This is a genomic window from Pseudomonas sp. 300 (assembly GCF_055803035.1).
The window spans coordinates 984,844-1,031,301 of record NZ_JAVLRV010000001.1; the positions used below are offsets into that span (position 1 = coordinate 984,844).

Annotated in this window: 41 protein-coding genes and 2 pseudogenes; 26 read left to right on the forward strand and 17 right to left on the reverse strand. The window is 60.8% G+C overall.

Annotation, left to right across the window (positions count from 1 at the left end; genetic code table 11):
• The 8 genes and pseudogenes from Q7W83_RS04495 to Q7W83_RS04530 all read left to right on the forward strand — a co-directional run.
• Positions 1-99 (forward strand): annotated as a pseudogene (locus tag Q7W83_RS04495) (LrgB family protein); the annotation flags it as partial.
• 132 nt (positions 100-231) lie between these two features.
• On the forward strand, positions 232-1,014 hold the full coding sequence (locus Q7W83_RS04500) for a class II aldolase/adducin family protein (RefSeq protein WP_150639268.1): 783 nt from the start codon (positions 232-234) through the stop codon (positions 1,012-1,014).
• Positions 1,014-1,916: an alpha/beta fold hydrolase gene (locus Q7W83_RS04505; protein WP_150639267.1), complete on the forward strand. Its 903-nt coding sequence runs from the start codon at positions 1,014-1,016 to the stop codon at positions 1,914-1,916. Before Q7W83_RS04500 ends, Q7W83_RS04505 begins: the two co-directional genes overlap by 1 nt.
• A 290-nt stretch (positions 1,917-2,206) precedes the next feature.
• Complete coding sequence (locus Q7W83_RS04510; protein WP_150633294.1) at positions 2,207-3,118, forward strand: SDR family oxidoreductase; 912 nt, start codon at positions 2,207-2,209, stop codon at positions 3,116-3,118.
• Between the two features lie 495 nt (positions 3,119-3,613).
• Positions 3,614-5,407 carry a DUF1302 domain-containing protein gene (locus tag Q7W83_RS04515; RefSeq protein ID WP_150633295.1) on the forward strand — a complete coding sequence of 598 codons (1,794 nt, stop codon included), beginning with the start codon at positions 3,614-3,616 and terminating at the stop codon, positions 5,405-5,407.
• 23 nt (positions 5,408-5,430) lie between these two features.
• Positions 5,431-6,798, forward strand: coding sequence for a DUF1329 domain-containing protein (locus tag Q7W83_RS04520; protein ID WP_458377906.1), 1,368 nt, complete (start codon positions 5,431-5,433; stop codon positions 6,796-6,798).
• A 140-nt stretch (positions 6,799-6,938) separates the two neighbouring features.
• Entirely contained in the window at positions 6,939-9,494 is a 2,556-nt protein-coding gene (locus tag Q7W83_RS04525; protein WP_150633297.1) for a LuxR C-terminal-related transcriptional regulator, read from the forward strand.
• A gap of 150 nt (positions 9,495-9,644) precedes the next feature.
• Positions 9,645-9,971, forward strand: coding sequence for a hypothetical protein (locus tag Q7W83_RS04530; RefSeq protein WP_150633298.1), 327 nt, complete (start codon positions 9,645-9,647; stop codon positions 9,969-9,971).
• 27 nt (positions 9,972-9,998) lie between these two features.
• Here Q7W83_RS04530 and Q7W83_RS04535 read toward each other — a convergent pair whose 3' ends face one another.
• A complete protein-coding gene (locus Q7W83_RS04535; protein ID WP_150633299.1) occupies positions 9,999-10,778 on the reverse strand; it encodes an IclR family transcriptional regulator in 780 nt (259 codons plus the stop codon).
• Positions 10,779-10,943: 165 nt separating this feature from the next.
• On the opposite strand from Q7W83_RS04535, the gene hmgA reads away from it, so the two are divergent.
• Genes hmgA through maiA form a run of 3 tightly spaced genes read left to right on the forward strand, consistent with a single transcriptional unit; the run spans position 10,944 to position 14,204 of the window.
• A complete protein-coding gene (gene hmgA, locus Q7W83_RS04540) occupies positions 10,944-12,248 on the forward strand; it encodes a homogentisate 1,2-dioxygenase (RefSeq protein ID WP_150633300.1) in 1,305 nt (434 codons plus the stop codon).
• Positions 12,249-12,251: 3 nt separating this feature from the next.
• Positions 12,252-13,556 (forward strand): fumarylacetoacetase, encoded by a 1,305-nt coding sequence (gene fahA / locus Q7W83_RS04545; protein WP_473655719.1) that lies wholly within the window; start codon positions 12,252-12,254, stop codon positions 13,554-13,556.
• Positions 13,557-13,568: 12 nt separating this feature from the next.
• On the forward strand, positions 13,569-14,204 hold the full coding sequence (maiA, locus tag Q7W83_RS04550) for a maleylacetoacetate isomerase (RefSeq protein WP_150631866.1): 636 nt from the start codon (positions 13,569-13,571) through the stop codon (positions 14,202-14,204).
• Positions 14,205-14,320: 116 nt separating this feature from the next.
• Here the strand turns inward: maiA and Q7W83_RS04555 are convergent, their stop codons facing one another.
• On the reverse strand, positions 14,321-15,124 hold the full coding sequence (locus Q7W83_RS04555; RefSeq protein WP_150631867.1) for a SirB1 family protein: 804 nt from the start codon (positions 15,122-15,124) through the stop codon (positions 14,321-14,323).
• Positions 15,125-15,296: 172 nt separating this feature from the next.
• Here Q7W83_RS04555 and Q7W83_RS04560 point away from each other — a divergent pair, with 172 nt between their 5' ends.
• Entirely contained in the window at positions 15,297-16,316 is a 1,020-nt protein-coding gene (locus Q7W83_RS04560) for a Glu/Leu/Phe/Val dehydrogenase family protein (protein WP_150631868.1), read from the forward strand.
• Between the two features lie 160 nt (positions 16,317-16,476).
• On the opposite strand, the pseudogene Q7W83_RS04565 reads toward Q7W83_RS04560, so the two are convergent.
• Positions 16,477-16,731, reverse strand: a pseudogene (locus Q7W83_RS04565) (YebG family protein); the annotation flags it as partial.
• Between the two features lie 314 nt (positions 16,732-17,045).
• Here Q7W83_RS04565 and Q7W83_RS04570 point away from each other — a divergent pair.
• A complete protein-coding gene (locus tag Q7W83_RS04570) occupies positions 17,046-17,546 on the forward strand; it encodes a phosphate-starvation-inducible protein PsiE (RefSeq protein WP_150631870.1) in 501 nt (166 codons plus the stop codon).
• On the opposite strand, the gene Q7W83_RS04575 is transcribed toward Q7W83_RS04570, so the two are convergent.
• The 3 genes from Q7W83_RS04575 to Q7W83_RS04585 form a co-directional block, all read right to left on the reverse strand.
• Positions 17,543-17,860, reverse strand: a complete 318-nt coding sequence (locus Q7W83_RS04575) for a DUF3509 domain-containing protein (RefSeq protein ID WP_150631871.1) — start codon at positions 17,858-17,860, stop codon at positions 17,543-17,545. The genes Q7W83_RS04570 and Q7W83_RS04575 overlap by 4 nt on opposite strands.
• Positions 17,861-18,077: 217 nt before the next feature.
• A complete protein-coding gene (locus Q7W83_RS04580) occupies positions 18,078-19,379 on the reverse strand; it encodes an HAAAP family serine/threonine permease (protein ID WP_473655720.1) in 1,302 nt (433 codons plus the stop codon).
• A 63-nt stretch (positions 19,380-19,442) separates the two neighbouring features.
• Positions 19,443-20,819, reverse strand: coding sequence for an L-serine ammonia-lyase (locus tag Q7W83_RS04585; protein ID WP_150631873.1), 1,377 nt, complete (start codon positions 20,817-20,819; stop codon positions 19,443-19,445).
• A 135-nt stretch (positions 20,820-20,954) separates the two neighbouring features.
• Here Q7W83_RS04585 and Q7W83_RS04590 point away from each other — a divergent pair, with 135 nt between their 5' ends.
• The 8 genes from Q7W83_RS04590 to Q7W83_RS04625 all read left to right on the forward strand — a co-directional run bounded on the left by Q7W83_RS04590 (position 20,955) and on the right by Q7W83_RS04625 (position 29,108).
• Positions 20,955-21,902, forward strand: coding sequence for a LysR substrate-binding domain-containing protein (locus Q7W83_RS04590; protein WP_150631874.1), 948 nt, complete (start codon positions 20,955-20,957; stop codon positions 21,900-21,902).
• 213 nt (positions 21,903-22,115) lie between these two features.
• Complete coding sequence (locus Q7W83_RS04595; protein ID WP_150631875.1) at positions 22,116-22,523, forward strand: HPF/RaiA family ribosome-associated protein; 408 nt, start codon at positions 22,116-22,118, stop codon at positions 22,521-22,523.
• A gap of 254 nt (positions 22,524-22,777) precedes the next feature.
• Positions 22,778-23,071, forward strand: a complete 294-nt coding sequence (locus tag Q7W83_RS04600) for a DUF3649 domain-containing protein (RefSeq protein ID WP_150631876.1) — start codon at positions 22,778-22,780, stop codon at positions 23,069-23,071.
• Positions 23,068-24,648 carry a PepSY-associated TM helix domain-containing protein gene (locus Q7W83_RS04605; RefSeq protein WP_473655721.1) on the forward strand — a complete coding sequence of 527 codons (1,581 nt, stop codon included), beginning with the start codon at positions 23,068-23,070 and terminating at the stop codon, positions 24,646-24,648. Before Q7W83_RS04600 ends, Q7W83_RS04605 begins: the two co-directional genes overlap by 4 nt.
• Entirely contained in the window at positions 24,649-24,975 is a 327-nt protein-coding gene (locus tag Q7W83_RS04610; protein ID WP_473655722.1) for a DUF3325 domain-containing protein, read from the forward strand.
• Positions 24,976-24,979: 4 nt separating this feature from the next.
• Positions 24,980-25,543, forward strand: coding sequence for an RNA polymerase sigma factor (locus Q7W83_RS04615; protein ID WP_150631879.1), 564 nt, complete (start codon positions 24,980-24,982; stop codon positions 25,541-25,543).
• Positions 25,540-26,526 carry a FecR family protein gene (locus Q7W83_RS04620; protein WP_150631880.1) on the forward strand — a complete coding sequence of 329 codons (987 nt, stop codon included), beginning with the start codon at positions 25,540-25,542 and terminating at the stop codon, positions 26,524-26,526. Before Q7W83_RS04615 ends, Q7W83_RS04620 begins: the two co-directional genes overlap by 4 nt.
• A gap of 152 nt (positions 26,527-26,678) precedes the next feature.
• A complete protein-coding gene (locus Q7W83_RS04625) occupies positions 26,679-29,108 on the forward strand; it encodes a TonB-dependent siderophore receptor (protein WP_150631881.1) in 2,430 nt (809 codons plus the stop codon).
• Between the two features lie 123 nt (positions 29,109-29,231).
• Here Q7W83_RS04625 and Q7W83_RS04630 read toward each other — a convergent pair whose 3' ends face one another.
• Positions 29,232-30,107 (reverse strand): helix-turn-helix domain-containing protein, encoded by an 876-nt coding sequence (locus tag Q7W83_RS04630; protein ID WP_150631882.1) that lies wholly within the window; start codon positions 30,105-30,107, stop codon positions 29,232-29,234.
• Between the two features lie 136 nt (positions 30,108-30,243).
• Here Q7W83_RS04630 and Q7W83_RS04635 point away from each other — a divergent pair, with 136 nt between their 5' ends.
• Entirely contained in the window at positions 30,244-31,146 is a 903-nt protein-coding gene (locus Q7W83_RS04635) for a DMT family transporter (protein ID WP_150654429.1), read from the forward strand.
• A 38-nt stretch (positions 31,147-31,184) separates the two neighbouring features.
• Here the strand turns inward: Q7W83_RS04635 and Q7W83_RS04640 are convergent, their stop codons facing one another.
• The 3 genes from Q7W83_RS04640 to Q7W83_RS04650 all read right to left on the reverse strand — a co-directional run bounded on the left by Q7W83_RS04640 (position 31,185) and on the right by Q7W83_RS04650 (position 33,961).
• The gene (locus Q7W83_RS04640; protein ID WP_473655723.1) at positions 31,185-32,159 is read right to left on the reverse strand and encodes a 2-hydroxyacid dehydrogenase; all 975 of its coding nucleotides are present in this window, start codon (positions 32,157-32,159) and stop codon (positions 31,185-31,187) included.
• Positions 32,160-32,265: 106 nt separating this feature from the next.
• Positions 32,266-32,571 carry a DUF6124 family protein gene (locus Q7W83_RS04645; RefSeq protein WP_458377901.1) on the reverse strand — a complete coding sequence of 102 codons (306 nt, stop codon included), beginning with the start codon at positions 32,569-32,571 and terminating at the stop codon, positions 32,266-32,268.
• A 421-nt stretch (positions 32,572-32,992) separates the two neighbouring features.
• On the reverse strand, positions 32,993-33,961 hold the full coding sequence (locus Q7W83_RS04650) for a LysR family transcriptional regulator (protein WP_150631886.1): 969 nt from the start codon (positions 33,959-33,961) through the stop codon (positions 32,993-32,995).
• 301 nt (positions 33,962-34,262) lie between these two features.
• Between Q7W83_RS04650 and Q7W83_RS04655 the strand changes: the two genes are divergently transcribed.
• From Q7W83_RS04655 to Q7W83_RS04670, 4 genes are all read left to right on the forward strand, one after another.
• On the forward strand, positions 34,263-35,762 hold the full coding sequence (locus Q7W83_RS04655) for an efflux transporter outer membrane subunit (protein ID WP_473655724.1): 1,500 nt from the start codon (positions 34,263-34,265) through the stop codon (positions 35,760-35,762).
• A gap of 121 nt (positions 35,763-35,883) precedes the next feature.
• On the forward strand, positions 35,884-38,076 hold the full coding sequence (locus Q7W83_RS04660) for an FUSC family protein (protein ID WP_473655725.1): 2,193 nt from the start codon (positions 35,884-35,886) through the stop codon (positions 38,074-38,076).
• A complete protein-coding gene (locus tag Q7W83_RS04665; RefSeq protein WP_007896379.1) occupies positions 38,066-38,266 on the forward strand; it encodes a DUF1656 domain-containing protein in 201 nt (66 codons plus the stop codon). Before Q7W83_RS04660 ends, Q7W83_RS04665 begins: the two co-directional genes overlap by 11 nt.
• A gap of 10 nt (positions 38,267-38,276) precedes the next feature.
• Positions 38,277-39,125: an efflux RND transporter periplasmic adaptor subunit gene (locus Q7W83_RS04670; RefSeq protein ID WP_473655726.1), complete on the forward strand. Its 849-nt coding sequence runs from the start codon at positions 38,277-38,279 to the stop codon at positions 39,123-39,125.
• 34 nt (positions 39,126-39,159) lie between these two features.
• Here Q7W83_RS04670 and Q7W83_RS04675 read toward each other — a convergent pair whose 3' ends face one another.
• The 7 genes from Q7W83_RS04675 to Q7W83_RS04705 form a co-directional block, all read right to left on the reverse strand.
• The gene (locus tag Q7W83_RS04675; RefSeq protein ID WP_150654433.1) at positions 39,160-39,558 is read right to left on the reverse strand and encodes a DUF4440 domain-containing protein; all 399 of its coding nucleotides are present in this window, start codon (positions 39,556-39,558) and stop codon (positions 39,160-39,162) included.
• A gap of 134 nt (positions 39,559-39,692) precedes the next feature.
• Positions 39,693-40,517: an SDR family oxidoreductase gene (locus tag Q7W83_RS04680; protein WP_473655727.1), complete on the reverse strand. Its 825-nt coding sequence runs from the start codon at positions 40,515-40,517 to the stop codon at positions 39,693-39,695.
• 34 nt (positions 40,518-40,551) lie between these two features.
• A complete protein-coding gene (locus Q7W83_RS04685) occupies positions 40,552-41,016 on the reverse strand; it encodes a multidrug transporter (protein ID WP_150631892.1) in 465 nt (154 codons plus the stop codon).
• A gap of 292 nt (positions 41,017-41,308) precedes the next feature.
• The gene (locus tag Q7W83_RS04690; RefSeq protein WP_150654434.1) at positions 41,309-42,760 is read right to left on the reverse strand and encodes a mannose-1-phosphate guanylyltransferase/mannose-6-phosphate isomerase; all 1,452 of its coding nucleotides are present in this window, start codon (positions 42,758-42,760) and stop codon (positions 41,309-41,311) included.
• Positions 42,761-42,984: 224 nt separating this feature from the next.
• Complete coding sequence (locus tag Q7W83_RS04695; RefSeq protein ID WP_017336623.1) at positions 42,985-43,641, reverse strand: alginate O-acetyltransferase AlgF; 657 nt, start codon at positions 43,639-43,641, stop codon at positions 42,985-42,987.
• A 14-nt stretch (positions 43,642-43,655) separates the two neighbouring features.
• On the reverse strand, positions 43,656-44,831 hold the full coding sequence (locus tag Q7W83_RS04700) for an alginate O-acetyltransferase (RefSeq protein WP_150631894.1): 1,176 nt from the start codon (positions 44,829-44,831) through the stop codon (positions 43,656-43,658).
• Between the two features lie 11 nt (positions 44,832-44,842).
• Positions 44,843-46,408, reverse strand: a complete 1,566-nt coding sequence (locus tag Q7W83_RS04705; protein ID WP_150631895.1) for an MBOAT family O-acyltransferase — start codon at positions 46,406-46,408, stop codon at positions 44,843-44,845.
• Positions 46,409-46,458: the final 50 nt, after the last annotated feature.

Genomic DNA, 46,458 nt, shown 5'->3' on the forward strand with positions numbered 1-46,458 from the left:
GAAGTAGGGGGGGAGGAAGGCTCGGTCGCGGGGCTGGTCATGGTGCTGACGGGGTTGCTGAATCTGTTCGCTGCGCCTTTGCTGGCGGCGGTACTTTGACATGGATCCAAGCCACTTGGCGCACTGACTCGCTAGGCCATCAAGCTGGCTGCCAATGCAACTACACGAACCCCGGGGGGCTGACTAGACTGCTACACGTGAGCAAAATTATAAGAACAGGAGTTCCTTGCCGTGAGCGTAGCCCCCGTCCAATCGCCCCACAGTGTCAAAGACCAGGTCAGTGCCGCCGAGTGGCAGACCCGCGTCGATCTGGCGGCCTGTTATCGCCTGGTCGCCCTGCATGGCTGGGACGATCTGATCTTCACGCACATTTCTGCCAAGGTGCCCGGCACTGAAGATTTTCTGATCAATCCGTTCGGGTTGATGTTCCACGAGATTACCGCGTCGAGCCTGGTCAAGGTCGATCAGGCCGGCAACAAGCTGATGGACAGTCCCTACGAGATCAACCCGGCGGGTTACACCATCCACAGCGCCGTGCACGAAGTGCGTCACGATGTCGTCTGTGTGTTGCACACGCACACGGCGGCAGGCGTTGCGGTGTCGGCGCAGAAGCAAGGCATTTTGCCGATCAGCCAACAGTCGCTGTTTGTCCTGTCGAGCCTGGCGTATCACGCCTATGAAGGCGTTGCGCTGAACCACGAAGAGAAGGCGCGGTTGCAAGCCGACCTCGGTGAAAACAATTTCCTGATGCTGCACAACCACGGGCTGCTGACCTGCGGCGGCACCATCGCTGACACGTTCCTGATGATGTTCACCTTCCAGCGCGCCTGCGATATCCAGGTGTTGGCGCAGAACGGTGGTGCTGAACTGATTGCCATCGAACCGCAGATTTTGGCAGGCGCCAAGGCGATGATCGCCGGCGTCACCAAAAGTGCACAAGGGATGGGCGGCGCACTGGCCTGGCCAGCGTTGTTGCGCAAACTCGATAAACAAGACGCGGGATATAAACTCTAATGCCTCTCGCCGAGATCCCTCTGAGTGCCTGGCGCAAACGCGGCCAGACCTTCGTCTTTCGTGGCCAGACTATTCGTTACTGGACGGCGGGGCAGGGTGAGCCGCTGCTGCTCATTCATGGCTTTCCGACTGCCAGTTGGGACTGGCATTACCTGTGGCAGCCGCTGGCCCAGCGCTATCGGCTGATTGCTTGCGACATGCTCGGCTTCGGCGATTCAGCCAAACCGGTGGACCACGAATACAGCCTGCTGGAGCAGGCCGATCTGCAACAGGCGTTGCTGGCACATTTGAACATCGAGCAACCGCTGCACGTGCTCGCTCACGATTATGGTGACAGCGTGGCTCAGGAACTGTTGGCCCGGCATTACGAGGCGCGCATTCATCTCGCCAGTTGTGTGTTCCTCAATGGCGGCCTGTTTCCTGAAACCCATCGTCCGGTACTGATGCAAAAATTGTTGCTCAGCCCGTTGGGCTGGATGATCGGTCGTGCGTTTTCCCGTGAGGCGCTGGTGAAGAGTTTCCGTCAGATCTTCGGCCCGCACTCCCGTCCAACCGAGAGTGAGATGGATGACTTCTGGAGCCTGGTCGACAGCAATCACGGGCCACGGATCATGCACAAACTGATCGCCTACATCCCCGAGCGTCGAGTCCAGCGCGAGCGTTGGGTGAGTGTCATGCAGCGCGGTGAAGTGCCATTACGGGTGATCGATGGCGAGGTCGATCCGATCTCCGGCGGGCACATGGTCAAGCGCTATCGTGAGCTGATCCCGAACCCCGATACGGTCCTGTTGCCCGGCATCGGTCATTACCCGCAAACCGAAGCACCGGGGCAGGTGCTCAAGCACTATCTGGCGTTTCGCGACCGCTTGATTTCACCGCCGCTGAAAGTGGCCTGTTCGTAGCCTTCGCCGCAACCTTGCCGGCGAAGGCGTCCTTGAGGCTTGTGGGGCTTGTCAGATTGCCATCGCTGGCAAAAGCCAGCTCCCACAAGAGCTTTGTGTGTCTGATGAGCTGAGGGGCACCTCGGTCCTGTAGGCGCCGGCTTGCTGGCGATGGGCCGTGACGCGGTCCGCGAATTCATCATCCCCCCGCCTTATCGAGCACCATTCAGCGTCCCTCGTGTTCATTGTGACCCGCAGCGCCTTGCCTGACACTCGGGCTCATTGTCCCTTGGCCTGCTGGAGTCCCCTAAATGAATGAGCCTGTGCGCTTCGAAGATAAAGTCGTGATCATCACCGGCGCCGGTGGTGGCCTGGGCCGTGCTCATGCGCTGTTGTTCGCCAGACAGGGCGCCAGGGTGCTGGTCAACGATCTCGGCGGCTCGGCACAAGGCGAAGGTGCGAACGCTTCGGCAGCAGACCGCGTAGTGGCGCAAATTCGTGAGGCCGGCGGCACCGCCGAGGCCAACCATGACTCCGTCACCGACGGCGACAAAATCGTCCAGAACGCCCTCGACGTTTTCGGCCGTGTCGACGTGGTGGTCAACAACGCCGGGATCCTGCGAGACAAGACCTTCCACAAAATGGACGATGCCGATTGGGACCTGGTCTATCGCGTCCACGTCGAGGGCGCCTACAAAGTCACCCGCGCCGCTTGGCCGCACATGCGTGAGCAAAACTACGGTCGCGTGATCTTCACCGCATCCACCTCGGGCATCTACGGCAATTTCGGCCAGTCCAATTACGGCATGGCCAAACTCGGCCTCTACGGCTTGACCCGCACACTGGCCATCGAAGGTCGCAAAAACAACATCCTGGTCAACGCCATCGCCCCCACCGGTGGCACCCGCATGACCGAAGGTCTGATCCCGCCGCAAGTGTTCGAACAGCTCAAGCCGGAACTGGTCAGCCCGTTGGTGGTGTACCTCGCCAGTGAGCATTGCCAGGAAACTTCCGGACTGTTTGAAGTCGGTGGCGGCTGGATGGGCAAGGTGCGCTGGGAGCGCAGCCTCGGTGCCGGGTTTGATCCGCGTGTCGGGTTTTCACCGGAAGATGTGGCGGCGCACTGGCAGCAGATCTGCGACTTCGAAGGCGCAGCGCATCCGAAGGACAATATTGAAGCGTTGAAGGAAATGATGGGCAATTTGCAGAAGTATTCGCTCTGATTCCATTGCCCCGCGCAGGGCTCGCCTGAGTCCTGCCGCTCCGCAAAACCATCGCCCATAAAAAAGGCCGCTGCAAACGCAGCGGCCAAAGCAAGACGTTAAATCAAGGAGCTACAAATCAACGTCTGTGTACACGGGGCGATGAGTCGAAAGCTTCGATTCATCTGAAATCTGTCGCCAATGGCGCGGACTGATCACACGCCATCGCTGTGTGCTGTCAGGCGGTTTACCGTGGAAGCCCGGCAAGAATAAGCGCTTGAGCCCAAAGGAAAAATAGTGATTCCGGACATGCACTGTTGCAGTCTGAGCAACAGTCTCGCGCTCATGCATCCGGCTGATGAGCTTCCATCCACTTCATCCATACCTCGCGCACTTCCCCGCGCGGCAAGGCCATTCATCCTTTAGAGGTACACAACGAATACCTCCTTGGTGCGCTTAACGCTCCCGACCTGCGGCAGTAGGGTGTGGCCTTCTGTCACTCACCGGGGAAGACGCATGACAAAAACAACAATGCGCGCCATCTTCACGCCGCAGGCGCTGGCCGCTGCGGTTGCCTTGGGTTGCTGTGCCCAGGCACAGGCCGTTTCATTCAACATTGGGGAAATCGAGGGGACATTCGACTCCTCGTTGTCCGTCGGCGCGAGTTGGGGCATGCGCGATGCCGATAAATCGCTGGTGGGCACCGTCAACGGCGGGACCGGCCAGGCGTCGACCGGTGACGACGGGCGTTTGAATTTCAAGAAGGGCGAAACCTACTCGAAGATTTTCAAGGGTATTCACGACCTCGAATTGAAGTACGGCGATACCGGCGTGTTCGTCCGTGGCAAGTATTGGTACGACTTCGAATTGAAGGACGAAGACCGCGAGTTCAAGCCGATCAGTGATCACAATCGCAAAGAGGGTTCCAAGTCTGCCGGCGCGCAGATCCTCGATGCATTCGTCTATCACAACTACTCCATCGCCGATCTGCCGGGCACCGTGCGCGCCGGTAAACAGGTGGTCAGTTGGGGCGAAAGTACCTTCATCGGCAACTCGATCAACAGCATCAACCCGGTCGACGTTTCAGCGTTCCGCCGTCCTGGCGCGGAGATCAAGGAAGGCCTGATTCCGGTGAACATGCTGTTCGCTTCCCAAGGGCTGACCGACAAGCTGACGGTGGAAGGTTTCTATCAACTGGAGTGGGACCAGACCGTTCTCGACAACTGCGGCACCTTCTTCGGCGGGGACGTGGCGGCAGACGGCTGCACCACGGGCTACACGGTCGCCAGCCCGGCGATTGCGCCGCTGCAACCGATCGCTGCCGCTTTTGGCCAAGGCTTCCAGGTCGGCCGGGAAGGCGTGATCGTGCCTCGTGGCGGCGACCGCGACGCTCGCGACTCCGGGCAATGGGGGACGGCGTTGCGCTGGCTGGGCGACGACACCGAGTACGGCCTGTACTTCATGAACTACCACAGCCGCACGCCGAATGTCGGCACCACCACCGCCGGGCTGGGGACGCTGGCACGGATTCCGGCCATCGTCGGCACCGCCAACGCCGTTGCACCCGGCACCGGTTCAGCCTTGGCCCAAAGCGTGATGCTCGGTCGCGGTCAGTACTACCTCGAATACCCGGAAGACATCCGCCTCTACGGCGCGAGCTTCTCCACCACCTTGCCGACCGGCACCGCATGGACCGGAGAGATCAGCTATCGCCCCAACGCACCCGTGCAGGTCAACAGCACCGACCTGACACTGGCCTTGCTCAATCCGATTGCCGGCGGCGCGGCTTCGCCGATCGCCACGACGCCCGGCGCAGACAACAAAGGCTATCGTCGCAAGGAAGTGACGCAAATCCAGAGCACCCTGACGCACTTCATCGATCAGGTCGCGGGGGCGGACCGTCTGACCCTGGTGGGTGAAGCGGCCGTTGTTCACGTCGGCGGGCTGGAGGACAAAAGCAAGCTGCGTTATGGCCGCGATTCGGTCTACGGACAGTACGGTTTCCACGGCGATACCGACGGTTTCGTTACCTCGACGTCCTGGGGCTACCGCGCCCGCGCGATCCTTGATTACAACAACGTCATCGCCGGGATCAATTTCAAACCCAACCTGTCGTGGTCCCATGACGTCGCCGGTTACGGCCCCAACGGGCTGTTCAACGAAGGCGCCAAGGCCATCAGCGTCGGCGTCGATGCGGACTATCGCAACACCTATACCGCGAGCCTCAGTTACACCGATTTCTTCGGCGGTGACTACAACACTCTGGAAGATCGCGACTTCCTGGCGCTGAGTTTTGGCGTGAACTTCTGATCTGGCTGAGAAGGATGATTTCAATGCGCAAGATGATTCTGCAATGCAGCGTTCTGGCCCTGAGCCTGTTGGCCGTCGACGTAATGGCCGCGGTGTCGCCGGAAGAAGCCAACAAACTCGGCACCAGCCTGACGCCGTTGGGCGCCGAGAAGGCGGGCAATGCCGATGGCTCGATTCCGGCCTGGACCGGCGGCCTCCCGAAAAACGCCGGTGCGGTGGACAGCAAAGGTTTCCTCGCCGACCCGTTCGCCAATGAAAAACCGCTGTTTACCATCACCGCGGCCACCGTCGACAAGTACAAGGACAAACTCTCCGACGGTCAGATCGCGATGTTCAAACGCTACCCGGAGACCTACAAGATCCCGGTCTACCCGACCCACCGGACAGTGGCTTTGCCAGCGGACATCTACGAGTCGGCCAAGCGCAGTGCGCTGAACGTGACGCCCATCAACGACGGCAATGGCCTGGCTAATTTCACCGGCAATCGCTACTACGCGTTTCCGATTCCGAAGAACGGCGTCGAAGTCATCTGGAACCACGTCACCCGTTATCACGGCGGCAATTTGCGTCGCACCATCACCCAGGCCACGCCGCAGTCCAATGGCGACTTCACGGTGATCCGCTTCAAGGATGAGGTGGCGGTGCCTTCGCTGCTGGGTGACTTGAAACCGGGCAGCGACGAAAACGTCCTCAGCTACTTCAAGCAGGAAGTCACGGCGCCGGCGCGGTTGGCGGGCAATGTGTTGCTGGTTCACGAGACCCTTGATCAGGTCAAGGAACCGCGCAAGGCCTGGATCTATAACGCCGGCCAACGTCGCGTGCGGCGTGCGCCGCAAGTGGCCTATGACGGCGTCGGGACCTCGTCCGACGGGTTGCGCACCACCGACAACTTCGACATGTTTTCCGGCGCACCGGATCGCTACGACTGGAAGCTGATCGGCAAGAAGGAAATGTACATCCCTTACAACAGCTACAAACTCGACTCGCCCGACCTCAAGTACACCGATGTGATCAAGGCCGGGCACATCAATCAGGACCTGACACGCTACGAGTTGCACCGGGTCTGGGAGGTCGTCGCCACGGTCAAGCCCAACGAGCGGCACGTGTACGCCAAGCGTCACATGTACATCGACGAAGACAGCTGGCAGGTGGCGCTGGCCGATCACTACGACGGTCGCGGTCAACTGTGGCGTGTGGCCGAAGGTCATGCCCAGTTCTACTACGATCACCAGGTGCCGGCCTACACCGTTGAAGCGCTGTATGACCTGATTGCCGGTCGCTACATCGCACTGGGGATGAAGAACGAAGAGAAGCGCAGCTTCGAATTCGGTATCGATGCCAAAGCCGGTGACTACACGCCTGCTGCGCTACGGAGTACAGGGGTGAGGTAATCATTCCTACAGCTCTTACAGAAAAAGGTGACTTTGCGGTCACCTTTTTTATAGGTGTCGATCAGTGTGTTGAATACTTCTTCAACAAGCTGTGTGGAGAAGGCTAGGGTGGCGCCACAATTATAAAAAGGCGCACCACTATGACCGCCATGACCCCGTGTCTGGACCGTCCTGGACTCCTGCCCCGCTTGTCTTCCCATCACCAGACTCGCGAGCGGCTGATCGAGCCGTTACTGGCGTCGCCCGCGCGTGTGAAATTGCTCTGTGCGCCGGCCGGCAGTGGCAAGAGTGCGCTGCTCATCGAGTGCCTGTTGCAGGCGCCCGAGCAGTGTCGGGTCTGCTGGTTGCCGTTGGCGGGGGAGCCGATGAAGGCGGTCGATTTTCGGCAGCGGCTGGCACGCGAGTTGGGATTGGCCTCGGCGGACGAAACCGCAATGCTGTCATCGCTGGCTCAATGGCAGACGCCGACCTGGCTGTGTCTCGATGACTATTGCCGCACGCCCAACCCGGAGCTGGACCTGTTGCTCGACCGGTTGCTGGCCATCAGCAGCCCGATGATCACCTGGTGGCTAAGCGGTCGTCGCCGCCCGCAATGCAATTGGCCACGCTTGTTGCTTGCGGATGAGCTGTACGACTGCGAGCGCGCCACGCTGGCCTTTACTCAAACAGAAGTTGCCCGACTGCTGCATCACCTCGAGCCGGAGCAGGCGGCGAAACGTGCCAGCCAAATCATCGAACTCAGCGGTGGCTGGTGCGCAGGCGTGCGGATAGCGCTGCTGCAAAAATGCGACTGGTCGCGCAACGAACCGCTGCACGGTCGGCCGGACACCCTTCACGATTACCTTGAACACGAGCTGTTCGGCATGCTGACCCCGGAGCTGGCGGAAGCCTGGCGGGTGCTGGCTCACTTGCAGCGATTCAATGCCCGGTTATGCGACCACCTGTTCGGTGCCGGCGAGGGCGCCCAATACCTGAGCACGTTGCAGGCGTTGGGCTGCTTCATCGAGCCCTGGCAGGACTCGACAGACTGGCTGCAGATTTTTACCCCCCTCACGCAACTGATGCGCGAAGAACAGTGGCCAGCGGGACGTTCATGGCATCGTCGCGCCTGTCAGTGGTTCGCCGCCGAACTGGATTGGAAAGCCGCGTTTGAACAAGCCTTGCTGGCCGAGGAGTTCGAGGTCGCGGTCAGTCTGTTGCAGCATTTCAGTTTCGAGCACCTGTTCGAGGAGCAGACCGTGGTGCTGTTGCTGCGTTTGCATGAACACAAAGGCGACGAGCTGATGCTCGGCTCGCCGCAACTGGTGGGTCTGATCACCGCCGCGTTGTTGTTCGCCGGGCGGTTCGAGCAGGCGGGCGAATGCATTGAGCATTTGTCACGCTTCGCACCTCAACCGTCGGCGGTGAGTCAACGGCAATTGATTGCGCGTTGGCAGGCGATGCAGGGTTGGCTCCTGCATTTGCAGGGGCGTATGAACCCTTCGCGCGCGCATTTGCTGGAGGCGCTCGACGGACTCGACCCCACGCTCTGGACCGCGCGGCTGATGTGCCTGTCAGGTCTGACCCAGCAAGCCCTGCTCCGGGGCGAACTCGACGTGGCGCAGGCCCTCAACCGTGAGGCGTTGTGCCTGGCGCGAGCGCAAGGTTCGCTGGTGTTCGAGGGGTTGCTGGAACTCGATCATGCGCAATTGCTCGAGCAGCGTGGTGCATCCGGCCGGGCCGAAAGCCTGTTGGCCAACATGCATGGGTTGCTCGTTCGGCAGCAACCGCTGGCACAACCGCTGCTGGGGCGGATTGCCTTGCGTCGCGGACGTTTGAGCCTGTGTCAGGGGCGAGAAACGCAGGCGGCCGCGTATTTCGAGAGCGGACTGCACATTTGCCTGCGCAGCCAGGACAAACGCGTGCTGTATGGTTTCCTCGGCCTCGCGCAATTGGCCGCCAATCGCCAGGACTATGCCCAGGCCTTTGTCCTGCTGCGTGACGCCGAACGGTTGATGCAACAGCGGCGGATTCCAGACACGGTTTACCGCAGTGTTCTGCTGCAATTCAGCTGCCATTTCTGGCTACAGCAGGGCCGCCCGGAATTAGCCCATGAAGCCCTGACCCGGGTGCTGCGCCACTATCACGGTGTTCATGCGCGGCAGGCGCCGCCGGCGACGCTGGAGCTGATCCCCGGCCTTGAATACCTGTTGGTGCTGACCGAAGTGTATCGGGGGCAGGCGCAAACCCCGCTGGTGCAGCTCGAGGCCCAGTTGCACTGGGCGCAACAACGGGGAATGGCGGGGCTGCAAGCGCAATTGCAGCTGGCGCTGGCAGAAGTGGCCTGGCTGACGGGCGACACGCCTGCTGCTCGTCAGTCGCTGCAGGAAGGTTTGGCAATGGTCGAGCGTTGCACCCTTCAACAGGCTCTGCGCGATCTGCAATTGCGCCAGCCGCGCCTGCTGGAGGCGATTGGGACTACCGAGGCGGTTAACCCTCCTGAACCGCTGGCCTCGGTCCAGAACCGCTTGAGTCAGCGTGAAATAGAAGTGCTTGAGTTAGTTGCTCTGGGTAACTCCAATCAACAAATAGCCGATCAGTTGTTCATATCGTTACATACCGTAAAGACTCACGCGCGGCGGATCAATGGGAAGTTGGGTGTGGAGCGAAGAACTCAGGCTGTCGCCAAAGCTAAAGTGATGGGGATTGTTGTTTGAAGTGCGCGCGGCGTCTTTACGAATACATACAAGTTAGGGGGTGTACTAAGTTGGTTTTGCTGTTTATAAAGTGGGCGTCGGCCCGTCAATCAATCTTTATCTTTTTGAATGTGTTTTGGCCGACTCCCATTATTAGAAAGGATGCTATTCATGAGTAACATTTTGCTGAAAGAAGTTAGCGCTAGACTCGGAGAGGTTTTCAAGGAAACGGGTTTTTCGATCAATGTTGATGAAACCTATCTCACGTCGGTCGTGATTAATGACCAGGGTGAGCAAGTGGTTGATTACTCTCAGAGCCTGAGCTGGGCAATCATGGAAAAAGTGCAAGCTAACGAGCTGCCACGGTTCAATGACACGTCCGCAGGTATTTTTTTCAAACAATGGACGTTTGATAAGGCTTATCGCGACCCGGAAGTTGATATAGAACAACTTAATGTTAATGGCCGGTTTGTAGTCCAGTCCTTCAGCAACAACTAAGCACTCGCCTCAAACGGCCAGTCAAGGTTAACCGGCGAAGCCCATTCGCCAACTCACGGCCCGGGTCGCCGCCAGCAATCGCTGCGCCGCCGGGCCGTTTTCGTCGGCGTGAAACAGTGACGCCGGGCCAACGATGGTCATGACGGCCACCACATTCCCGACCGCGTTGAACACCGGGGCCGACAACGCATCGACGCCGGGCATCAACAAGCCATGCACATGGTGCAGACCGCGCTCGCGGATTTGTTCACACAAGGTCACATAGGCCTGATCGTCCGCCAGCACATGGGAACTGCTTGCCAGCAGTTCCTGTACGCGCAAATCCACCGTTTCACGCTTGGGCAGAAAAGCGCCAAACACTAATCCCGTGGATGAACTGAGCAACGGCAATACCGAACCCAATTGCGTGACCACAGTCACTGCGCGCACCGCCGGTTCGATATGCACCACGGTTGCGCCCTGATTGCCCCACACCGCCAGAAAGCACGTTTCATTCAACTCATCGCGCAGTTCGGCCAAGGGCAGGGCGCCGACTTTCAGCACGTCCATACTGTTGAGTGCGGCCAGCCCCACACGCAGCGCTTCGCGGCCCAGTCCGTAGTGGTTGGTGGCGGTGTTTTGTTCGGCAAAACCACTGGCGATCAATGCCTGCAGATAGCGATGAACCTTGCTCGCCGGCATCTGCACATGCTCGGCCAGGCGCGACAGTGAAGTCGATGGCGACAACTCGGCCAACGCCTTGAGGATGTCGGTGCCGACCTCGGCCGAGCGGACTTTCTGTTTGTCGTTGTTGCGCGGCGTTTCCATGGAGGCGGTCTGATCCCGGGACGAATGGGCGTCTTTATAGCTTGACGGTCAATACCAATCAAATTACGTTATGCGTAATTGAATTACGATAAAAATAACCCTGGCGTGCCGAGACCTCTGCAACAGAGCGACAGGCCATTGCCTACTCCCTGTTCAGGAGGCTCCATGAACCTCGATTCAACGGCGCCCGCGCTGGCTTATCAGTCCGGCTTTGGCAATGAATTCAGCAGTGAAGCGTTGCCCGGCGCACTGCCCGTCGGCCAGAACTCCCCGCAAAAAGCCCCGTACGGCCTCTACACCGAACTGTTCTCCGGCACCGCCTTCACCATGGCTCGCGCCGAAGCGCGGCGGACCTGGATGTACCGCATTCAGCCGTCGGCCAATCACCCGGCGTTCGTCAAACTGGATCGGCAACTGGCCGGTGGACCGTTGGGTGAAGTCACCCCCAATCGCCTGCGCTGGAACCCGTTGGACATTCCGACTGAACCGACCGATTTCATCGACGGGCTGGTGAGCATGGCGGCCAATTCGGCGGCGGAAAAACCGGCCGGAATCAGCATCTACAGCTACCGCGCCAACCGCTCCATGGAGCGGGTGTTCTTCAACGCCGATGGCGAACTGCTACTGGTGCCGGAACAGGGTCGCCTGCGCATTGCCACCGAACTGGGCGTGCTGGAACTTGAGCCGCTGGAAATCGCCGTGCTGCCGCGCGGTCTGAAATTCCGCGTCGAACTGCTCGACCCGCAGGCGCGCGGCTACATTGCGGAAAACCACGGCGCGCCATTGCGCCTGCCGGACCTCGGGCCCATCGGCAGCAACGGCCTGGCCAATCCGCGAGACTTCCTGACCCCGGTCGCCCAATACGAAAACCTCAAACAACCGACCACTCTGGTGCAAAAATTCCTCGGCCAGTTGTGGGGCTGCGAGCTCGATCACTCGCCGCTCAACGTGGTCGCCTGGCACGGCAACAACGTGCCGTACAAATATGACCTGCGCCGTTTCAACACCATCGGCACGGTCAGTTTCGACCACCCGGATCCGTCGATTTTCACCGTCCTGACCTCGCCGACCAGTGTTCACGGTCTGGCCAATCTGGACTTCGTGATCTTCCCGCCACGCTGGATGGTGGCCGAGAAAACCTTCCGGCCACCGTGGTTCCACCGCAATCTGATGAACGAGTTCATGGGCCTGATCAAGGGCGAATACGACGCCAAGGCCGAAGGCTTCGTGCCCGGTGGCGCGTCGCTGCACAGCTGCATGAGCGCCCACGGCCCGGACGGCGAAACCTGCACCAAAGCGGTCAACGCCGACCTCACCCCGGCGAAAATCGACAACACCATGGCCTTCATGTTCGAGACCAGCCAGGTGCTGCGCCCAAGCCGATTCGCCCTCGATTGCCCGCAACTGCAAACCAACTACGATGCCTGCTGGGCCTCGCTGCCCGCCACTTTCGACCCGACCCGGAGATAACCCATGACTCAGACTTCCATTACTCGTAGCTGGGTTGCCTCCGCCAACGGCCATGCCGATTTTCCCCTGCAAAACCTGCCGTTGGGTGTGTTCAGCGTGAAGGGTTCTGCGCCACGCAGCGGCGTGGCCATCGGTGACCACATCTTTGATCTGGAAGCGGCGCTCGACGCCGGCCTGTTCGACGGTGTCGCAAAAACGACGGTCGAAGCCACCCGTGGCGGTCAGCTCAATGGGTTTTTCGAACTCGGCCGCCAGGCTCGCGTTGCCCTGCGTGAGCGCTTGATCGAACTGTTCCAGGAAGGCAGCACCCTGCACGGCAAGATCGAAGCCCAAAGCGCAAAACTACTGCCGCTGGCGGCAAACTGCGAAATGCACCTGCCGGCGAAAATCAACGATTACACCGACTTCTACGTCGGCATCGAGCACGCGCAAAATGTCGGCAAACTGTTCCGTCCCGACAACCCGCTGCTGCCGAACTACAAGTACGTGCCGATCGGTTACCACGGTCGCGCATCGACCATTCGCCCGTCCGGCACCGACGTTCGCCGGCCGAAAGGCCAGACCTTGCCGGCCGGTCAGACCGAGCCGACCTTCGGCCCCTGCGCACGTCTGGATTACGAGCTGGAACTGGGTATCTGGATCGGCCAGGGCAACGAGATGGGCGACCCGATTGCCATCGGTGAGGCCGCCGATCACATCGCCGGTTTCTGCCTGCTCAACGACTGGTCGGCGCGGGATATCCAGGCGTGGGAATACCAGCCACTGGGGCCGTTCCTGTCGAAGAGTTTCATTACCAGCATCTCGCCATGGGTGGTGACAGCCGAAGCGCTGGAGCCGTTCCGCCGTGCGCAACCAGCGCGTCCGGAAGGCGATCCGCAGCCGCTGCCCTACCTGTTCGACAAACGCGATCAGGCCGCGGGCGCCTTCGACATCGAGCTGGAAGTCCTGCTGCTCACCGAAGGCATGCGCGAGCAGAACCTGCCGGCCCATCGCCTGACCCTGAGCAACACGCAACACATGTACTGGACCGTGGCGCAACTGGTCGCGCACCACAGCGTCAACGGCTGCCAGTTGCAGGCCGGTGACCTGTTCGGTTCGGGTACGTTGTCGGGGCCGGAAAACGGTCAGTTCGGCAGCCTGCTGGAAATCACCGAGGGCGGTAAAAAGCCGATCGAACTGGCCTCCGGTGAAGTGCGTAAATTCCTCGAGGACGGCGACGAAATCATTTTGCGTGCCCGTTGCAGCCGCGACGGTTTTGCCTCCATCGGTTTCGGCGAGTGTCGCGGCAAAGTGCTGCCGGCGCGTTAAGAGGATCGGGTCATGGAACTCTATACCTACTACCGCTCGACCTCGTCTTACCGGGTGCGCATCGCGTTGGCGTTGAAGGGCCTGGATTACCAGGCACTGCCGGTCAACCTGATCGCACCGCCGGGTGGCGAACATCGCCAGCCAGCGTATCTGGGCATCAACCCGCAAGGCCGGGTGCCGGCCTTGCGCACCGATGAAGGCGAGTTGCTGATTCAGTCACCGGCGATCATCGAGTACCTGGAGGAACGTTATCCACAGGTGCCGCTGCTGTCCAAAGACCTCGTGGCTCGTGCGCATGAACGCAGTGTGGCGGCGGTGATCGGTTGCGACGTGCATCCGCTGCACAACGTCAGCGTGCTCAACAAACTGCGGCAGTTGGGCCACGATGAACCGCAGGTGGTCGAGTGGATCGGGCACTGGATCAGCCAAGGGCTGGCGACGGTGGAGCAGTTGATGGGTGATCAAGGTTATTGCTTCGGCGATGAACCGGGGCTGGCTGATGTGTACCTGATTCCGCAGTTGTATGCCGCTGAGCGATTTAATATTTCGCTGGAAGCCTATCCACGTATTCGTCGAGTGGCGGCGCTGGCAGCCGGGCATCCTGCCTTCATCAAAGCGCATCCGGCGAACCAGCCTGACACTCCTTGAGGCTTCACGCATATCCCTGTGGGAGCGGGCTTGCCCGCGATGGCGGTGTGTCCGTTAAATGAATGTTGGCTGGTGCTCCCTCATCGCGGGCAAGCCCGCTACCACCGGATTTGCGTTTAATGGACGATTGAATTGGGGGGGAGGTGCCCTAATCGTTCAGTCAACCGAATCCGCTGGATCGGGTCGTCGCTGAGCAGCAGCGCATGCTCCAGATCGAAACGCTCGGCGTTCGGGCAGTCCAGCCGTTGATACAGGCTGGCCCGGGCCAGGTAATCGGAGGCGCTGGCGTTGCCCAGTTCCAGCACGCGCTCGGCGTCGATCAGCGCGCCGATATAGTCATCGTGGGAAAGATGTAACTGGCGCAGGTTGCGGGACAAGCGCTGGAGCATCTGCACCGGCTCGGCCGTCAGCAAATGTTCGGCGCTGATTTTCATGTTCGGCCCGTACTGGCGTTGCAGCAGTTCCCGGCAATCGTTGGGGTACAAACGACGACCGCCGCAAGGGTCCAGCAGGTGATCGGCCCCGGGAACCCGCAGCAGAAAATGCCCCGGGAAGTTGACCCCGACCAAGGGGATTTCCAGGCATCTGGCCAGTTCCAGCGCGATCAGCCCCAGCGCCAATGGCTGACCACGCCGGCGTTCCAGCACCTTGTCGAGCAAGGCCGCTTGCGGACGCAAAGGGGTGAAATCGTCCTGGGCGTATCCCAGATCATTCAGGCGTCGCAACAGCGGTTGGGCCAGCTCGCTGACCGGCAACATCGGCAAGCCATAACTGACGCGCTGTTGCAGGTCCTTGAAATTCGCCAGTACCGCCTGCGGGTCCACCTCTTTATCGTGCTCGACGGCAATCCACAGCGCCGCTTCGAACAGCGCGGGCGGCGATCGTTGCAGGCAGTCGAAGAAGCGTTGGCGGGGCGTCATCAAAATCTCCAGGACATGCCTCGTTTTAGCCTCCCCTGCGGCATTCGTCCAGTGCAATGCGGGTTATGTCAGAAAGCCTGCATGGCGGCGTCGCTTATTCCGGTGCGCTTCTGCAAATTTTGCGCGCAAGCCTATACTGGCGACTACAAGAAGTGATTCGGGAGCCCCTACGATGTTCGCTCTCATGCAAAGCACTCGCCTGGAATCGCTGCATCTGAGCGTCGACCCGGTCACCGGGTTGAAGGCGGTCATTGCCATTCATAACAGCCGTCTGGGGCCTGCCCTGGGGGGGTGTCGTTACCTTGCCTACCCAAGCGACGAGTCGGCGGTCGAGGATGCCATTCGTCTGGCTCAAGGCATGAGTTACAAGGCGGCGCTGGCCGGCCTGGCTCAAGGTGGCGGCGTGGCGGTGATTGTTCGACCGGTCCATGTCGAAAACCGCGCCGCGCTGTTCGAAGCGTTCGGGCGCTGCATCGATCAGCTCGACGGGCGCTACATCACGGCCATCGACAGCGGTACTTCGGTGGCGGACATGGATTGCATTGCCCAACAGACCCAACACGTCACCAGCACCACCTCGGCGGGCGACCCGGCGCCTCACGCGGCGATGGGCGTGTTCACCGGCATTCGTGCCACCGCCATGGCCCGTCTGGGCAGTGACAACCTCGAAGGCCTGCGCGTGGCCATTCAAGGCCTGGGCAATGTCGGTTTTGCCCTCGCTGAACAACTGCACGCCGCCGGTGCAGAATTGCTGGTCAGCGACATCGATCACGGCAAGGTGCAACTGGCGATGGAGCAACTGGGCGCTCACCCGATCGCCAACGATGCGCTGCTCAGCACGCCGTGTGACATTCTTGCGCCGTGCGGGCTCGGCGGGGTGCTCAACAGTCACAGCGTGACGCAACTGCGCTGCTCGGCGGTGGCCGGTTCCGCGAACAATCAGCTGACCCATCTGGATGTTGCCGATCAACTGGAGCGGCGCGGGATTTTGTATGCGCCGGATTACGTGATCAATTCCGGCGGGCTGATCTACGTGTCGCTCAAACACCGTGGCGAAGAGCTGACGACCATCACCGCACACCTGTCGAAAATCAGCTCACGCCTGACCGAAGTGTTCGCCCACGCTCAGGCGGAGAAACGTTCGCCCGCCAGAGTCGCGGACGAATTGGCGGAGAAGGTGTTGTACCGCTGAACCACACCTTAATGACAGGCATGAAAAAGGCCCTGAGCCATTCGACTCAGGGCCTATTCAATTCGGGTGTTGCTTACTTCGGCGTTTTAGCCGCTTTGGCTGGCTTGGTCGGCTCAGCTGTTTCAGCCACTTCAACCTGCTCAACCTGCTCAACGACTTCAGCAGGCGCGCTCAGCAGCTCGGACAACGCGTCCGGCTGACTCTTGAACGCCTTGGCGAACACATCGCGATTCTTCGCCATGTAGATCCCGGCTTCTTCCACTTGCTGCTCGGTCAGGGACGGAACAGCTTTTTGCAGCACTTCAGCCAGCAATTCGGCCAGTTCGAGCATTTTGTCATGACGGTCAGCTTCGGCTTTATCCATGAACAAGCGCTCCAGATCTCGGCTGCTGCGGTATACCACTTCGACGGCCATTCACCACCTCACATGCCTTCACGATAGTTGTCTGTTTCGACCACTGTATTTATATACAGCGAAAAGGATAAGCGAATCCCTGCGCTTTGGGTAGTGGCTTTTTAATGTAGACCGAAATGAGGGTTTGTCATTTGAACCGTGACGCGCCCATCGCGAGCAGGCTCGCTCCCACGGGTGCGACCAAACGCCACAGAGCGCGGTTTAGAGCACCTCGCCATCATATTGCAGGCGTTACTGGCCTTTTTTCTGCATGCAGAACAACCGTCACGTCCAACCCGTATCATCCGCTCGAACCGAGCTAAGGAAGAATCATCGTGAAAATCAACTGGGCCGAGAAGCTGCGGCAGAACGTGCATGAGCTGGCTGAGTCCCTGGGCAACCTGTTCGTCGAGACCTTCCACTACCTGGCGTTGTTCGCCATCGGTGCGGTGACCGCCTGGGCGGCGGTGATGGAGTTTCTGGGGATGATCGAAGAGGGGCACATCAAGATCGATGACATCTTGCTGCTGTTCATCTACCTCGAACTGGGCGCGATGGTCGGGATTTACTTCAAGACCAATCACATGCCGGTGCGTTTCCTGATCTACGTGGCGATCACCGCGCTGACGCGGCTGCTGATCTCCAACGTCTCGCACCACAATCCGCCGGACCTGGGCATCATTTACCTGTGCGGCGGGATTTTGCTGCTGGCGTTTGCGATTCTGGTGGTGCGATACGCCTCGTCGCAATTCCCTTCGGTGAAGATCGAACACCCGCAACGCAAAGTCGGTGCGGGTTCCGGTGAACATCCCGAAGTGGAGAAAGGCGAGATTTAAAGCCGCATGGCGGGGCGCGGGTGGCCTTTGGCCGAGGGCGGCGGCGGAGTGCGATTGTCGCCGTCGGTCATGGCTTCGAGGATGGTCATCGCGCTGTGACCTTGTTCGATGGCAATGCCGAATTGAATACTTTGCACCAGGCGTTTTAGGCGCTTGGTGTCATTGCGTTGTTCGGCGCTGATCATTCGCTTGGCCACGACACGGCCATTGTTGGAGAGGGTCAGCATGATGCTGCCGTCCAGCCCCTGAATGCTCAGGTTGATCTGGTAATCCGGTGCAAAGGCATCGGTAATGAGCTGAAAGGGGTTGTCCATGATGCGTCACCGCCTGATTGAACGTGCAGTTGTTGACCGGCCATGATCGGGTTGGTTCGCAACACCGGACCATCGGCATGTTGCTCGCTGAGGTTTTCAAACATCCTTTTTGCCTCGTCAGGGGTGTAGCAAGGGGCATGCCGGAAAAATTGTTGGACAATAGACGCGGCAAAAAGAAGGCGGACACCCTGGCCCGCCTTCTTTTTGCCTGCCCGTTTCAGGGCATGAATGAGTAGATGATCGCTGACAGTGCAATCAGACCGATCAACACCACGAACACGTTCGACACCTGGCCCGAATACTGGCGCAAGGCCGGTACGCGGCGGATGGCGTACATCGGCATCAGGAACAACAGGCACGCGATGATCGGCCCGCCGAGGGTTTCGATCATGCCGAGGATGCTTGGGTTGAAGGTCGCCACGGCCCAGCAGCTGAGAATCATGAACAGCGCAGTGATGCGGTTCAGCCAGCTCGACGACATCACCCGGCCACGGCCGCGCAGACTTTTCACGATCAGGCCCTGAAAGCCTTCGCTGGCCCCGATGTCATGACCGAGGAAGGATTTGGTGATCGCTACCAGCGCAATCAGCGGCGCGGCGTAAGCAATGACCGGGGTCTGGAAGTGGTTGGCCAGGTACGACAGGATCGAGATGTTCTGTGCCTTCGCCGCCGCCAGATCAGCCGGGGACAGCGCCAGCACGCAGCTGAAACAGAAAAACATCACCGTCACCACCATCATCGCGTGGGCGATGGCGAGGATGCCGCTGCTCTTGCGCTCGGCCTGCTCGCCGTAACGCTGCTTCTGATCGACAGCGAAGGCGGAGATGATCGGCGAATGGTTGAACGAGAACACCATCACCGGGATCGCCAGCCACAGCGTTTTGAAGAACAGCGGCATCGGCATGCCTTCGCTGGCAGTGGCGAAGAACGCGCCGTTCCAGTTCGGGATCAGACTGACACCGAGCAGCAGCAACGCCGCGACGAACGGGTAAACCAGCACGCTCATGCATTTGACGATGACGCCCTGACCGCAGCGGACAATCGCCATCAGCCCAAGGATCAGTCCCAGCGACAGCACCGCCCGCGGTGGCGGGGCGATGTGCAACTGGTGCTCCATGAAACTGCTGAGGGTGTTGGTCAGCGCCACGCTGTACACCAGTAGAATCGGGAAGATGGCGAAAAAATACAGCAGCGTGATCAGCTTGCCGGCACCGATGCCGAAGTGTTCTTCCACCACTTCGGTGATGTCCCCGGAACGTCCGGACAGCACGAAGCGGGTCAGGCCGCGGTGGGCGAAGAAGGTCATCGGGAACGCCAGCACCGCCAGGATCAGCAGCGGCCAGAAGCCACCCACACCGGCGTTGATCGGCAGGAACAGTGTACCGGCGCCAATCGCCGTGCCGTAGAGGCCAAGCATCCAGGTGGTGTCGTGTTTGCTCCAGCCCTTGTGGGTTGTTTCTGTATTGCGTGTCAGGTCTACAGCAGGATTATCGGCAGCGGGTGTACGTACATCGGTCATCGTTATTGGCCTCGTTATTATTCTTGCTCGGGCTCACGTGTTGCGGGCGGTCGGGAATGCTCCTCAGCACTCCACCCAGCTGACAGCCAGGCCGCCCCGTGAAGTCTCTTTGTATTTGTCATGCATGTCGGCGCCGGTATCGCGCATGGTGCGGATCACCCGGTCCAGGGAAATGAAGTGTTTGCCGTCGCCGCGCAGGGCCATTTGCGTGGCGTTGATCGCCTTCACGGCCGCGATGGCGTTGCGCTCGATGCACGGCACTTGCACCAGGCCGCCGACCGGGTCGCAGGTCAGGCCGAGGTTGTGTTCCAGGCCGATTTCGGCGGCGTTTTCCAGTTGCTCGGGCGTGGCCCCAAGCACGTCGGCCAGACCGGCGGCGGCCATGGCGCACGCCGAACCGACCTCGCCCTGACAGCCGACTTCGGCCCCGGAGATCGAGGCGTTTTTCTTGCAGAGAATGCCTACAGCCGCCGCGCCCAAAAAGAACGCCACGACGTCATCGTCCGACGCGTCCGGGTTGAATTTCATGTAGTAGTGCAGAACAGCGGGAATGATCCCGGCCGCGCCGTTGGTAGGCGCGGTGACCATCCGTCCGCCGGCGGCGTTTTCTTCGTTCACGGCGAGGGCAAACAGGTTCACCCATTCCATCGCCGACAGCGTCGAAGTGATGACATTCGGTTTGCCGATTTCCAACAGACTGCGGTGCAATTTCGCTGCACGGCGCGGAACATTCAGACCGCCAGGCAGGATGCCTTCGTGACGCAACCCCTGCTCGACGCACTCGCGCATCACCGACCAGATGTGCAGCAAGCCCTGACGGATCTCGGCTTCGCTGCGCCAGGCCCGTTCATTGGCCATCATCAACTCGGAAACCCGCAGCCCATGCTGGTTGCAGAGCTTGAGCAATTCGGCGGCGCTGGAAAAATCGTACGGCAGCACCACGTCGCTGGTCGGTGCAATGCCGGACTCGGCTTCGGCCGCTTCGATGATGAAACCGCCGCCGATCGAGTAATACGTTTGCTCTGACAATTCGCCGGTTTCGCCGAAGGCGGTCAGCGACATGGCGTTGGGGTGGTAGGGCAGGCTCTCATCAAGCAGCAGGAGATCGCGTTGCCAGTCGAAGGCGATGGTGGTTTTGCCGGCCAGCGTCAGTTCGCCGGTCTTGAGCAACGTATTGATGCGGCTGTCGATGCTGGTCGGATCGATGCTGTCCGGCCATTCGCCCATTAGGCCCATGACACAGGCGCGGTCCGTAGCGTGGCCGACGCCGGTGGCGGAAAGGGAGCCGTACAGGCGGATTTCTACCCGGCGGACGGCGTCGAGCAAGTGCTGGTCAATCAGTGCCTGGGCGAAGGTCGCGGCGGCGCGCATCGGGCCGACGGTGTGAGAACTGGACGGACCGATGCCGACTTTGAAAAGATCAAAAACACTGATAGCCATGCTAAAGCCTATACAAGTAATGGAAGAAGAATCGCTGCCATTTCTGTAGGACAAGCGCAATGTCGGCGATACTGCCTACCTCGGTCCGACGTGACCAACGAAACTTCCTAAGACAGCCTTTAGCAGGACTAAACAATGAGTCGCCAATTGCATGCCCAGACTTACGTCTGGCTGCACGTGTTTTCCTGTGCCGCGCGGCACTTGTCGTTCACCCGCTGCGCCGAAGAACTGCACATCACGCCGGGGGCGGTCAGTCAGCAAATCCGACAACTGGAAGAACGGCTGGGGTTTCGACTGTTCCACCGCCGTGCCCGGGGTGTGGAGTTGAGCGCAGAAGGCCAGCGACTGGCCATTACGGTCAACGAGGCGTACGGCAGCATCGACGCAGAATTGCGACGACTGGACGCCGGAATGATCAGCGGGATTCTGCGGGTGCGCTCGATTCCATCATTCCTGAGCAAATGGCTGACCCCGCGTCTGCCGCGCTTGCAGCAGCGGTTTCCGGACATTCAGTTGCGCCTGGTGGCGGAGGACAGCAGCGTTCCGTTGCACGAGGGCGACTTCGACCTGGCCATCGACCTGAACGACGGCAGCTACCCAGGCTTGTTATCCACAACCTTGCTCGACGAGCAGATCTTCCCGGTCTGTGCGCCGAGTCTGTTGCGCGGTCGACCGCCGTTGCACGGCCCGGCCGACCTGTCGCACTTTCCGCTGTTGCACGACATCACGGCCTGGCGCGGCAGTTACGAGTACGCGGAATGGGAGTTCTACCTCAACGCCATCGGCTTCGAAGGCGCGGACGTACGGCGCGGGCACACGTTCAATCGCAACCACCTGACCATCGAAGCGGCGATTGCCGGCATGGGCGTGGCGATTGCGCGGCGCACGTTGCTGAACGATGAGCTGGAGCGGGGGACATTGATTGTGCCGTTCGGGTTGGCGGTACCGAATCACAAACGTTACGTGCTGCTGTATGCGCCGGGGGCGCTGAGCCATCCGGGCGTGCGAGCGGTGCATGACTGGCTGGTGGAGGAGGCGGGGGTTTTTCGAAGCCTGCATCCGCTGGCGGAGCGGCAGATGTGAGTAATTATGACAAAGAAGTGAAGCGAGCCAACTCCCGACCTTAACAGCGCTTTTGCTCCTTGTCCGGCTTTTTTTGCGATTGAAAATTTATCTTTTTTCAGGGGTTGAAATGTTCCGCGCACAGACCGATTGTGTAGGTAAGAGGTCACGGTGATGACGCCCAAGGGCCAGCCGAAGGGCCTCTCGCGAGCTAGCTGAATTAAGGGATGAACTATGCAAATCCAAGTCAACAGCGATAACCATATTCAAAGCAGCATCCGACTGGAGGAGTGGGTACGTACTACCATTGAGAGCACGCTCGAACGTTATGAAGAGGACCTGACCCGCGTCGAGGTCCATCTGCGGGACGAGAACGGCGACAAGCCCGGTCCCCATGATTTGCGCTGCCAGCTGGAAGCGCGGCCAAAAGGCCACCAACCGATTTCTGTTACTCATAAAGCCGAAAACCTGGAACTGGCGATCGACGGTGCGGCTGAAAAACTCGAACATGCGCTTGACCATCTGTTCGGCAAACTGCGGGGCAAACCACGTGCCGCGGTGGTGCCGTTCGAAAGGCGCGCAGCCGATGTGCTGCTGGAAGAAGAGTTTCTTGAGAACGAACAGGCTGCACAGAACGGCTGACGCCTGAATCACTTTTTACCTTTCCACCACTGAAAACGGGCCTGCTTATGCAGGCCCGTTCTTGTTTCAGGGTTCGGTGAACGCTTCAGCTTGATGAATCCCTTCGCCACAATGATGTTTGCCTCCACCCATCAGTGGACCAAAGCGCAGGAAATAGACGGATCTTTTTTGCGTATGAGAATATTTATCATTAATATTGCGACCTTGTCGGCCTCCTGACTTACTCGTGGCCTCACCCGTTTCAAGGTCGAAACATGAAAGCACTCCCCGTGTCCTACCGATTGGCCGTCACCTCCCGGGTGCTGGCCGCCGTGCTGGGCGGATATATTGTCGCCGCACTGGCCAGTGTCAGCCTGACGCTGTGGGTGCCCATGGCCCGCGCCGATGCCGTGGTGACCGGGATGATGACCTCGTTTCTGGCCTACCTCGGCGCGGTGATCTGGTGTTTTGCCTGCCGCAGTGCGGGGCGGGCCTGGCTCGGGTTGATCGTGCCGAGCCTGGTGCTGGCGGTGGTGTCGGGGCTGGCTTATTGGATGGGCCACTCATGAAAGAGGGCTTTCGTCAGGCGATGGCCTGGCTGCACACCTGGGCCGGGTTGATCTTCGGCTGGTTGCTGTTCGCGATTTTCCTGACCGGCACACTCGCGTATTTCAAGGACGAGATCAGCCATTGGATGCAGCCGGAAATCCCTGCGCGTTCGGTGACTTCCGAAGCCAGCCTGAGCGTGGCGCAAAACTATCTTCAGCAACACGCCGCCGGTGCCTCGCGTTGGCTCATCGACCTGCCCGATGCCCGCGACCCCGGCCTGTCCGTCCGCTGGCAGCAGACCCCGGCCAAGCGTGGCGAACGCGGCCAGTTCACGGAAAAACTCCTCGACCCGCAAACCGGCGCCGAAGTGCAGGGCCGCGAAACCACCGGGGGCGAGTTCTTCTACCGCTTCCACTTCCAACTGCAAATGCCCTATCCGTGGGGCCGCTGGTTGTCGACCATCGCCGCCATGGTGATGTTCGTCGCGCTGATCAGCGGGATCATCACCCACAAGAAAATCTTCAAGGACTTCTTCACCTTCCGCCCGCGCAAGGGCCAGCGTTCCTGGCTCGACGGGCACAACGCGGTGGGTGTGCTGGTGCTGCCGTTTCACCTGATGATCACCTACAGCAGCCTGGTGATTTTCATGTCGATGGTGATGCCGGCCAGCATCCTGGCCTCGTACAACGGTAATGCCCGGGCGTTTTTCGATGAGGTGTTTCCGGCGTCTGCTACGCCGGAACTGGCGGGCAAACCGGCTGAATTGGCGCCGCTGGCACCGCTGCTGGAAAAGGCTCGCGAGCAGTGGTCGGGCGGGCAGGTCGGTCGGCTCACCGTTAACAATCCGGGCGATGCGAACGCTTCAGTGGTGCTCGTGCGTGACGGTGCCGATCGCGTGGTCCACGACTTTGGCCGCGCAGCGACCTTCAACGGCGTGACCGGACAGTTGCTCGACACGACGCCGGAGCAGTCCCTGCCTAGGGCGATTGCCGGCAGTTTCTACGGGTTGCACATGGGCCGTTTCGCGGACCCGGTGCTGCGCTGGTTGTACTTCATTTGCGGGTTGGCCGGCACGGCGATGATTGGCACCGGGCTGGTGGTCTGGCTCGGCAAGCGTCAGCTCAAGCACGCGAAAAGCGGCGTGATGCCGTTCGAGTTGCGGCTGGTGGAAGTGCTGAACATCGCCAGCATGTCCGGGTTGATGGTCGCCGTAGCCGCGTTCTTCTGGGCCAATCGCCTATTGCCGGTGGACATGGCCGGGCGCGCGGAGTGGGAAGTGAACAGCTTCTTTCTCGTCTGGGGCCTGAGCGTGCTGCATGCCGTGGTCCGGCGTGGCCGTGCGGCGTGGGTCGAGCAGTTGGCGCTGGCGGCGCTGCTGTTTGGCGCGGTGCCGTTGTTGAACGCCCTGACCACGCCGTTTCACTTGGGTCACACGCTGGCACAGGGCGATTGGGCGATGGCCGGTTTCGACCTGACGTGCCTGGGCAGTGGTGTGTTTTTCGCCTGGGCCGCTTGGAAAATGCGGCGTTCGGCACAGGCTGGGATCGACACCCAACAGCGTGCACAACTGATCACCCTTGAGCGCGAGGCGAACTGAATGTTGCTGGCCCTGTTGCTCTGTTACGGCGGTTTCACCGCGCTGTGTTTATCAATGGACCGGCATCACGCCGAGCTGCTGGGCGGTAAACCGACGGCCCGTCGTCGCCGGTTGTTGAGACTCGGTGGTTGGCTGTTGCTGGCCTTGTCGCTGTGGGCGGCGGTGGCTTCGAGCGGTTGGGGGCTTGGGTTGGTTGAGTGGTTTGCGGTACTGATGCTCAGTGCATTGCTGCTGGTGCTGATGATGCCTTATCGACCGCGTCTGGCGTTGTCACTGGCCGGTATAAGTCTGCTCATCAGCCCTGTCGCCGTGTTTGCGCAGTATTGACCTGATGATCACCCGCCCTCCGGATTCCCACGATGACGAACCTCGCGGAGCGCGTGCGCATTTCCTGCAGGTGTTCCTGTCCCAGCGTTCGCAGATGGAAGCGCTGGTGAACCGTCGTGTCGGGTGTCGGGCCACGGCGGCGGACCTGGTGCAGGATTTGTTTTTGCGCTTCTGGCGCCGGCCGCTGGTGCAGGTCGAAGAACTCAGCACCTACCTGTTGCGCTGCGCCGGCAACATTGCCATCGACCATCTGCGCAGCGAAGGCGCGCGGGTTCGGGTCAACGAAGGTTGGCTGCCGGATCAACCGGACAGCCACGGCAGTGAACCGCAAGCCGCGCTGGAAGCTGGTAACGATTTGCGTCACGTCGAAGCGGCATTGCGCGCATTGCCCGAGCGCACGCGGCAGATCTTTTTGCTCAATCGCATCCATGGCCGCAAATACGCCGAGATCGCCAAGGCCATGGGGTTGTCCCAAAGTGCCGTGGAAAAACATATGATGCGCGCCCTCGAAGCCTGCAAGGCCAGTCTGCGGGACCCCGAACCGCGCACGCCAGGGAAAGCACCGTGAATCACATCGAACGCGTCACCCCGACGCCCGCTCAGGAACAGGCCGCTTTCGCCTGGCTGAGCCTGTTGCATGACCAGCCGAGCAGCGGCGACCAGGCCACCTTCAGCCATTGGTTGCAGGCCGACCCCGCGCATGCCGAGGCGTATGCCCAGGCGCAAGTGGTGTGGGAGTTGAGCGAAGGCCCGGCGCGGACATTGGCCGATGAAGACGCGTTTGCCTTGCAGGGTTATCTCAATGCGATGAATGGCTCGCGGCGCAACAGCGTTCGGCGCTGGTCCGGTGCGCTGGCGATGGCGGCGTGCCTGTTGTTGATGATCAGCCTCGGTTCAGGCTGGCAGCCGATGCGCTGGGTCGATGATCTTGGCGCTGACTATGTGTCGGCACCGGGGCAAGTTCGCACCGTCACGCTGGCGGATCAATCGCAGGTCACGCTGGATGCCGACAGTGCCATCGCCGTAGATTTCAGTCGCGGCGAGCGCCACGTTCAGTTGCGGCGTGGCGCCGGTTTTTTCAGCGTGACGCACACCGGCGAGCCGTTTGTGGTGGAGGCCGAAAAGGGGCAGGCGCGGGTGCTGGGGACGCAGTTTGAAGTGCGTTTGCAACCTCACGGCGCGCAAGTGACGGTGTTGTCCGGCCGGGTCGGCGTGACGGCGGACAAGCAGGCCGAGCAGCAGATTCTGAGCGCCGGCCAGCAGGTGGCTTATGGCGAAGGTACGGCGCAAAAACTGCAGGCCGTGGACAGCGAAGCGCAGTTGGCGTGGCGTCAGGGCTGGCTCAATTACTACAAGGCGTCGCTGGCCGACGTGGTGCAGGATTTACGCCGTTACTACCCGGGGCGGATTGTGCTGCTCAACGATGAGCTGGCGGCGCGGCGGGTCAGTGGCAGTTTTCCGAGCAAGGATCCGCAGGCGGTGCTGAGTTCGTTGCAGGGGGTGTTGGGGTTTGAGCAGCATGCTGTGGGGCATTTGATTATTTTGCGTTGAAGCCTCTGGCCCTTCGTCGGTTCAGACAACACATCCCTACCGATAAAAAATATTTTCAAAATAATGGTGAGGTAAACCCGGGCCCCATCCGTGTAGTGACTGAAACTGCGAGTCATTCGCATTCCGTAGCGGTTCTACACAGGTCATGAGCAATGAAGTCCAGGGCAAAATCGGGTTCGGTCAAACAGTGGTTGGGTGCCTCGGCACTGAGCATTTCGGCATTGGCGTTGCTGCCACTGAGCGTGGCATTGGCCGCTGAAACGGGCGCGCCGCAGCAACGCACGCAGTTCAGTTTCGCAATGGTCGCCAAACCGCTGCCCCAGGCCTTGAGCGACTTCAGCCGGATCACCGGTATCAGCGTGGTCTACACCGACGAAGCACCGTACGGCCTTACCGCACCAGCGGTCAGCGGGCAGATGAGCGCCGAACAGGCGATCCAGCGGTTGCTCAGCGGTTCGGGTTTGACCTTCCGTCGCACCGATGCTCACACCCTGGCGCTGGAACCGCAGCCCACCGAAGGCGCCTTGAACCTCGGCGCCACCACCATCACCTCGGTGATGGATCAAACCATGAGCTACCAGCCGCCGCCCACCAGTTCGGTGATGCGCTCCTCGGCTTTGCTCCAGGAAATCCCCCAGACCGTCAACGTGATCCCGGCCCAGGTCATTCGCGATCAGGCGCCGCGCAACCTCGATGACGCGCTGGCCAACGTCAGCGGCATCACCCAGGGCAACACACTGGGCAGCACCCAGGATTCGGTGATGACTCGCGGCTTCGGCGACAACCGCAACGGCTCGATCATGCGCGACGGCATGCCGGTGATTCAGGGCCGTGGCCTCAACGCCACGGTCGATCGGGTTGAAGTGCTCAAGGGGCCGGCCTCGTTGCTCTACGGCATCCAGGACCCGGGCGGCGTGGTCAACATGGTCAGCAAGAAGCCTGAACTTGAGCAGTACAACGCATTGACCGTGCGCGGCTCGACCTATGGCGACGGCAAAAATGGCAGCGGCGGCAGCTTCGACAGCACCGGTGCGCTCGGTGATTCCGGGCTGGCGTACCGCATGGTGCTGGACCACGAAGACGAAGATTACTGGCGCAACTTCGGCACCCACCGCGAGACGCTGGTGGCGCCATCGCTGGCCTGGTTCGGCGAAAGCACCAAGCTGTTGTTCGCCTACGAACACCGTGAATTCCTGACCCCGTTCGACCGTGGCACGCTGATCGACCCGCGTGACAACCATCCGCTGGACATCTCCCGCGATCGTCGCCTGGATGAACCGTTCAACAACATGGAAGGGCGCTCGGACCTGTATCACTTCGAAGCCGACCACGAGCTCAACGACAACTGGACAGCCCACTTCGGCTACAGCTGGAACCGCGAAACCTACGACGCCAGCCAAGTGCGCGTCACCGCCATCAACACCGCCAGAGGCACGCTGACCCGCAGCATGGACGGCACGCAAAACGCGATCAGCACCGACCGCTTCACCACTGCCAGCCTTGAAGGCAAGGTTGATGTGCTGGGCATGCAGCATGACTTGGTGTTCGGCGTCGACGACGAGTACCGCAAGATCTACCGCGAAGACCTGATCCGCCAGAAAAGCCTGACCACGTTCAGCTACCTCAACCCGGTCTATGGCCGTGAAGTCGCCGGCACCACCGTCAGCCCGGCCGACAGCGCGCAGACCGATCAACTGCGCAGCGATTCGCTGTTTCTGCAGGACTCGATCCACCTCACCGACCAGTGGATTCTGGTGGCCGGCGGCCGTTTCCAGGAGTACGACCAGTACGCCGGCAAAGGCGTGCCGTTCAAGGCCAACACCGACAGCAACGGCCAGAAGTGGGTGCCGCGCGCCGGTCTGGTCTATCGCTACACCGACGCGTTGTCGTTCTACGGCAGCTACACCGAATCGTTCAAACCGAACTCGACCATCGCCCCGTTGAGCGGCAGCAGTACCGTGCTCGATGGCAGCATCGCGCCGGAAGAAGCCAAGTCCTGGGAAGTCGGTGCCAAGCTGGATATTCCGGGGCGTGTGACGGGTAACGTCGCGCTGTTCGACATCAAGAAACGCAACGTGCTGGTGGCCAATTCCGAAGGTCCGGTGACTCTCTACAGCGCCGCCGGCGAAGTGCGTTCCCGTGGGCTGGAAGTGGATTTGACCGGTCAGCTCAGTGATCGCTGGAGCATGATCGGCAGCTATGCCTACACCGATGCTGAAGTCACCGAAGACCCGGACTACAAAGGCAAAAAACTGCAAAACGTGGCGAAGAACACCGGCTCGCTGTCGGCGGTCTATGACTTCGGCACGATCGTCGGTGGCGATCAGTTCAGAGTCGGCGCGGGCGCGCGGTATGTCGGTGAGCGGGCGGGCAACGCGGTGAATGATTTCGACCTGCCGAGCTACACCGTGGCCGATGCGTTCGCCACCTACGACACCAAGGTCGAGGGGCAGAAGGTGAAGTTTCAGCTCAACGTGAAAAACCTGTTTGACCGCACTTACTACACGTCGGCGGCGAGCCGGTTCTTTGTGTCGATGGGGGATTCGCGGCAGGTTTCGTTGTCCAGCACTTTGGAGTTCTGATCACAGACCGCGTTATCGTTCATCGCTGGCAAGCCAGCTCCCACAGGGTATGTGTCGACCACTAAAATCGAGTCTGCCGCAACACCTGTGGGAGCTGGCTTGCCAGCGATGGCGGCTTCCCGGTTAACGCAAAAACGCCTGCCGATACTCGCCGGGCGTCCCACCCAAAGCCTGCCTGAACCGATTGGTGAAATGACTGGCACTGGCAAACCCGCACGCCAAGGCAATCTCCCCCAGCGGCTGCGAGGTCGACCGCAACAACTCCCGCGCCCGGCTCAGTCGCCGCGCCAACACATACTGATGCGGCGGCAAGCCAAAGCTCTCCCGGAACATCCGCGCAAAGTGATACTCCGACAGCGCACACAACCCAGCCAACTGCCCGAGGCTGATGGCTTCGGCCAACTGATGGTCGATGAACTCGACCAACTGCCGCCGCTGGTGCGCAGCCAATCCGCCCTTGAGCCGCAAGCCCTCGCGCATCCCGACCTGGCCGAGCAACACGTGGCTGAGCATTTCATGGGCCAGGCTGCTGGTCAGCAGGCGTTCGCCGGGTTCAGCCCAGTTGAGCGTGAGCATCTGGCGAAAGCGTCGGGCCTGCTGCGGGTCGTCGAGAAAAGTCCCTTCGCGCAACTGCAATTCGCGAGGCTCGCGGTCGAGCAGCGTGACGCAGCCGAGGGCGAACTGTTCCGGGCTGAAATACAGATGGGCCAGGCGAATGTCGCCGTTGATCACCCAGCCTGACTGGTGGTCGGCCGGCAGGATGCACAATTTGTCCGGGCCGCCCTTGGTGCCGGGCTGGTCGCGGCGAAAGGTGCCGGTGCCGCCCGCGATGTAACAGGACAAGGTGTGATGGCTCGGCGCCTCGTAATCCTGGGCGTCGTGATGGTTGCTCCACAAGGCTGCAGCCATGCCGTCACCGAGCTCGGCGCTGTGCTCCAGGCGAGCATTGGGCGAGCGGTTGAGGGCTTGAAAGACTTGCAGTGATTCCAGTGCGGGCATGATCGTTTCTCCAACGCTTCGCATCCTACTCCGTAGACATTGGCCTGCCAGCCTCTGCACCGACAAAAGCGCAAGTTTATGCAAGTGCGGAAAAGTTTGGCGCAGGACACTGGCCACCTATTGAGGAGTCCTTGCCATGAACCTTTCGCTGTACTTGCTGACCGTGCTGATCTGGGGCACCACCTGGATTGCCTTGAAATGGCAGCTGGGCGTGGTGGCCATTCCGGTGTCGATCGTTTATCGCTTCGGCCTCGCCGCGCTGGTGCTGTTTGTGATGCTGTTGCTCAGCCGCAAGCTGCAGGTGATGAACCGTCGCGGGCACCTGATTTGCCTGGCGCAAGGCCTGTGCCTGTTTTGCATCAACTTCATGTGTTTCCTGACGGCCAGCCAATGGATACCCAGTGGCCTGGTGGCCGTGGTGTTTTCCACCGCCACGCTGTGGAATGCCCTGAATGCGCGGGTGTTCTTCGGCCAGAAAATCGCCCGCAACGTTCTGTTAGGTGGCGCGCTCGGTTTGTTCGGGTTGGGTTTGCTGTTCTGGCCGGAACTGGCCGGCCACACCGCCAGCCCCGAAACCCTGCTGGGCTTGGGCCTGGCGCTGCTCGGCACGCTGTGTTTCTCGGCGGGCAATATGCTGTCGAGCCTGCAGCAAAAGGCCGGGCTCAAACCGTTGACCACCAACGCCTGGGGCATGGCCTATGGCGCGGCGATGCTGTCGGTGTGGTGCCTGGTCAAAGGCATTCCGTTCGAGATGGAATGGAATGTGCGTTACATCGGCTCGCTGCTGTACCTGGTCATTCCGGGTTCGGTGATCGGCTTCACCGCCTACCTGACGCTGGTCGGGCGCATGGGCCCGGAGCGCGCAGCTTATTGCACCGTGTTGTTCCCGGTGGTGGCACTCAATGTGTCGGCGTTTGCCGAAGGCTACCAATGGACCACCCCGGCGCTGGCGGGCCTGGTGTTGGTGATGCTGGGCAACGTGCTGGTGTTTCGCAAACCCAAGGCGCCGATGGTGCAGGGGAATGGCAAGCTGGCGTAAGTGGACGGGCAGACGTCAACAACGTCTGCCCGTGTCGGTCAGCCTTTCCAGACTTGCGGGTTGACCAGATCCTGCGGCCGCTCGCCCAGCAGTGCGCTGCGCAGGTTGGTCAAGGCGCGGTTGGCCATGGCTTCGCGGGTTTCGTTGGTGGCCGAGCCGATGTGCGGCAACGTCACAGCGTTTTTCAACTGGAACAGCGGTGATTCGGCCAGCGGTTCTTTCTCGTAGACATCCAGCCCGGCGCCACGGATCTGGTTGTTTTGCAGCGCTTCGATCAGCGCCGGCTCATCCACCACCGGGCCGCGGGAGATGTTGATCAGAATCGCGTCCGACTTCATCAGCGCCAGTTCGCGGCGGCTGATCAGGTGTTTGGTCTTTTCGCTGAGCGGCACCACCAGGCAGACGAAATCGGCTTCGGCCAGCAACTCATCCAGGCTACGGAACTGTGCACCGAGCTCTTGTTCAAGTGCCGTTTTGCGGCTGTTGCCGCTGTAGATAATCGGCATGTTGAAACCGAGTCGACCGCGCCGGGCGATGGCGGCGCCGATGTTGCCCATGCCGACGATGCCCAGGGTTTTGCCATAGACATCGGTGCCGAACAGCGGGGCGCCGACGGTGGCTTGCCATTGACCGGCCTTGGTCCAGGCATCGAGCTCGGCGACACGGCGGGCGCTGCTCATGATCAGGGCGAAGGCCAGGTCGGCGGTGCTTTCGGTCAGCACGTCCGGCGTATTGGTCAGCATGATCCCGCGTTCGTTGAAGTACGCGACGTCGTAGTTGTCATAGCCGACGGAGACGCTGGACACCACTTCCAGGTTGCCAGCGTTCTCCAATTGCGCACGACCGAGCTTGCGACCCACGCCAATCAAACCGTGGGCATGGGGCAGGGCTTCGTTGAATTGGGCGTTGATGTCGCCTTTTTTCGGGTCAGGCACGATGACGTCGAAATCCTGCTTGAGGCGTTCGATCATGGCTGGCGTGATGCGGCTGAAAGCGAGGACGGTCTTTTTCATGGGGAGGCGGGCTCGTCGGGCGTGGAGAATGCCAAGCACGCTAACATTCTTCCCCGCGTTTGTGCGAGTGCCCGGAAGGGGCGGATGCACGCATTTTCCCGGATTTTTAATCCTGCGGATCGATGTTGTCCAACGCGCGATTGACGGCCAGTTCGCCCAGCATGATCACCTGTTGGATGCCCAGCAGGGTGTTGCGATGGGGGCCGTCCAGAAATCCGGCGAGGTCGCTGGCCATGACGCTGGCGGAGGCGAGGGATTCGCTGGCGTGGACCAGGAGGGTTTCGGTGTTGATGTTGGGGGCGACGACGAACAGATGGCTGGGGGTGTGGGGCGGGATCGAGGCTTTCAGGGTGAATGAGTGTTGGGGGGCGGTGATTTCTGCATCGGGTGGATTGGGTGATGGCTTTTTCATGGGGGGCATTACTCCATGCTGGGATTAAGGAGCTGCCAATTTCGTTTCCAGGCGAAAGGTGGCAGCTGTGCGCAGGCTGGAAAACCGGTCAATCCCACCAAAACCCGGCAGACCCGAAGGTCTCCCGCGCACAGCCGCCATAACATTGCAGGCAGAAAAAAGCGCCGCAGTATGACATGTGCAGAAGAGGGATTAATCAGGTTTCCAGGCCTGACCGCTGATTCGTCAGCGACTTCAGAGCCTATCCATTTAACGTCCCACCCGACAACCGACAGAACGCGTCGGAAACATCCTAGGACGCCACGCTTTTTGTAGGCGCGAGCTTGCTCGCGATGAACCTGAGTCCACCGCGGTGTATCAGGTTTGCAGCGTTATCGTTAACGACCATCGCGAGCAGGCTCGCTCCCACAGTCGTCGGTGGTCAGTTTGCCAATCTTGCCCCACCCAGCGTTCCGCTCAACTCATACGCCGCCAGTTCCGCCTGATGCGCAGCCAATATCTCCGGCAACGACCCGCGCAAATACTCGACCCAGGTTTTGATCTTCGCATCCAGGTACTGCCGCGACGGATAGATCGCATACAGGTTCAATTCCTGCGAGCGGTAATTTGGCATCACCCGCACCAGCGTGCCGTTGCGCAAGCCTTCGATGGCCGCATACACCGGCAACACACCAACGCCCATGCCGCTGGTGATCGCGGTTTTCATTGCATCGGCGGAGTTCACCAGAAACGGCGAGCTGTTGATGGTGACCATTTCCTGGCCTTCCGGACCGTCGAAGGTCCATTTCTCCAGCGGGATCACCGGGCTCACCAGGCGCAGGCACGCATGGTTCAGCAAATCGCTGGGCTTGTGCGCGCAGCCGTTGGCCTTCACATAGGCCGGCGAGGCGCAAACGATGCTGTAGGTGATGCCCAGACGCTGGGAGACGAAGCCCGAGTCTGGCAGTTCGCTGGCCAGGACGATCGACACGTCGTACCCCTCGTCGAGCAAGTCCGGCACGCGGTTGGCCAAGGTCAGGTCGAACGTCACGTCGGGATGCGTCTTGCGGTAGCGCGCGATGGCGTCGATCACGAAGTGCTGACCGATGCCGGTCATGGTGTGCACCTTGAGTTGCCCGGCCGGGCGTGCGTGGGCATCGCTGGCCTCGGCTTCGGCTTCTTCCACGTACGCCAGGATCTGCTCGCAGCGCAACAGATAGCGCTTGCCGGCTTCGGTCAGTGCGATGCGCCGCGTGGTGCGGTTGAGCAGGCGGGTTTGCAGGTGGGCTTCCAGGTTGGAGACCGCGCGCGAGACGTTGGCCGTGGTGGTGTCGAGTTGCACGGCGGCGGCGGTGAAACTGCCCGCCTCGGCCACGTAACTGAAGGCGCGCATGTTTTGCAAAGTGTCCATGGGGTGCTCTCGGGTGCGATGGCAAATTGTGACACGAAGTTTCAGAGTCTGAGACCCCGACCAAGGGATTATCGCGTTAACGGTAACAAAGATTCACAGGATTCCCAGCTTATCGCCATCCGACCCCACCTCTAGAATTGCGCCACCGCTGGAATATCAAACCCTGTTGGAGCGAGCTTGCTCGCGATTGGGCCGTCACAGCCAGCATTGATGTTGCCTGACCCAACGCCATCGCGAGCAAGAGTTGCGGTGCCCGTCCCCACAAATTGTGTACTTCCCCCTATTTCAGGAATTTTCAGCAGTGCCGCGTCGCATCAGCAGAGCGTTTCAGACGCTCAGTGTTTTGGCTTTAACCCTGGCAATCAGCGGCTGCATCGGAACCGCAGGCATTGCCCCGCAGGGCAAGGCACTGGAGGCCAATTCACTGGCCACCGACGACGCCATCCGAAGCGCCGCGCAGGACGCTCACTGGCCCAACGCGCAATGGTGGCAGGCCTACGGCGACCCGCAACTGAACCGCTGGATCGACCTCGCCCTGCAAGGCAGCCCGAGCATGGCCATGGCGGCAGCGCGGGTGCGTCAGGCCAAATCCATGGCCGGTATTGCCGAGTCCGCCGAGTCACTGCAGATCAATGGCGAGTCCACCCTCAAGCGCCACAACTGGCCCACTGATCAGTTCTACGGGCCGGGCGACCTGGCCAACTCGACGACGTGGGACAACAACGCCGCGCTGGGTTTCAGCTACGCCCTCGACCTTTGGGGCCGTGAAAGCAACGCCACCGAGCGCGCCGTGGACATGGCGCACATGAGCGCCGCCGAAGCGCGCCTGGCCCAGCTCGAACTGCAGAACAACATCGTGCGCGCCTACATCGAACTGTCGCTGCATTACGCGCAACGGGACATCGTCGCGGCGACCCTGCAACAGCAGCAGCAAATTCTCGACCTCGCACAGAAACGCCTGAACGGCGGCATCGGCACTCACTTTGAAGTCAGCCAGGCCGAAACGCCGCTACCGGAAATCCATCGGCAGATCGATGCGCTGGACGAAGAAATCGCCCTCAGCCGCAATCAACTTGCTGCGCTCGCCGGCAAAGGCCCGGGCGACGCTGCGCAGTTGCAGCGACCAACGCTGGCATTGGGCACAGCGCTGAAGCTGCCATCGTCGCTGCCCGCGCAATTGCTCGGTCAACGTCCCGACGTGGTCGCCAGCCGCTGGCAAGTGGCGGCTCAGGCGCGGGGCATCGATGTCGCCCACGCCGGTTTCTACCCCAACGTCGATCTGGTCGGCAGCCTCGGCTACATGGCCACCGGCGGCGGTGCGCTGGAGTTTCTGACCGGCAAGAAACTCAACTACAGCGTCGGCCCGGCGATCTCGTTGCCGATCTTCGACGGTGGCCGTTTGCGCGCCGAGCTGGGTGAAGCATCGGCCGGTTATGACATCGCCGTCGCCAAGTACAACCAGACGCTGGTCAATGCGCTGAAAAACATCTCTGACCAACTGATCCGCCGCGAATCCATGGACAAGCAGCAAACCTTCGCCGCCGAATCGGTGGCCACCGCGCAGAAGACTTACGACATCGCGATGATCGCTTATCAGCGCGGGCTCACCGATTACCTCAACGTGCTCAACGCCCAGACCTTGTTGTTCAAACAGCAGCAGGTGCAGCAACAGGTTCAGGCCGCGCGGCTGAGTGCGCACGCCGAACTGGTGACGGCGCTCGGAGGTGGCCTGGGTGCGGGCAACGATGTGCCGAATGCTGAGAAAACCCAGCCCCCGAAAACCCCGGTTCTTTTGCGTTGAACACACTACCTGTGGGAGCCAGCCTGCTGGCGATGAGGGCGGCAAATCCAACATTGATGTCGACTGATACTCCGCTATCGCCAGCAGGCTGGCTCCCACAGGTTTTACTGAGCAGGATTTCATGACTCCCTTGCCCGCACCTCTGCGCTGGCTTTATTCCCTTGAATGGCGCCGGGGTTTCTATGACTGGGCACGCAGCGACGGCGTGACCTGGGTCTACATTTTCAAGGTGCTGTTCGCTGCGTTCTTGACCCTGTGGCTGGCCATGCGTCTGGAGTTGCCGCAACCGCGCACGGCGATGATCACCGTGTTTATCGTCATGCAACCGCAAAGCGGTCAGGTGTTTGCCAAGAGTTTCTATCGCTTCCTCGGCACCTTGACCGGGTCGGCGGTGATGGTCGCGCTGATTGCCTTGTTTGCACAAAACACCGAGTTGTTCCTCGGTTCGCTGGCGATCTGGGTCGGTATCTGCTCGGCCGGTGCGGCGCGTTATCGCAACTTTCGCGCCTACGGTTTTGTGCTGGCCGGCTACACCGCCGCGATGGTCGGCTTGCCGGCGCTGGCGCACCCGGACGGCGCGTTCATGGCGGCGGTCTGGCGGGTGCTGGAAATCTCCCTGGGGATTCTCTGCGCCACTGTGGTCAGCGCCGCGATCCTGCCGCAAACCGCCAGCGCGGCGATGCGCAACGCTTTGTATCAGCGCTTCGGCGTGTTCGCGCTGTTCGTCACCGACGGCTTGCGCGGTCGCAGCAAACGGGACGCTTTTGAAGCGAGCAACGTGCGCTTCATCGCCGAGGCGGTCGGGCTGGAAGGGCTGCGCAGCGTCACCGTGTTCGAAGACCCGCACATGCGTCGGCGCAACGGTCGGCTCAGTCGCTTGAACAGCGAGTTCATGGGCATCACCACCCGGTTCAATGCCCTGCACCAACTGCTCGAGCGCCTGCGCAGCAGCGGCGCCGATCACGTGGTCGCGGCGATCAAACCGGGCTTGCAGGACCTCGCCGAAGTGCTCGACGGTTTCAGCGGTCGTGCCCTGACCAGCCCCGACGCGGCCCGTTTGGTGAGTGCGCTGAGCGTCTATAAAGAAGCGCTGCCGGCGCGTGTCCGCAGCTTGCGGGCGACCTTTGAGGAGCGCCAGCCGAGCGACGCCGAGCGGCTCGATTTTCATACCGCGTATGAGCTGCTCTATCGCTTCGTCGACGACCTGCACGGCTACGCACAGACCCACGCGTCCCTGGCCGATCACAGCCATGCACGGGAGCAGTGGGACGAGCCTTTCACCCCGCAAACCAACTGGATGGCGTCCGCCGCTTCGGGGATTCGCGCGGCATTTATTCTGGTGGTGTTGGGCAGTTATTGGGTAGCCACCGCATGGCCGAGCGGGGCAACGATGACGTTGATTGCCGCTGCGACGGTGGGCCTGTCGGCGGCGACGCCGAACCCGAAGCGCATGGCGTTTCAGATGGCTTGCGGGACGTTCCTCGGTGCGCTGATCGGCTTCGTCGAGATGTTTTTCATCTTCCCGTGGATCGATGGTTTTCCGTTGCTGTGCGTGATGCTTGCGCCGGTGATCGTACTCGGTTCGTTCCTCACCTCGCGCCCGCAATACGCCGGTGTCGGCCTCGGTTTGCTGATCTTCTTCAGCACCGGTTCGGTGCCGGACAACCTCACCGTCTATAACCCTTACGCCTTCATCAACGACTACATCGCCATGGTGCTCGGCATGCTGGTGTGCGCCGCCGCCGGCGCGATCATCCTGCCGCCGAACAGCCGCTGGTTATGGCGTCGATTGGAGCAGGATCTGCGCGGGCAAGTGGTGTATGCCATCAGCGGCAAACTCAAAGGCCTGGCGTCGAGTTTCGAAAGTCGCACGCGGGATTTGCTGCACCAGGCCTATGGTCTCGCCGCCGGTCAGCCGCAGGTGCAACGGGACTTGCTGCGCTGGATGTTCGTGGTGCTGGAGGTCGGTCACGCGATCATCGAGTTGCGCAAGGAACAGGCGATTCTGCCGGTGCATCCTGCGTACGCCGAATCGCAGCCGTGGCGCCAGGCCATCCGCGTGATGGGCCGTTCGCTGGTGCGCCTGTTTCTGCAACCGGGCCAGAGCAATCTGCAACGTTGCCTGATCGCGGTCGACCATGCGATCAGTCGCGTGCAAGCCACCGACGAGCCCTTCGCGCCGCACTTCGACACCTCGGCGTTGCGCCGGGTGAAGAGCTACCTGCATTTCATCCGCACCTCATTGCTGGACCCGCAATCGCCGCTTGCAACCTACGCAACGACTACGCCTCAAGGACCTGAACATGCCTCGTGAAATCGCCTTCCACGGCGTGTACATGCCGACCATGACGCTGATGTTTTTCATCGCCGCGGCGCTGGCCTGGGCGCTGGACCGGTTCCTGTCCGGGTTCGACCTGTACCGTTTTTTCTGGCACCCGGCGCTGCTGCGCCTGAGTCTGTTTACTTGTCTGTTCGGCGCCCTGGCGCTGACTGTCTACCGTTGAGAACGATCTGATGAAAAAGCTTTTCAGCCTGCTCGCCACCCTGCTGGTGCTGGCCCTCGCGCTATGGATCGGCCGGACCCTGTGGGTGCATTACATGAACACGCCGTGGACCCGCGACGGTCGCGTGCGCGCCGACATCATCAACGTCGCCGCCGACGTCACCGGTGAGGTGGTGGACGTGCCGGTGCGTGACAACCAACAGGTGAAGGAGGGCGATTTGCTGATGCGCATCGACCCCGAGCACTACCGCATCGCGGTCAAGCAGGCGCAGGCGCAGGTGGCTTCACGCAAGGCAACGTGGGAGATGCGCAAGGTCAACGCCCATCGCCGCGCCGACATGGATGCCCTGGTGATCTCCAGGGAAAACCGCGACGACGCGAGCAATATTGCGGACTCGGCCCTCGCCGATTACCAGCACGCACAAGCGCAACTGGAAGCCGCCGAACTCAACCTCAAGCGCACCGAAGTGCGCGCGGCGGTGGACGGTTACGTGACCAACCTCAACGTGCATCGCGGCGACTACGCACGCATCGGCGAAGCGAAAATGGCCGTGGTCGACATGAACTCGTTCTGGGTTTACGGCTTCTTCGAAGAAACCAAACTGCCCCACGTGCGCGTGGGTGACAAGGCCGACATGCAGTTGATGAGCGGCGAAGTGTTGAAGGGGCATGTGGAAAGCATTTCTCGCGGCATCTACGACCGCGACAACCCGGAAAGCCGCGAGCTGATCGCCGACGTGAACCCGACCTTCAACTGGGTGCGCCTGGCGCAGCGCGTGCCGGTGCGGATTCACATTGATGAAGTGCCGGAGGGGGTGCTGTTGGCGGCGGGGATTACGTGCACGGTGGTGGTCAATTAACTTCAGACCGAGTCGCGATGGGCGTGACTCGATCTCACTCCTTGCAGAACGTCTCATGCAGATGCCGCCAAAGAATCTTGCCATCGGCCTGTTTCTCGAACACCACGGTCGAGCGGCGATCGGAGTGCAGGCCGGTGGCATCGGTCTGTTGCTCGCGGTAACTCACGGTTGCCCCGCCGTCATGTAACGCGAGGCCACGCAACTCGCCGAGCTCAATCCGGAACCCGAGCTTCTTGCCGCCCGCCAGCGTGAACAACTCGTTCAACGCCGCAAAATCCAGGACTCGGCCCAACGGCGAGACCATGGAAAACTGCGGCGAAAAACGTGTCAGCAGGTGTTCAAGTTCAGTGGCATCCCGTTCTTCGGCCAGCCATTGTTCGATGGCCACATGGGCCTGGATCACTTCGTCAAAGTATTCGGTGTAGTCGGTCATGTTTTTTCCTGAAATTCTGTGGAGTCTGTTCTGACACCTTCGCCAGCAGGCTGGCTCCCACAGGATTAGCGCTAGTTCAAAATCTGTGCACGACCCGTGGGAGCCAGCCTGCTGGCGATGGCGTCAACTCGGTCTCAAAGCTGCCCATTCAACCCGAACCGCTTCATCAACCCCGACTCCAGCAACCCTTTGGGCAACAACCCGGCCAACAACGGCAATGCGCGGCTGCCATTGCCCAAACGAATCAGTCGTGGCGGTTTGCTCTGCTGCACAGCCTTGAGCAAACCGGCGGCAAACTCACTCGCCGGGGTCGGGTTGTCCTGGGATGCCTTGGCCCGCGCACGAATGCCTTCGCGCAGCGGAAACCACGGTGACTGTTCACTGATCAACTGTTCCGCCTCAGCCCCGGCGTTCTTGGCAAAACTGGACGCGATGGCGCCCGGTTGCACCTCCATGACTCTTACACCGAACGGCGCCAGTTCCATGCGCAACGCATCGCTCAAGGCGTGCACGGCGGCTTTCGAGGCGCAGTAAGCACCGGCAAACGGTGTGACCAACACGCCGGACACACTGCCGATATTCACCACCAGCCCTTTGGCCCGGCGCAGCACCGGAAACAGCGCGCGCGTGACACCGACGATCGCAAACACATTGGTTTCAAACTGCCGCTGCATGGCGGGCACGCCACCGTCGAGCAACGGTCCCATGGCGCCATAACCGGCGTTGTTGATCAGCACATCGAGGCCGCCATGCCGTTGATTGATCTGTTCACTCAACTGTTCGAGCGCCACGCCATCGTTGACGTCCAGTTGCACGGAGGTGAAACCGGCCGCCGTCAACGCGGCGACGTCTTCAGCCTTGCGGGCGCTGGCCCAGACTTCATAACCGGCCGTTTTGAACGTGTCGGCGAGGGCGCGGCCGATGCCGCTGGAACAACCGGTAATCAACGCAACGGGCATGGCGCGGTCCTTGTGCAGAAGAGAGAAGGGGTCATCAGTCGGAGAAACTACCCTGCAAACGCTCGGCGCGAAACTCCAGGGTTTGCGGACGATAACCGGGACGCAGGGGTGGCATGGGCAAGCAGTCTTCCCAATTGGCGCCGGCCTGCAGTTCGCCCGGGCCGCGATAACGCGGTGCGGCGTATTGATTGTCAGCGAGGTTGACCGTATCGCCCGGTGCGTAGGCGGCGATGCGCCAGCGCAGTTCGGTCAGCGGCACGTCATTGCCGTTGTTCATTTTCAATTGCAACGGGCGATCCGCCGGGCACTGCTCCGGCGCGTATGTGATGCGCAGTTCCAGGCGCGCCAGTTGCTTGACCTCGCGGTTGTCCAGCCAGATCACCCAGGTGGCCACCAGGCCCAGGCCGATGGCGGCTGCGACCGAGACGGGCAGGGCCTTGGACGGGTAACGCAGCAACAGGATCAGCCAGGTAATGACCAGCAGGACGCCGATGAACATGACGCAAAACCTCGGGAGGGGAGAAGGTCATCCTACCTAAGCGTGGGTGAGGTGGCGATGGCTTGATGTTGGCGGTGTTCTGTCTGGCCTCATCGCGGGCAAGCCCGCTCCCACAGTGATCTCTGCCGTACACAAGATTTGTGTCCAACGTCGTAACCTGTGGGAGCGGGCCTGCCCGCGATGGGGCCCGCCGAGGCAGCACAAAACACTCAGACCAAAAAAAGCCCCCGACCCACCCGCTGCGGATGGGGCCGCAGCGGGTGGGACGGGGGCTTCTCATTTTACTGAACGCTTACTGCGCGATGGTTTTCACCGACACGCCGCGCTCGATCGGCGTAGACCGACCATAGATATCTTCAAACCGCTCGATATCGTCTTCACCCAGATAGCTGCCCGATTGCACCTCGATGATCTCGAGTGGAATCTTGCCCGGGTTGCGCAAACGGTGAACCGAAGCAATCGGAATGTAGGTCGATTGGTTCTCGCACAGCAGGAACACGTTTTCGTCGCAGGTCACTTCGGCAGTGCCGCTGACCACGATCCAGTGTTCGGCGCGGTGGTGGTGCATTTGCAGCGACAGACACGCGCCCGGTTTGACCGAGATGTGCTTGACCTGGAAGCGCCCGCCCATGTCGACCGAGTCGTAGGAGCCCCACGGACGATAGACTTCGCAGTGGTTCTGGGTTTCGCTGCGTCCCTGTTCGTTGAGGGTATTGACCATCTGTTTCACGCCTTGGACCGAGTCCTTGTGGGCGATCATCATGGCGTCCTTGGTTTCGACGACCACGATGTTTTCCAGGCCGATCACCGACACCAGTTTGCCGTTGCCGTGGATCATGCAGTTCTTGCTGTCCTGAATGACCACGTCGCCTTTGGTGACGTTACCGTTGACGTCTTTGTCATTCACTTCCCACAGCGACGCCCAGCAACCGACATCGCTCCAGCCTGCAGTGAGTGGCACGACGCAGGCGCGCTGGGTTTTTTCCATGACCGAGTAATCGATGGAGTTGTCCGGGCAGCAGGCGAAGGTCGCTTCGTCGATGGTGACCGTGTCGGCGTCCTGTTCGCTGCGCTCAAGGGTCAGCAGGCAGGTGTCGTAGATGTCCGGATCGTGTTTTTTCAGCTCTTCGAGGAAGCGGCTGGCGCGGAACAGGAACATGCCGCTGTTCCAGAAGTAACCGCCGGACTGGACGAACTCGGTGGCGCGTTTCACGTCGGGTTTTTCAACGAAGTGCGAGACGCGGCTGACGCCTTCCGGCAGGAGCGAGTCGTTGGTCGACTTGATGTAGCCGTAGCCGGTTTCCGGTTTGGTGGCCGGGACGCCGAACAGCACCATTTCGCCGTTTTCGGCGGCGACGGTGGCCAGGGCCAGGGCGCGTTGCAGAGCTTTCTGGTCTTCCAGTACGTGGTCGGCTGGCAGCACCAGCATCAGCTCGTCGCGACCTTCATTGACCAGCATCATCGCGGTCAGGGCCACGGCCGGCGCGGTGTTGCGGCCGAACGGTTCCATCAGGATGCGCTGGGTGTCCAGTTTACGGTTGGCCAGTTGCTCGTTGACGATGAAACGGTGGTCCTTGTTGCAGACCACGATCGGGGTGTCCATGCCTTCGAACACCAGGCGTTCCAGGGTTTGCTGGAACAGCGTGTGTTCGCCGGTCAGGGCGAGGAATTGCTTAGGGAACTGCTTACGGGAAAGCGGCCAAAGACGTGAGCCACTACCACCTGACAAGATCACCGGAATCATGTTGTTACTCCTTGAAAATCGTATGGGTCAGAGCTACTGCGTTCTGTCGTTTCACTCTTGTTCTTATTCCGTGTCCTGATTGACGCCTCGGTCCCTGTGGGAGCTGGCTTGCCAGCGATGGCATCAACTCGGTGTATCTGTTTGACCGAGTCGTCTGCATCGCGGGCAAGTCGGATCGCCGCACCGCCGGCTCCTACAAGGGGAGTGTCAATTCAGAAAAATGATTAGCGCGTCGAAACCGGGCGTTTTACCCAGACTGGCGACAGGCTGCTGCCGTTGCCGGTGACGTACAGCACCGCCGCTTCACCGCGTTCCAGGGCAACCGGCTTCACGTCGCCCACTTTCGTGGCGCCATCGTATAGGGCCAGGCTGACTTTGACCGGGTTGATTTCACGCTCGCCACGGCCCTTGGCGGCCACGGATGGCACCACTTCGGTCTTGCCGTCAGCGGTTTTCAGGGTCAGGGCCTTGTCGCTCAGGTTCTGTACGCGAACCAGGGATTTCTGCTTGTTCTTGAACGGCGGCTCTTCGATCAGTTGCGGCGCGCCGCTGGCGTTGTTTACCAGGGTGTAATAGTGATCGCCGGCCAGTTTCACCGGCAGGGTCTGGCTGCCGACCTTGGCGCTGTAGTCGCCGCCCGGCATGAAGCTGAAGTCAGTGCTGGACAGCGGCGCGACGTCGGCCAGGTTGGTGCTGCCGACGGTGGCGCTGACTTCAGCGTTGCCGGCGTTGTAGACACGCACGAAGCTCGAGCCTTTCGGTGCGGTCGGGCCGTAGAGCGCCGAATCGCCACCGGCGAAGGCGTTCATGGAAAGGACGCTGAAGGTCGCGGCCAAAGCAAAAGTCTTGGCGAGACGGCGAGGAGTAGTAGTGAAAGTCATGGTGTACCTCTCTTTCAGTTTTGCGCCCGGTCGGGCGTCTCGGATTTAGTGTTTGCGGCTACGTTTTGTTGGCGGGCGCCGGCTTCTTTGAGCTCTGCGACCCACTGCGGGTCGGCGTCGCCGATTTCGTTGTTCACAGGCAGATAACGTTCAGGAAACTCCCAGATCAGCACCTGTGGCGGGCTGTTCTTGAAGGCATCGCTTTTCAGGTAGCTGAGCATCGGCTGAATCGGACCGTGGCCGTCTTCGGCGTAATTGACCACGTCGCTGTGCAGCGCTTCTTTCAGCGCACCGACGAAGTTCCAGTTCGGGTTGGCGCTGTAGCTGGTGCCGATCAGGGCCACTGGCACTTCGGTGTTGGCGAACAACGCGTCATCACCGCCAGCCTGATCGTCGGCCACCACGGTGTTGCGCTTCTGCAACGGCTCTGGCTTCGGCATCAGGTTTTCGAACAGCGGATCGAGCGGCAGGAACAAACGCAGGTCACCCTTGTGGGTCACTGTCTCTGCCGGCTCGGTGACGAAGCGCTGTGGCTCGCCGCTGAGCGGGGTTTTTTCGGCGATCGTTTTAGCCAGGGTCTCGGCGGCGATTTGCGCGCCTTCCGGGGTCCAGTGAGTGTCGGTGCGCAGGAACACTTGCTGACCGTCGAGCTTGCCCTTTTGCAGCGGGACGAGCAGGTCGGGCGCGATGATCTTGTTGGCCGCCACTCGGGCGTGGAAGTCCTCATAGAGGTTGGCGTGAATGCTCGAAGGCTTCACTTCGCCCAGGTGTTCCGGATACAGGCGAGTCTTGGCCGGCACAATCGCCATCACCAGTTTCACGCCCTTGGCTTTCAACTCCTGACGCACGCCTTCTACGAGTGCGTAGTTGCCTTGCAGGTTCAACTCTTCGTTGACGATCGGGTTGAATTCCTCATCGCTGTACAACCACTGATCGCGGCCGAGCACGACGCCCGGACGACCTTCGTTGAACAGTTTGAAATCCAGCGCGGCCCAGAGGTTGGTGCCCAGGCGCTTGATCGGGAACTCGTCGTCGTAGTGCGTTTCGACAGCCTTGGCCCAGCGGCCATTGAGCACCGTCGCATCGGCATTGGTGCTGAAGCCGAAGAAGCTGCGCGTCGACCACAGGCCCAGGACCAGCAAGGTCACCATAAACAGGCTGATATAGAAGATGCGTAATGAGCGGGTCATGGTCAGATCCCTCAGAACTGGAAGTAAAGGAACGGCGAGAAGCTTTGCGCCGAGAGTTTGAAAATCGAGGCGATGAACAGCACCAATACCAGCGTGCGCATCACGTAACGCGACCAGTCAGCGGTCCAGTAAGCCGGTTGCACGGTGGCTTCAACGCCAACGGTGTAACCCGGTTCGTGGATGCTGGCCGGGTTGTCGCCCGGTACGGCTTTGATCATCCCCGGGGTCGCAGTGGCCGGGCCATCGGCCTCGACATTCACCACAGGCTTGGTCTTTTCTGGCGGCAGGTTGGTGTAGAAATCACGGATGCCGAAGAACGCCAGGGTCATGTAAGCCACCACCAGGGTCGCCACTTGCAGGCCGGTGAGGCTGGCCGCGTTGAGTTCCGACAACGACCATTCGCCGAAGCTGAACATCGCGCCGTACATACGGCCGGCGACGTGCAGGTTTTCCGAGCGGAAGATCACCCAGCCCATGACCACGAGCAGGAAGGTCAGCGCCCAGCGGATCGGGTTGATGCTGCGCGGCGAAGTGTTCAGGCCCAGGGCTTTTTCAATGGCCAGCCACATGCCGTGCCATGCACCCCACACGATGTAAGTGATGTTCGCGCCGTGCCACAGACCACCGAGCAGCATGGTCAGGAACAGGTTGCGATAGGTCATCAGCGTGCCTTTGCGATTGCCGCCCAGCGTGATGTACAGGTAGTCACGCAGCCAGGTGGACAGGCTGATGTGCCAGCGACGCCAGAACTCGGTGATCGACTGGCTGATGTACGGCTGTTTGAAGTTTTCCATGAAGCGGAAACCCATCATCAAGCCCAGGCCGATGGCCATGTCGCTGTAACCGGAGAAGTCGAAATACAACTGCGCGGTGTACGCCAGCGCGCCGAGCCAGGCATCGCCCGTGGTCGGGTTCTGCAAGGCGAAGCAATGGTCGGCGACCACCGCCAGGGTGTCGGCGATGAAGACTTTCTTGATGAAACCCTGCATGAACCGCGTGGCACCTTCGGAGAACTTGTCGAGGGTGTGGGTGCGGTTGTTGAACTGGTCGGCGAGGTCGCGAAAACGCAACACCGGGCCGGCAATCAGGTGCGGGAAGATCGCCACGAACGCCGCAAAGTCGATCAGGTTGCGCGTTGCCGGCGTGTCGCCACGGTAGACGTCGATGATGTAGCTGATGGACTCGAAGATGTAGAACGAGATCCCGATCGGCAACAGCACGTGGGTCAGGATGAACGGCGAAAGACCCACCGACGTCATCATCGCGTTGATGCTGTCGACGCCGAAGTTGGCGTACTTGAAGTAGCCGAGGATGCACAGGTCGACGCCCACGCCGAGCAGCAGCCAGCGCTGGGCCGGTTTGGTCCGAACGCCTGCGGCGCCGACTTTGAGGCCGATCCAGTAGTTCCACAGCGTGACGGCGGCGAACAGCGCGAGGAAGTCCACGCGCCACCAGGCATAGAACACATAGCTGGCGAGCAGCAGCAGCAGGTTGCGATAGCGTATTCCGCTCAAGTAGTACATGCCGAGAAAGATCGGCAGGAACAAAAACAGGAACACGTTGGATGAAAATACCATCCCGGTCTCTCCATGTTTAACCACAGTCAAGGGCCGCAGCCCCCCCAAAC

Coding starts and splice junctions, on each gene's coding strand:
- fahA (WP_473655719.1), top strand. CDS start 12,252: ATGACTCAGACTTCCATTACTCGTAGCTGGGTTGCCTCCGCCAACGGC.
- Q7W83_RS04555 (WP_150631867.1), bottom strand. CDS start 15,124: ATGACGCCCCGCCAACGCTTCTTCGACTGCCTGCAACGATCGCCGCCC.
- Q7W83_RS04505 (WP_150639267.1), top strand. CDS start 1,014: ATGCCTCTCGCCGAGATCCCTCTGAGTGCCTGGCGCAAACGCGGCCAG.
- Q7W83_RS04510 (WP_150633294.1), top strand. CDS start 2,207: ATGAATGAGCCTGTGCGCTTCGAAGATAAAGTCGTGATCATCACCGGC.
- Q7W83_RS04615 (WP_150631879.1), top strand. CDS start 24,980: ATGATCACCCGCCCTCCGGATTCCCACGATGACGAACCTCGCGGAGCG.
- Q7W83_RS04585 (WP_150631873.1), bottom strand. CDS start 20,819: ATGGCTATCAGTGTTTTTGATCTTTTCAAAGTCGGCATCGGTCCGTCC.
- Q7W83_RS04525 (WP_150633297.1), top strand. CDS start 6,939: ATGACCGCCATGACCCCGTGTCTGGACCGTCCTGGACTCCTGCCCCGC.
- Q7W83_RS04700 (WP_150631894.1), bottom strand. CDS start 44,831: ATGACCCGCTCATTACGCATCTTCTATATCAGCCTGTTTATGGTGACC.
- Q7W83_RS04650 (WP_150631886.1), bottom strand. CDS start 33,961: ATGGACACTTTGCAAAACATGCGCGCCTTCAGTTACGTGGCCGAGGCG.
- Q7W83_RS04575 (WP_150631871.1), bottom strand. CDS start 17,860: ATGGACAACCCCTTTCAGCTCATTACCGATGCCTTTGCACCGGATTAC.
- Q7W83_RS04595 (WP_150631875.1), top strand. CDS start 22,116: ATGCAAATCCAAGTCAACAGCGATAACCATATTCAAAGCAGCATCCGA.
- Q7W83_RS04605 (WP_473655721.1), top strand. CDS start 23,068: ATGAAAGAGGGCTTTCGTCAGGCGATGGCCTGGCTGCACACCTGGGCC.
- Q7W83_RS04705 (WP_150631895.1), bottom strand. CDS start 46,408: ATGGTATTTTCATCCAACGTGTTCCTGTTTTTGTTCCTGCCGATCTTT.
- Q7W83_RS04515 (WP_150633295.1), top strand. CDS start 3,614: ATGACAAAAACAACAATGCGCGCCATCTTCACGCCGCAGGCGCTGGCC.
- Q7W83_RS04685 (WP_150631892.1), bottom strand. CDS start 41,016: ATGTTCATCGGCGTCCTGCTGGTCATTACCTGGCTGATCCTGTTGCTG.
- Q7W83_RS04665 (WP_007896379.1), top strand. CDS start 38,066: ATGCCTCGTGAAATCGCCTTCCACGGCGTGTACATGCCGACCATGACG.
- Q7W83_RS04610 (WP_473655722.1), top strand. CDS start 24,649: ATGTTGCTGGCCCTGTTGCTCTGTTACGGCGGTTTCACCGCGCTGTGT.
- Q7W83_RS04695 (WP_017336623.1), bottom strand. CDS start 43,641: ATGACTTTCACTACTACTCCTCGCCGTCTCGCCAAGACTTTTGCTTTG.
- Q7W83_RS04690 (WP_150654434.1), bottom strand. CDS start 42,760: ATGATTCCGGTGATCTTGTCAGGTGGTAGTGGCTCACGTCTTTGGCCG.
- Q7W83_RS04680 (WP_473655727.1), bottom strand. CDS start 40,517: ATGCCCGTTGCGTTGATTACCGGTTGTTCCAGCGGCATCGGCCGCGCC.
- Q7W83_RS04630 (WP_150631882.1), bottom strand. CDS start 30,107: ATGCCCGCACTGGAATCACTGCAAGTCTTTCAAGCCCTCAACCGCTCG.
- maiA (WP_150631866.1), top strand. CDS start 13,569: ATGGAACTCTATACCTACTACCGCTCGACCTCGTCTTACCGGGTGCGC.
- Q7W83_RS04660 (WP_473655725.1), top strand. CDS start 35,884: ATGACTCCCTTGCCCGCACCTCTGCGCTGGCTTTATTCCCTTGAATGG.
- Q7W83_RS04670 (WP_473655726.1), top strand. CDS start 38,277: ATGAAAAAGCTTTTCAGCCTGCTCGCCACCCTGCTGGTGCTGGCCCTC.
- Q7W83_RS04625 (WP_150631881.1), top strand. CDS start 26,679: ATGAAGTCCAGGGCAAAATCGGGTTCGGTCAAACAGTGGTTGGGTGCC.
- Q7W83_RS04640 (WP_473655723.1), bottom strand. CDS start 32,159: ATGAAAAAGACCGTCCTCGCTTTCAGCCGCATCACGCCAGCCATGATC.
- Q7W83_RS04580 (WP_473655720.1), bottom strand. CDS start 19,379: ATGACCGATGTACGTACACCCGCTGCCGATAATCCTGCTGTAGACCTG.
- Q7W83_RS04600 (WP_150631876.1), top strand. CDS start 22,778: ATGAAAGCACTCCCCGTGTCCTACCGATTGGCCGTCACCTCCCGGGTG.
- Q7W83_RS04635 (WP_150654429.1), top strand. CDS start 30,244: ATGAACCTTTCGCTGTACTTGCTGACCGTGCTGATCTGGGGCACCACC.
- Q7W83_RS04520 (WP_458377906.1), top strand. CDS start 5,431: ATGCGCAAGATGATTCTGCAATGCAGCGTTCTGGCCCTGAGCCTGTTG.
- Q7W83_RS04645 (WP_458377901.1), bottom strand. CDS start 32,571: ATGAAAAAGCCATCACCCAATCCACCCGATGCAGAAATCACCGCCCCC.
- hmgA (WP_150633300.1), top strand. CDS start 10,944: ATGAACCTCGATTCAACGGCGCCCGCGCTGGCTTATCAGTCCGGCTTT.
- Q7W83_RS04590 (WP_150631874.1), top strand. CDS start 20,955: ATGAGTCGCCAATTGCATGCCCAGACTTACGTCTGGCTGCACGTGTTT.
- Q7W83_RS04560 (WP_150631868.1), top strand. CDS start 15,297: ATGTTCGCTCTCATGCAAAGCACTCGCCTGGAATCGCTGCATCTGAGC.
- Q7W83_RS04675 (WP_150654433.1), bottom strand. CDS start 39,558: ATGACCGACTACACCGAATACTTTGACGAAGTGATCCAGGCCCATGTG.
- Q7W83_RS04530 (WP_150633298.1), top strand. CDS start 9,645: ATGAGTAACATTTTGCTGAAAGAAGTTAGCGCTAGACTCGGAGAGGTT.
- Q7W83_RS04535 (WP_150633299.1), bottom strand. CDS start 10,778: ATGGAAACGCCGCGCAACAACGACAAACAGAAAGTCCGCTCGGCCGAG.